Genomic DNA, 43239 nt, shown 5'->3' on the forward strand with positions numbered 1-43239 from the left:
AACACGTGTATTCCTTAAATAAACGTTATTGTGAAGATGCAGTTTTACAAGCACAAACCATCATTTCCTCTCAAAAAGAACTCCTTCCTGTTTATCTAGAAAATAATCAAAAAAAGTTAGAACAAACCATACAAAAAATAGAAGAATATGAAAGTGGTCGAAAAAGACCAAAAAAAATCACATTAGACGTTTGTTTAAACGGTTTACGAAAGCGAAAACAAAAATTAGAACAAAAAATTATGATGTATGAAACGCATATTGCAAACGGTACATTACCGCCTGTTATTTTCGGTGGTCGAAAAGCCTTTTATGAACGCATGAAACAAAACATTTCCAATCAAGAATGGAAAGATTTACGGACACGACAATTGTATTCAAGAGGTGATAAAAGTAAAAAAGGAAATTTAAATATGCGGATCACAATTGATGATAACGGCCAAGGTTGGTTAGAAATTGCCAATCCGTTAGGTTTGACTTCAGGAAAAAGAACAAGTCCTCGTATTGTAGTACCGATTACAATTCCGTATCGTTATTACAAGGAAATCACAGATGTCGTCATGGGTACACAAACAGGTATGAATCCAAAAGGAAAACCAATGATTGACCATCAAACATATAGTGTAGAATTACTTCGTAAAAAAGGTGAATTCTATGTAAACATTACATTTGAGGAAACGGAAATAGGTCGTATGTTAGACTTCAAAGAAGTCCCAATATCTGATTTGATTGCAGGGATCGATGTCAATCCTGATCGTATAGCTGTTAGTTTATGCACGAAGCAAGGGAATTTCAAAGGATCAAAAATCTTTTATTTACACAATCTAGATACGTTTTCTACGGATAAACGAGCTACTGTAATCGGGCAAATGACACAACAAATCAAAGATTGGTTATTTTCTCAACATGTTGGCGGCATTGTGCTAGAAGATTTACATTTTCAACAATCCCATGATACAGACAAATACAGTAATCGCAAATTTCATCAGTTTACTTACAAGAAGATGTTAAGTAGTTTAATCAGAATGGGGCTTCGCAATGGATTTTCCGTCAAAACGGTGAACCCTGCTTATACAAGCGTGATTGGAAAACTAAAATATAGTAAAAAGTATGGGATTAGCGTTCATGAAACGGCTGCGTTTACGATTGCACGTCGTGGACTCGGACTACAAGAAAAACTACCAAAAGAAATGATTTCTTTGTTACAAAACCAAATCTCAACGAAACTTCGTATTCTTATTGCTTCATTGGAAGAAAGCAATAAGAATACAAAAAAGGTATATAAGAAATGGTTACAAACCATCGCAACATGGAAAGACCATCACAACTGGAAATTATGGAGTATCCTTCATAAAACAGTGTATATGAGTAATCAACAAATTTTATTTCAAATCAAGAAGGGAGGGAATCTGGTTTAAAACTTATATCCCTTTGCGTATAGTTGACTTGGATGAATGATTATGCGCAAAACAAGACCGTTCCTAACAGGAACCTGCCGTTATTCTTTCACAGTAGGTGAATGAGAAGGTGATAGCCTTGCGGACAGGAAAAAGGTGAGATTCCTTTTCGGTAGTTGGCTTTTGTCTTGGTTCTCCAACGTTTTGATAGATTTTTATAAGTTTTTTAAACCAGGTAGAAAATAGAGGGGAATTGGCATTTTTTTCTTAGATATGATTTCACCAGCCGGGCATGTTCGAACAACACCACTAGCTGATATTTATCGAAACTCCCCCATTTTCCAAGACTTGCGTAATCCAGACAAGTATAAAGGAAAGTGTGGGGTTTGTGAGTTTCGATATGTTTGCGGAGGATTTCGTTCCAGAGCTTTTGCCATGACAGCCATTACAAAGCGCATGAAACGGTCCTTCTAAACGAACTTTATCAAGCGCTTGAATAGGATAATAAACCGGGTTGTGGAATGAATTTGTGTAATAGTTATGATTTGTTACACCACTAATTGTTCCAAATTCAGCTCGATCTTTTTTTTATAAACTTTCCTGATAATCCTTCTGCAGAGGTTGCGACTAATGAAAAATTCAACTGATATTCTTCCGTTGCTTGATCCATCTTTCTTCTCATAAAGGCAACAATTTTATTCCCGAGATTCCACGAATTTTCATCTTCTCCATGAATATTAGCCATAACACGGGTACGACAGCCCATATAGCACACTTTACTTTCAGGGCGCCCATCATAATGCAGTGATTTCACTCACAGTATCCTTCCTCAATATAGTTTATCCTTAATAAAAAGCTTATCCCTAGTAATACTCCCGCCTCAAAATGAAGCGAAAGCAAAGAAGTTAGGTGGAGGATGAAGAAAATCCTAACTGATAAAAGTGTTACTTTATTCTATATAGATATTGTTCTCAAGCTCTTTGTTTCATTCGGTAGCAAAGTATGTTAAAAAACTATTGGAAATATCATTTTTATATTTTATGGGAAGTACGTTTTATGTGAAGACGATGATTCGTGAGAAAAAGAATCCAACGTATCGCTTTGTTTCATGGGGGTATCATTCTTTACTTGTGATTGTGACTTTAATTGTATCACCGTGGTTTACCATTGCCTTTATACCAAGTTTGATACGATCTATATTACTTTATGGTAGAAATATTTCGATTCTAAAAGTGGGTATTTTAGAGAGTATAAATTCTATTTACTTCTTTGTTTCAGTAGTATTATTAGCCAGAGCATTACTGTAATAATTATATGAATTCATTTTGATTTTCCGACATATAGATTGCTGCTATGCAGAAAAAAAGGAGCTTCCACTCGCTTTCTCCCTTTGTTTTCACTTCGCATGTGGCAGGAAAAGGCACTGACCGCTTCTATGCATGGACAGATGCTCTCGCCCACCTATAAAAAGATGGTTTTATGTCGGTTTTTTAATTCGTATTTATATATTACAGTAAGTTTGTGAGTGTTTAGTAATATTTTGATAAGGAAACTAACTCAAATAGTTTCTTTACATTTCATAAATATTATCCTGCTATTTGCGGGTAGTAATTGATTATGATTTGAATGCTAGATCCTGAAAGGACTGTATAAATAATGATTTTCTATCAAACGTTAACGCCATATTATGATGAAATTTTTCCTGCAAATGAGAAACAAATAAATTTTATAGTCTCTTATTTACAAAAAGGTAGCTCTATACTGGATGTGGGCGCAGGAACAGGTAATGTAGCCCAAGCACTAGTTGAAAAGGGGTTTACTGTTACTGCGATGGAACCAGAGGAGACGCTAGCTGCAAAAATTCGGGAGAAAGCTGCAGTTTACGAAGGGATATTTAGTGTAAATACATTTGGAATGCAACAAATTGAAAATGTGCCTGGAGTATTTGATGGTATTTATTGTATTGGAAATACACTTGTTCATTTGGATAATTCGAAAGAAATCTTTAATTTTATCTGTGGATCTTATGAAAAATTAAAAGCAAACGGAAAACTAATTATTCAAATTGTAAATTATGAAAAAGTATTAGGTGAAAATAATTTCAAATTTCCGGTACTGGAAAAGAAACATTTCTCGTTTAAGCGTAATTATACGATAGAAGGAGAAAAAGTGTTATTTACTGCAACATTGAATGTGGATGATAAAGAACTATCAAATAGTATTCCGTTATATCCTATTACGAAAAAACAACTATTGTCTATGTTAAAAGAATGTGGTTTTCGTACTGTAGAAACTTTCGGTAATTTTAAAAAAGAAGTGTATTTACCGAATGGGCCAGCTTTCGTTCTTGTAGCTACAAAATAAATATGTAATAAAAAATACTTTAGTAAAGAAAAATTTTCATTTACTAAAGTATTTTTTTTATTTGTTTTTCCAAAATGTGATTCAAGTCCTCTTTTTATCTTAGGAAAATTTTTATAATAAATTTGTTGTTAAGAGATAGCAATCAGGAGGAATTAAAAAATATGAATAGAGAAATTAAGCTAACTGAAGATATATATTGGGTAGGGAAAATTGATGATAGGGAAGTTCCGTTTCATCGTTTAATCTTAGGAAAAGGAACAACTTATAATGCGTATCTTCTAAAAACTGAAAAACCGACAGTGATTGATACAGTTGACATAGAGTTTGGAAGAGAATTTGTAGAATATTTAAGTGAATTCATTGGTCCACAAGAAATTCAATATATCGTAATAAACCATACAGAACCTGATCATTCAGGTGGACTGGCAGCATTAGCATCAAGAGCTACAAACGCTACAATCGTATGTACAGAAATTGCAGTACCTGAGTTGCAGGAAATGTATAAATTGCATCATAGAAACTTTTTAGTTGTAAAAGATGGAGACACATTAGATATTGGTGGGAAAACGTTGAAATTTAAAGAAACTCCATATCTTCATACAGAAGAAACAATGATCACATATTGCATAGAGGATAAAATTTTATTCCCATGTGATATTTTCAGTACACATGTAGCGAATTATGAATTCTTTAACGATGAAGCGAATGAAGATATTACGGAAGATTTCATAGGCTACTATAATGCGATTATTCACCCGCATAGAAGATATGTCAGAACGTTAATGGAAGCATTGAAAGACTTAGATGTTCAAATGATTGCTCCGTCTCATGGGTACATTTTACGCCAAGATGTCCAAAAATATATCGATTTATATGCAGAAATGAGTAAAGATACAACACAAGGAAAAAAGGTAACCATTGTATATACAACCATTAAAAATAACACGAAAAAAATCGCGAGTATCATTAAAGAAACATTCGAGGCAGATAATATTAAAGTAACAGTATTTAATGCTGATAAATCGGATAAAGCTGAAATTCTAGAAAGTATTCAAGACGCAGATGCAGTCTTCGTCGGATCTTCAACTAAATACGCAGATATGATTGGAAACTTAGAAGAAATTTTAATAGAAATGAAGGGAATGAACTTAGAAGGGAAAATAGCAGCTGCATTCGGATCATACGGTTGGAGTGGTGAAGCAATTGAGGTAGTACAAGATTACCTAAATGAAACAAACATGAATGTACAAAGTACATCAAATGTTATTAAGTCTACAGGTATGACTCATGTTGAATTTCCTATTCGTATAAGATTCTCTCCAAAGAATGAAGAAAAAACACAACAAATCAAACATGCAACAACATTTGTTACGGATTTATTACTAAGCTCTATTTAATAGAAAAACGTAGGTGAAAATATGGAAAAGAATTTTGTAATTATCGGAAGTGGAGTAGCCGCTGTAAATGCTGCAAAGACAATTAGAGATCATGACAAGGATTCAAATATATTCATTTTTGGTGAAGAATCATCTTTACCCTATAACAGAATTAAACTATCAAAAGAGCTATATTCAGATCTACACAGTGAAAAAGTTTTAATTAAAAAAGAAAAATGGTACCAAAACAATAATATATCGGTTTTCACAAATACAAAGGTAGTAAAAATTGATACAGAGCAGCAATATATTGTTACATCAAATTATAAAAAAATTTTGTATTACAAATTATTAATTTGCACGGGTGCAAATAATAGACGGCTACCAGTAGATGGTATAAATAAAAAAAATGTCTTTACTATTAGAGACATGCAGGAAGCGGATAACTTTAAAGCATGTTTAGAAGATAAAAAGCATGTTGTAAACATTGGTGGAGGCGTACAAGGATTAGAAACAGCTTGGTCTATGATGAAAGCTGGTAAACAAGTATCCATTGTAGAAGTTGCCGCTACACTAATGGGAAGACAATTAGATGAAAAAGTTTCTCTTCTATTAAAACAAAAAATTGAAAGTGCCGGAGTAAAAGTATATGTAAATACGACTATTGATTCTATTCTTGGAGAAGAAGTAGTAACTGGAATGAAAGTGAATGGTGAACAACGAATAGATTGTGACAGTGTTGTTTATTCAATTGGGGTCACTCCTAACATTTCTTTAGTAAACAATACTCCTATTCATGTAAATAGAGGTATTGTTGTCAATGAGAAGATGGAAACGAATGTGGAATCTGTATATGCTGCTGGGGATGTAGCAGAAGTAAACGGTGAAATTGGCGGACTATGGGGACGAGCAATGGATCAAGGGAAAATTGCAGGAAGTAATATGGTTTCTGATCCTGCAATTTATAAGAAGGCAATTCCAACTACTATCTTTAATGCGTTCGATGTATCTTTATTCTCAATTGGATTCGTTGATGAAAAACAATGTGATACAACTATCGTTGAAGAAGATGGTAAAGAGAAGTATACAAGGTTATTTATCAAAGATAATAAAATGGTAGGTGTCATCTCATTAGAAGGAGTTGCTGCATCTATCCCTTACAAGTCTGCTATTGAAAAGCAGGTATTATTAGAAGAGATTGATATGAAAAATACGAATGTAAGTGAAATAATGAGCAAGGTAAAAGAGAAACTGAAATCTTAATATAATAATAGAAAGAGGGCATTATAATGAAAAAATATATTTGCTTACCATGCGGCTATATTTATGATCCAGAAGTTGGAGATCCGGATGAAGATATAGAACCAGGAACAAGTTTTGAAGATTTACCAGAAGATTGGGTGTGTCCAGTATGTGGAGAAGATACTGAACATTTTGCACCGGTAGAGGAATAGCAAAAGAAAAAGTAACGAGAAGATTATATAATTTCTCGTTACTTTTTTATATGAAAAGAATTTTTTGATGTGATTTGGGTCACTGGTTTCGCTTTTAGGAAGAGATATAATAATTTAGGTATCATAAGGATACTTTATTACGTATTAATGCCCATAAAAGCCTGATTGGTGAGGGCTAATAATGAAAAGACACTGATTAAAATTTCATTTTATATAATATATGTAAAGTTAGGTGAGGTAATATGAAAGAACATTGTTATCATAAAAATGCAGTAGAGCCTTGTCCAAGAAAAGTTCTCATTTTTAAATCTCTATCTGATGAGGAAATTTTAAAAATAGCTTCAATGTCAAAACATAAGCAATTTAAAAAGGGACAGCCATTAATTCATGAAGGAGAGAAATCAGATACATTATTTATTATTAATAAGGGGCAAGTAAAGTTATCTAAGTTAACCCCTCAAGGAAAAGAGCAAATCTTGCATATTTTAACAAACGGTGAGTGTTTTTGTGAATTAAACATATTTAATTGTGATGAGAAGAGTAATTTTAGTGCGTATGCTATGGAAGATACGAAAATTTGTATGTTAAAAAAAAATGATATGGATAGTATAATAGAGCGAAATCCAGGTATTGCATTAAAACTGTTAAAAACTGTTACAAAACGGTTAGCGCATACAGAAAATTTAGCTCATAATCTTGCAACAAATGATCCAGAAGTTAGAATTGCCTATATTATTCTAGAGTTTTGTGAAAAGTATGGTAAGGATACTGATAAAGGAATAATTATAAATTTACCGTTAACACGGGAAGAAATTGCAAGTTATATAGGGGTGACACGGGAAACAATTAGTCGTAAATTTAGTAAATTTGAAGACTTAGGGTTTATAACATCAATTGGAAATAAGCAACTAATAATTAAAAATAAGTTAGCCTTTAGAAAATATATAGAGTAGATGGATAAGTGATATTGAACTATATAAATCCAAATTTAAAAAACGACATAAAACTATTTTTTTAGGTGGGCGAGAGTATCTGGCCATGCATAGTAGCGGTCAAGTTGTATTCTGCGTAGCAGCGATTTATATAGAGTTTTAAAATGTCTTAATAAGAGTAACAAAACTTTAGAGGTGAATTGTACGAAAGGCAATCATATTTCATCTGCATTATGTTCATCTAGCATTTTCTTTGCACTAGTAGGAATATATGACTTCGTTTGGAAAATTGTTAAAGGTGTAGAGAGATATTGAAAGCAGTATAATATGTAGGAAAGGAGCAATCGAATACGATTGGTTCTTTTCATGTATCATTGTGTTTTAAGCATATCGTTTGTCCGTATACAAAAAATGTGATATTTATTAAGTATTCAGATTATAGGAGGTAGGATATTGTGAATGAAATAATACATACAATGGAACAACATGTATCAGTACGGAAATATAAGAAAGAGTCCATTCCAAAGAATATAATCGAAAGAATGATTGGAGCAGCACAGCATGCAGCGTCATCACATTTTGTGCAAGCCTATTCAGTTGTATATGTAACAGATGAAACGTTGAAAGAGCAATTAGCAGAGCTATCTGGAAATCGTCACGTAAAAAATTGCGGAGGATTCTTTGTTTGCTGCGCAGACTTAAAGCGGTTAGAAGTGGCATGTAAAAAACAAGGGACAGAGATAAAAGCTGGTACAACGGAGAATTTTATTGTGGCAACGGTAGATGCTTCTCTCTTTGCTCAAAATTTAGCACTTGCAGCGGAATCTCTCGGATATGGTATTTGTTATATTGGAGGAATCCGTAATAATCCAGAACAAGTAAGTGAATTACTACATTTGCCGGATAACGTGTACCCGGTCTTTGGAATGACAGTTGGTGTACCGGATGAAAAACATGGCGTAAAACCTCGTTTACCAGTTGAAGCTATTCTACATGAAAACACATATGATGAGAAAAAATATAACGAACTACTAGATGAATATGATCGTACGACCAATGAATATTATAAGGGAAGATTGACAAATCAAAAGGATGTGACATGGACGGGATCAATGAGCGCGTTTATGTCACAGGAGAAGCGATTGTATATGAAAGAGTTTTTGGTTAAAAAGGGATTTAATCAAAAATAATGTAGAAAAAGCAAATCTGTTCACACAGGTTTGCTTTTTTGTATGATTAAAAACAAGGCGAATGTATTTGAAACAGTTTTGTACACAAAGAAAGAAGGGGATTATGGGATATATGAATTAGAACAGGACCAGTTTATTCGATGTAAACATCTTGTACAACAAGAGAGACATCTTGATGTACAAGCCATTATTGAAGGAAATAATCCAGGGCGCGTGTTTGTTGATCATGTTGATTTACCGCAGTCAGGTCTTGTTTGGTTCGGTAATTTGGATGGATTTGTATTTATTGGTAATCCGAATAATGAATCGTTTAATTGTGAAATAAAGCAGTTTTTAAATGAAGAAATTGCACAAGAAGCAATTGAATTGGGTGTTCATTGGTTTGAGGGATTTGGTCACGGAACAAATTGGGATGACACGATTAAAAAGATATTGAGCGGCTATTCGTATGAGGAATTCAATCAGAAAGTATACAAATTATATGAAAATCAGTACCAAATTCAAAATGAACCGAAAATGGATGAGGGATATACATTATTGGAAATAACAGAAGAAAATGTAATTACCAATCGCCTATATGATAATTCATTTTTTGTAGCACAGCTTTCATTATTTTGGAGTTCTATGGAAGCGTTCTTTGAAAAAGGAATTGGGTATGCGGTTATGTATAAGAATGAAGTAGTGAGTATTTGTTTTTCAGGATTTGTTAGTGGAAATACACATGCAGTAGCAATTGAAACAGTAGAAGAGCATCGTGGAAAAAAATTAGCTCAGAAAGTTGCGCATGTATATGTACAGGACTGTTTTACAAATGGGTATACTCCATATTGGGATTGTATGGAAGGAAACATACCTTCAATTGCGATTGCAGAGAGTTTAGGATTTGTAAATATGTTTAATTATATAGTATATGACTACCAGTTTTTATCTAAAGGACGAGAATAGTAAGAATAAAGTAAAACTTCCATCAGTGAGGGGGCTTCTTCCCCCCCACTGATGGTTAGTTGAACCAATCGGGCTCTAACTGCTTACAAGCCTCAACGTCAATTCCAGCAGCAATTAATTTTTGTTCTCCTTCTTTCTCAATAATCTTTTGTAACTTTGATAAGAATGAATCAAAATCTGTATGCTGGGCAACTTGGAATGTCATTTTATGTTCAATAGGAAGCCATGTATCAATGTCTGCTTCATTATGCTGAATTTTTACTTCTAGCTTATCTAAAGCATTTGCCACTTTTGCTTCATATGTTTCTTTTTCTTCAAACTCTATCCATAGTTCATATAATTCTTCTCCAAGTGGGCCTGACAGTGTATGTTTAATATTTAGAATTGCTTGTTGTTCTTTTTCTTGTTTTTTTCGTCGCAATTCTTCACTATTCATCGTATCGAATGCAGGGATATCACCAGCCTCAGCTTCGACTAAATCGTGGATGATTACCATTTTAAGTAACTTTTCTATATCGACCTTTTTATCTAAATAAGGATGAACGAGGATAGCCATGAGTGACATACGCCATGTATGCTCTGCTACACTCTCTTGACGACCATTAGAAAGCCAACTGTGCCGCATTTCATATTTTAGTTTTTCTGCTAGTGCAATAACTTTTAAGATATTATATTCCATATAAATTCCCCTCCGTATATTTTAATCTTAATAAGAAAGCAGAATGTGTCAATTTTATGCATACATTGTTATATATAGATTTAAAAAGTATAATAGAGAAGTATGAAAGAGGCAATATATATTCATTTTAATTTTTCGACATATAAGTCACTGCCGTGCAGAATACAACATGACCGTTACTTGTTTTCTCCTTTTGTTTTAAACTTTGCATGTGGTAGGGAAAGGTCTTGCTCGTTTCTATGTGTGGCCAGATGCCCTCGCCTACCTAAAAAAAGAGGGTTTTTATGTCGATTTTTTAATTTGTATTTATATAAATGAAGTTGTTATTCTTATAGAAAATGAAGGGGAGGATAGTGAAATGAAAATTGTCCGAAAACAAAGAACAAGAAGATTTGATATTTCCAGTCCATTTGGTATAATAATTGGATTTGTGCTTATTGCTGGCGCTATTATGCTCGAGGGAGGCGGGATGAAAGGCTTTAAAAATTTTCTAGACATTTCTTCAATTTTTATCGTATTAGGTGGAACAATCGCAACTGTTATTGTTGCATATCGTTTCAGTGAGATCAAAAAGTACACAAAAAGTATTTTTTATGTGTTAAATAGAAAAGAAGATAATTTGGAACAATTAGCTGATTTATTCGTCGATTTTTCGAAAAAATCAAAAAAACATGGGCTGCTATCATTAGAGGAAGATGGAGAAAAAATTGATAATCCCTTTATTCAAAAAGGCATTCGTTTGATGCTTAGTGGGTACGATGAAGAAGAGTTGAAAGAAGTGCTAGAACGCGATATTGAGACAGAAATAAATGAACTGAAAAAGGGCGCTATATTACTTGATAAAGTTGGTGAATTTGCGCCATCTTGGGGAATGATTGGGACGTTAATTGGACTTATTCTTATGCTGCAAAACTTACAAGATACTTCAAAAATTGGTACTGGTATGGCAGTTGCGATGTTAACGACACTATACGGTTCTGTTCTTGCAAACTTAGTGTTTATACCACTCGCGGAAAAAATGTATCGTGGTATTGAAGATATATATTTTGAAAAGAAATTTGTTATTGAAGCCATTTCAGAACTATATTGCGGTCAAATTCCTTCTAAACTAAAATTAAAACTTGATGCATTTGTTTATGAAAATAAGGTGAAAAAAGCAGCTTAGTTTTAGGGGTGGTATAATGATAAAAAGACTAAAAAAAGGCTCGCCAAGATGGATGACGACTTTTACAGATTTAACAATGCTATTGCTTACCTTTTTTGTATTATTAGTTGCGACATCAAAAACAGATGTAGGGAAATTCTCGAAAATGCTAGAAACATTTAATAATGAGAATGAGCAAGAACAGGTAGTCCAAAACACAATACCAGATATTTCACATGATAAAAATAAAGAAAAGGTAAATTCAAAAAAAACGTTAGATGAATTGTATAAAAAGTTAAGTACGTATGTAACAAATAAAGGTCTTAGAGACGTCAATGTGTATCGAGAAGATACAGGTGTAAGTATTGTTATTGTTGATAATTTATTGTTTGATACGGGAGATGCTGTAATTAAGGAAGAAGCAAGAGGAATTGTCGGTCAGTTAGTTGGATTCTTTCAATCTATTCCGAATCCAATTGTTGTAGAAGGCCATACGGATAGTAGACCAATTCATAACGAGAAATTCCCCTCTAATTGGGAGCTATCATCTGCACGTGCTGCAAATATGATCCATTTACTAATAGAAGACTATGGAGTTACACCATCACGTTTAGCGGCAGTTGGGTATGCGGATACGAAACCAGTTGCTGAAAACGACTCTCCAGATAATTGGCAAAAAAACCGCCGTGTTGTAATTTACATTAAAGAGTTGTAATATTATGTAGTAAAATGTTCTATTTTTATTCTTATTTCCGTTGGATTTAAAAAAAAAATATAAAAATATGGGCATTCTAAAAAAAAATATTTAAAATGTATCGTTATTTTTTGTATAATGAATTAGAAATGAGAACATTTAATATTAAGATATCTTTATAAATAGAAGGAGAGAATTAATAACATGGCACACAAAATTTTAGTAGTAGATGATGCAGTATTTATGAGAACGATGATTAAAAACTTATTACAAAGTAATTCTGATTTTGAAATAATTGGTGAAGCAGAAAATGGAATTGAAGCAATTCAAAAATATAAAGAGTTGCAACCAGACATCGTAACACTTGATATTACAATGCCAGAAATGGATGGATTAGAGGCGTTAAAGGAAATTATCAAAATTGACGCAAATGCAAAGGTTGTTATTTGTTCTGCTATGGGACAACAAGGTATGGTATTAGATGCAATTAAAAGTGGAGCAAAAGATTTTATTGTGAAACCGTTCCAAGCTGATCGTGTTATTGAAGCATTAACAAAAGTAGTAACAGGTTAACATACATACCAATTAGGAGGTACCAATGAACACATAAGTGTAGGACTGTATATGTAAGGAAAAGGGTACCTCCTTTTTGTATCCTTTCTATTAGTTTATGAACCATTAAATTGATATACATAAATAATAGGTTTACAGGACGGACAGGTAGGGGATTGATATGCAAACAGACTTATTAAGCATTTTTTTTGAAGAGTCAGAAGAACATTTACAGGCGTTAAATGAAAATGTGCTCACATTAGAACAAAATCCAGAAGATATGGAAGTTGTCAGTGAGATTTTCCGTTCTGCTCATACGTTTAAAGGGATGTCAGCTAGTATGGGATTTACAGAGATGGCAGATTTAACGCATAAAATGGAAAACGTATTAGACGAAATTCGTCATGGTAATATAGCGGTAAATGCAGATATTATTGATGTCATCTTTGAATGTATTGATAATTTAGAGAAAATGGTTGCGGATGTACAACAAGGTGGTATGGGGAATATTCATGTCGCTAGTACAAAGCAAAAATTAGAAGCATTGCTTCATGCTGAGCAAGCTGTAGAACAGATAGAAAATGAAGGAAACTTAGATGATGTGATGTATGCTGTGCATATTTCTGTTCAGCAGCAGGCAATGTTAAAAGCAGTACGAGCAATTATGTGTATAGAAGCATTGCAAAACATTGGGGAAATTACAAAAACAATACCAACTGTAGAAGAAATTGAATCAGACACTTTTGATTTTGAATTCACTGTGCATATAAAAACCAAATCTAGTGAAGATGAAATTCAACAAACTGTACGTAGTGTATCTGAAATTGAGCACGTAAAAATCAATAAATTAGAGGTACAAAAAGAAGAAAAGCAATCCGTCTTAAAAAGTGAAAAAAAGATAGCGACTTCGCAACAATCACCAGTAAAGGAATCTACTAAGTCACAAGCAAAAAATAAGAATGTAAAAGTTGAAAATCGTTCGATACGTGTGCAATTAGAAAAAATTGAGCGTTTAATGAATATGTTTGAAGAAAGTGTTATTGAACGCGGAAGAATTGATGAATTGGCGGAAGCGATTCAAAACAAAGAATTAATCGAACATTTGAACCGATTAGGAGATATTTCAAAGGACATCCAAAATGTTTTATTAAATATGCGTATGGTTCCAATTGAAACAGTTTTTAATCGTTTTCCACGTATGGTTCGTATGGTTGCAAAAGATCTTGGTAAGAAAATAGATTTGCAAATTACTGGTGAAGAAACCGAAGTTGATAAGATTGTTATCGATGAAATTGGAGACCCGCTTGTACATATTATCCGTAATGCAATCGACCATGGTATTGAAACTGTTGATGTAAGACGTAGTGTAGGAAAAAGTGAAACAGGAACAATTAAACTTGCGGCATTTCATAGTGGTAATCATGTTGTCATTCAAATTTCTGATGATGGTAATGGTATTAATAAAGGAAGAGTCTTGAAAAAGGCGATTCAAAACGGTGTTGTGACAGAAGCAGAAGCAAGTAAGTTGACAGATCGTGAAGTGTACGATCTTATCCTTGCACCGGGATTTAGTACAGCGGAAGTGGTTTCTGATTTATCCGGCCGCGGTGTAGGGCTAGATGTTGTGAAACATACAATTAGTAGTTTGGGAGGACATGTAATCATTGAATCAGAAGAAGGAAAAGGAAGTAAGTTCCGTATTGAGCTTCCATTAACACTTTCTATTATTCAATCTATGCTCGTTCAAACAAATGAAACACGTTATGCCGTACCACTTGGAAATATCGTTGAAGCAATTCGTGTTAAAAAAGAAGATATTCAAACACTGCAAGGAAAAGATGTTTTGAATTATCGTGATCAAATTATTGAAGTAAAGCATTTAAGTGTTATTTTCGGCGAGAAGACATTAGAAGAAGCTTTAGATGCGTATGAGGGACAAATGGTTCCAGTGTTAATTGTTCGTAATTCACATCGTAGTTATGGATTGTTTGTAAATACGATTATTGGTCAAAGGGAAATTGTACTAAAATCGCTAGGAGACTTTTTTTCTGATAGCGTAACATATTTTTCAGGTGCAACGATTCTCGGTGACGGACGGGTAGTCCTTATTGTAAACCCAGAAGGTTTATAATACGAATCAACTCCTCAACAGACATAGTTGGGGAGTTTCAATTTGTATATTCGTTGTTTTTGTAATAATTTTTTAAAAATGTATGAAATATAGTTGTTTTCTTTTGAAATTTTGTATTTAATTTTATATAAGTATAAAAATATTGAAATGTAACAATTTTTTATTGATATAAAGAAAGAACGATATGAGGGGGTTTAACAAATGTCTGAACAGCATAGACAAGGAGAAAGTGATACTCTTGTACTAGAGAAAGATCACTCCCATTTATTAACACAACAAGAACGTGATATTCTTGGAGAAATTGCCAATATATCATTTGGATCAGCTTCTACGATATTGTCTACTTTATTAAATCGTCAAGTAAGTATTACTGCGCCTCACGTAGAAGTAGTTGAATTATATGATGCAAGAGATGTTGAAGTTCCACACGTTGTATTAAATATTCACTTTATAAAAGGGCTTGAAATGGAAAACTTGCTTGTTATTAAGCAAGATGTTGCCTTAGCGATTGCTGACCTAATGATGATGGGGTCAGGTAAAGTTGACGCAAATAAAGAACTTTCTGAATTAGAGTTAAGTGCTGTTAAAGAAGCAATGAATCAAATGATGGGCTTTGCAGCAACTTCTATGTCGGAGTTCTTTAAAGATGTCGTTGACATGTCTCCTCCAACAATTCAAGTTGTAACACTTAAGGATGAAATTAAGAAAATTTCTGATCTTGATAATAGCGGGGCAATCATTAAAATTGCATTTGATTTGAAAATTGATGATTTAGTCAATTCGAAGCTTGTACAGATTGTTTCGATAGAGAGTGCAAAGGGAATGATCAACAAGATTCTACAAGTATCAGGGAATATAGAGGAAAAAGATAATCCTTCAGAAATAGAAGTATTGAACCAAGAAGAGAAAGATGCACTTGGAGAGATTGCGAATATATCTATTGGATCAGCTTCTACTGTATTGTCGACTTTGCTAAATCAACCTGTATCAATTAGCATACCAAAGGTTGAAATTATTAATGCGCATCATTATGATAGAGAATCTATTCCTTTTGTTATTATAAATGTAGATTTTATTGAAGGCTTACAACATGAAAATATGTTTATATTTTCAAAAGAGGTTGCCTTAACAATGCTGGATTTAATGATGATGGGCAATGGCGAGATTGATCTAGAACAAGATTTAACTGATTTGGAATTAAGTGGTGTGAAAGAAATTATGAACCAAATGATGGGGCATGCAGCAACAGCAATGTCCGAGGTGTTTGGAGAGAAAATGGATATTTCAACGCCAAGAGTTAAATTTGTCACTATTCAAGAAGAAATGGAAAGTATGAGTGCAGATAGTATGATGGATGAACTCGCTCAAATTACGTTTCAAATTGAAGTTGGCGATTTACTAGATTTGAAAATGTATCAAATCTTACCGATACCAAAGGCAAAGGGAATGGTAAAGCGCCTAATTCCTCAAGAGGTAAATGAAGTAGAGGTTAAGAAGCAAGAAGCAACTACAGTGGAATCTTTACAGCGACAAAATCATGCTTCTACTACAAATCTAGAAGAGGATATATTACAAAATGTGGAAGTGGATTTAAAGTTTGTATTTGGTAATACAATGAAAACAATTGAAGATATTTTGGGTTTACATGAAAGTGAAACAGTAGTATTAGATGAGAGTATCGAAGAACCAATTCAAATTTATGCGAATAATGTGTTAATTGCTTATGGAGAACTTGTAAATGTAGACGGCTTTTTTGGTGTTAAAGTAATTAAATCACTATAAACTCATCATATAGGAGTTTGAAATTAAACATGAAAAATATGAGGAATCTTCTCAGCGGCTGGATCGTCTTACAACTGCTCATCTGTTTTCCTGTATATGGGAAAGCGGAAGTGATTGAGCAAATTCCTGCTGTCAAACAGGATAATAATACACTGGTGAAAGAATACAGTGTAAACACAGAGATAGGATACGTTACTGTAAATACAAAAAAAGCTATTGTTGGAGAAACAATTCATATTGCGATTAAACCAAAAGAATTGGGTGGACAAGCATTAATAGGTTGGCTTCGATTGTTGAAAACAGAAAAACAAGTAGAACAGGAACGCCAGTTGATTTTTACATATGACGCAGAGAAGCAACTATGGACGACGAATTATACAGTTACTCCGTATGATTTAGAAGGAGACTGGCAGCTTGATCTCCTTATGAATGGTGATAGAGAACCTGTAGAACAGAACGTTGATCTTGTTCATATTGAAAATAAAGAACCTCTGCCCGATAAAGAAGGGCCAAAGGTAGAAGAATTTTTGGTTCAGGATCATCTAGAGAATGCATTTGAAATGAAGAAAGGTGAATCGCTAAATATTCGCGTTAAGGCAAAGGATGCAGAATCATCTGTTAAACAAGTTGTGATTCGTCTAGAAAATAAAGAAACGAACTTTACTGTCCCGCTCCAATATGAGAAAAAAGAAGGTACTTGGATAGGGAAATATGAAATTCCTGATGGAATCTCCGCCGGTACTTACAAAACTATAATTGAATTGGTCGATGGAGCTGGGAATAAAAGCTTCATGGAAAGTAAGTATGTCATTTCAGTTGTAGCCGAAAGTAAAAAAGAAGAAATAGTGAATCCACCAAAAGATACAACAGATGAGCAAGGGAAGAAAGAAGAAGGGGAACCTGTAACTCCTTCGAAAGAGGCAATTATTACAATAACAGAACCGATAAAAGCGGTAACACAAAATCAGGATGAGATGACTTCTGACCAAGGTGTGACAATGAAATCGAAAGAAAAATTAAAAACACCACCTGATCAAGAAGTAGCTGAACAACAGAAAAAACATGTTGATGAAAAAAAGAAACAGCAGACTGGCGTACAGTCATCGGATTTATTCGCTATTATATCTGGAGGATTTTTATTATTCTTTATATTAAAAAGTAATAAAGAATGGGGTTTATAAAGTAAAACTACCATCGGTGAGGGAGCATTTCTCATTGATGGTAGTTTTAATAAAGAGACATAATGAGAAAAGGGGGCATGTATATGGAAATCAATCGAGTTACAATGGGACAGAAAACGCTTGAACCATTACAACAGCCTTCAAGTTTTACTGAAAAGGAAGTAACCATAGAACAACAAAAACATACAGTATCGTTTGCAATTGACCGTCATATTGTTACAAAGGGAGAGCAAATTGGAATTCTATTATCGAGTATTCAAGATGGAGAAGTTGCTCTTGGTAACATTTCAAATGAATTAAAGTCAGTCTTACAATTGCTGCAGCAGTTATCGATGGTGTTAGAGGAGAAAGATGGACAAGGTGAGCAAATGTACCAAGAAATTTTAAACAAAGTGCAGGAGCTTGTGAAACATGTCCATGTTCGTCAAATTCCTTTATTAGATGGCACATATGACTTTATTGAATTACCGATCCCTTTTCTACAGCATGGAAAACAAGTGACGATTCCCTTGCTAGATGTGACGGCCCTTATCCATATGTTAAGACAAGATCCATCTAAAATAGATATGGTTATTCAAGTGATAACAAATTACATTGCAAAAGTTCCTAATGAAAATACAGTTGTTGATACATCGTCTATTTTTTCAAAAGAACGTGATGTTAGTATGTGGCGAGCATTAGCTGAAATGAGTATGACACAGTTTCCGCAGCAGGTGAAGCAATTAGTAGGGCAACATAAATGGTCTGTTACAGGCTTTTTCTTAGTTATTTGGCTAATATGTATATATATTATTTATGGGTAATCGTAATATAAGCTTCGTTGATTGGTTTCAATAAAAACAGGTTGCTATTCAATAATGAAAGCAACCTGTTTTTGATTTTAATTATATTTTTTCATAGAAGAAAGTATCAAATCGTTGTAAGTTATAACGCTCTGGAGTTAAAATTTGTTCCGTACTTCCGACAAATAACACTCCGCCTTTTTTTAGTGAGCGGCTAAATTTTTCGTATATTTTTGTTCGTGCTTCCTCCGTAAAATAAATCATAACATTTCGGCAAATAATTAAATCAAAATTTATATCGAATGGTTGTACTAATAAATCGTGTTGTTTAAATGTAACTTGCTGCTTTATATCAGGATGAACGCTATATTGATCATTTATTTGTGTGAAATATGTATGTTTTACAGTGCTTGGAACTTCTTTTAAAGAACGGCTAGAATAAGTTCCTTGTTTTGCCTTTTCTAAAATATTTAAATCAAGGTCAGTTGCATGAATTTCAAATCGATATTTTGGTAAAATGTTCGAAAGAATAATTGATAATGTATAAGGCTCTTCCCCTGCAGCGCAAGCAGCACTCCACATTTTTAATTTATTTTGATTTTGTTGAATAAGTTTCGGTAATACTTTTGTTTCAAGAGCATCCCATCTTTCACGGTTTCGGTAAAATTCAGATACGTTTATTGTTAAGTGATCAATGAACTCAGCGAATAGGGAAGAATCGCGTTGTAATTCATGTAGGAAGTTTGTATAACTCGAATATCCTTTTCGTGTAATAAAAGATTCGATTCTTCTTTTCATTCTATCTTGTTTATATAAAGAAATATCGGTACTAAAATATTGTTTAAATTGTTTAATGAAATAATTATAGTCCTGTTCTAAGCTCATTATAATAATAGGCACAATATACAATATTGTATATTGTGCCTCCTCCTTATTTAATTATTATTTTACATCATGCGAATCTTTTGTTTGAAATTTTTGTTGTCTTGCTTATCTTGCAAACCAGGTAAATCAAAAATAACAGCATTTTTTCTCGCTTCTTTTGCAATATCTATCGGTATGACAGCTGTATGTTTGTCACCGTTATAAAAACAAAGCACTAAATCGGACTCTTTGACAATTTGTTTTACGAAAAACATGTATTCAGAGCGATAAACGGCTTCGTTTGGATGATTGAAAGAAATGAATTCTGCTCCTTGAACTTTTAAATATGCTACAATGTCTTGAAATTCATCTGATAATACATGTAAAGGATGTAATGTATATATAGATAAATTAGGAGCAAGATGCTCATTCTCAACGAAAAAGCGAAGGACTTCACTTTCAATTGATTTGTAGCATAATACATAGATTCGATGTTTATAAGCATATTCAGATAAAAAGTTTTTTATTTCCGTTTGATCTAATGTTGTTAATTGATTGGAACCACAAAGGAATATATTCATAAAATCTGCCACCTCATCGTAAATTGTAACATAGATTGTGTAAAAAATAACTGCAAATTATCGTTTAACAAGTTATAATTATAAATAAATAGATTTTACGATAAAACGATAAAGATTAAATAGGTGATGTATTATGTTACGTTTTGTACCAACCAGTCCAATTTTATCCCATATGCCAACCCAGTTACCAGCAGCGAAGGATGCGAAAGAAACAATGCGTCCGTCTTTTTCGGAGAAATTACAAGCTGATCCGAAAAACGAAAAATTGCTTGAACAAATCGAGGCACTTGTTGATAACATCGGCGAAATAAAAGAAAAAATCGAACAAGAATTAACAGTTGATAATATTATGGAATACAGAAGTACAGTGAAGTCATTTTTGAATTTCTATGTAGATAATTTGATGCAGTATAAAGATGTATTATCACGTCATCCACGCTACGGTTATTCACAAAAAATGACCGTTATAAAGCAAGTAGAAAATGGATTGAATGATTTAGAAGATGTTATGAATTTAGTAAATACAAAAACTGGCCACTTAGAAATATTAAATCAGATTGGAGAAATCCACGGTTTAATTGTTAATTTAGTGTTGTAGAAGGAGGGGAGATAATTTGTACCAAAATCTATATGAACAACTTACGAGAATTAAAGATACGTATGAACATATTGGAGCGCTTGGAGAACAAATTTATGAGCATCTGCAGCAAAAAAAGTTAGCAGATGTGCAATCTTTGCATACGAGACAGCTTCAACATATTGAACAAGTTAAACAATTGACACATCGTTTTCAAGAAACGATAGAGATGTATTGCAAAGAAAAAGGGATAGAGACAACGAAAGTTCATTTTTTATTTTCTTATTTTTCTAATGAGGAAATTAAAAAAATAGAAGAATTACAAAAAAACATGATAGAATTAGAAGAGAACATTAAACTGGTACTTTTAAAAAATCAATATTACTTAAACGTACTATTAAAAACTACAGAAAGTATTGTGGATTCCGTTTCTGAATTTAATCTTGAAAGAAACCATAATTCACAAATTTTCATGAATGAATTATTGTAGATAAGGGAGAAGTGAAAAACATGAAATTAACGGATTATAATACGTCCTTGTCTGGGATGTTAGCAGCACAACTAGGTCTTCAGACAACAAGACAAAATCTTACTAATATGCGAACACCGGGTTATGTTCGTCAAGTAGTGAATTACAGCGCTGTTGGGGGAAGTCGAGGAGACACACCTGAACAACGCATTGGTTACGGTGTAAAGACAGTAAGTATAGATCGTGTAACGGATGAAGTGAAAACACGTCAATATAATGAGCAGTTATCACAATTCTCATATCATTCTTATATGAATTCGATATTATCACGAGTAGAAACAGTGGTAGGATCTCCAAACAAAAATTCATTATCAAGTTTAATGGATCAATTCTATAACTCGTTTCGTGAAGTGGCAAAAAATCCAGAGCAACCTAACTATTATAATATGTTAGTCGCTAATACAAATAAATTTACGAATCAGTTAAATAGAATTGCAAAGAATTTCGAAGAAGTAGAAGCACAAGCAGGGGAAGAAGCAGCGCAGCATGTGAAAGCATTCAATCGACTGGCTGATAGTTTAGCGGAGACAAATTGGAAAATTGGTCAAGCTGGAGAACATGTACCGAATCAATTACTGGATGAGCGAGATAAAATTATTAGTGAAATGTCACAATATGCAAATATTGACGTTTTAAATGAATCTATTAATCCTAATATAGTGAGTGTAAGAATTAACGGGGTATTACTTGTAAGCGGTCAAGATATCATCGGAGATCCAAGAACACAAAAAAACATAGGGAATGCGCAAAATAATGGACAAACCGTTTATCCGTTAGACTTAATTAAAAATAATAATAATACAATGTCTGTCAAAGTTTTAGGTACGGACGTTCAATTACAGGGCGGTACGATTCAAGCAGCGCTAGATGCGAAAAAAACAATTGCAGGATATAAAGAAGACTTAAATAACTTAATGATGGCGCTAAAAGGCGAAATAAATGGTGTTATGCAGAAAGATTTCTTTGTTGGAACTGATGCGAAGGGGATGCGAATCAATCCTGATTTTGAAGCAGATGTTACCAAAATGAAGATTTCTGTCGATACAGCAAATGCATTGGCTGCAGTTGGTGATCGCCAATATGCTGTTGGACTTACTTACAAGCAAACGTTAGATAAACAAATTGTACAAGTTGCAGCGGATACGAATGCGTTTGAGGCATATAAAACGATTCATGGGGATCTGTTAAATGGAATCCAGCAAGAAAAATCAAGTTTAGAAGGCGTAAATATGGATGAAGAAATGGTCAATTTAATGGCCTATCAAAAATATTTCGTCGCGAATTCAAAGGCAATTACTACATTAAACGAAGTCTTTGATAGTTTATTTTCAATTATTAGGTAAAAGGTGCTATTAATGATGAGAGAACATTGGTTCAATCAGAGTTATAGAATAAATAAAGCTCATGTAGAAGACTTATAAATCCAATTGAAAACCAACATAAAACTCTTTTCTTTTTAGGTGGGCGAGAGCATCTGGCCATGCATAGGAGCGGTCAGGTCCTTTTTCTGCCACACGCAAAGTTAAAACAAAAGGAGAGAGCGAGTGCGGGGTATGTTTTGTTCTGTATATTTATATGTTGGGGGATTTAAACGGATTTATAGAAAACGTATATCTACGAAATTGAGCGAGAGTGAGAGGGAGATTTTATGAGAGTATCAACGTTTCAAAGTGTGAATTGGGCCCAAAGTGAATTAATGCGTCTAAATTCTCAGCAAATGTATCATCGTAATCAAGTGACATCTGGTAAAAAAAATATTCGAATGAGTGAAGATCCACTTGCGGCAAGTAAATCATTTGCAATTCAACATTCTTTAGCAAATATTGAGCAAATGCAAAAAGATTTAACAGATTCACAAAGTGTTTTAAAACAAACAGAAAATTCGTTGCGCGGTGTTACTAAAACGTTATCACGAGTAAATGAGCTTACGATACAAGCGTTAAATGAGACAAATGGTCCGAAGGAATTGAAGGCAATTGGGGCGGAAGTAGATCAACTATTAAAACAAGTTGTGTATTTGGCAAATACAAAGGAAAACGGACGTTATATATTTGGAGGGGAAGTTACAACGCAGCCTCCGTTTGCTGATGATGGTACATATCGCGGTGGAAATCAGGATGTGAAGTGGACGCTGAATGATGGGTATACAGTACAAGTGTTTCGAAATGGAAAAGACTTATTCACTCCAACGATTGAAACTTTAGTGAAACTAAAGGATGCATTGCAAAGTGGCAACCAAAAAGCGTTAGAGCCATTAAAACTAGAAAATAAAGATAATCTAGATAAAATTATCGATCGTACAACAGAGGTCGGTGCGACGCTGAATACGTTAAGTGCATTTGAAACAATTTTAAATGAGCACAACTTAGCATTAAGTGAAAATCGCAAAGAAATTGAAGATGTCGATTTAGCAGTAGCTATATCCGATTTGGCGTACATTAATGCGACGTATGAAGCAACGTTAAAGGCAGTAAGTACAATGAGTAAAATGAGTATTTTAGATTATATGTAAAAAACATATGTATATAGGTTGAAAAACAGACATAAAATCCCTTTCTTTTTATAGGAGGACGAGAGTATCTGGCCGTGGATAGGAGCGGTCAGGGCCTTTTCCTGCCACATACCATGGTTTAAAACAAAGGGAGCAAGTGCAGGTCATGATGTATTCTGCAGAGCAGCGACGTATATGTCGAAACATGAAAACGGATTGATATAGAATGAGGAGTGAAATAGTATGGCAGGAACATTAACAAATATTGGTGGGAAGCAGCAAATTTGGAATATAGGTGGTGGTAATCTAATAAACACAGCAGACCTTGTGCAAATGGAGTTACAGGCGTTAGAGGCGAAGAAATCCCCTTATACGAGTTCAAAACAGAGACTAGTAGATGAAAAGAATGTATATGCTAGTGTAAAGAAACAGTTTAGTGATTTTACAACAGCATTTACAAATTTGTCATCATTTAAAGGAAATGAAAAGAAAACATCTACGTCTAAAGATGGATTTATCACTGCGGCAGCAGATGGGTCTGCGTTTGCAGGAACATATAATATTACTGTTCAAAAATTAGCGCAACGACATCTAATTACAAGTGTGAAAGATATAAATATAAACGATACAATTGGTCAAGCTGGTACTTTTAACCTTAATGGTAAACTATTAGAAGTTAAAGCTGATATGACATATAAAGATTTAATTAATAAAATGAATAATGGCGGTTATGGTGTATCTGCCTATACATTAGGAACTAAAATGTTTGTAACAGCCGCAACAGCAGGAACAGACGGGGAAATTAAATTAGAAGAAGTAAATGGAAATATATTACAAACAATAGGGTTGTTTAATGCAGCTAACCAAATTGCTCATGTGGAAACACCATACCAAGATGCTGAATATACAATTAATGGAGTTACTCAGACAAGTAAATCTAATACAATTAATGCACTTCCTGGTGTAACAATTAAATTAGAAAAAGAAACAACAGAAGCAATTAGGCTGACGGTTGAAGATTCTAATGTAAACGCTGGTATGGACGCAATAAAAAAAATGACGGAAGAATATAATAAGGCTGTTTCAGAATTAGACCGGTTTGCAGGTAAGGAAGGTTATTTACAAGGAAACAATGTAGCATTTTCATTGCAAAATGCAATGACGAGTATGTTTTCCTATTCTAAGGACAATAAATATGTATCCTCTTTCGGTATTCAAGTTGAGAAGGATGGAAGAGTGAAACTTGATGAGGAGAAGCTAAAAACGGCTTTTAGAGAGAATCCAGATGGAGTAAATGCTTTTTTCTTTGGTTTTAATGGTCTTGGACATGAAATGGAGAAAAAATTAGATGGTATATTCGGTGTTACGTCATTCATGACAGAGCGGACTAAAAGTATTGATAAAGAAATTGGTAAAATAGATGAAAAGATTAACAGTATTGATTCTTTTAATAAACTGAAGCAACAAGCTATTGTTGATAAATATGCAAAATTAGAACAGCAATTAGCTATGCTAGATATGCAGTTGAAACAAATGAAGGCAATGACAAAACAAAAGAGTGATGATTAAGGAACGCATATAAATGCAAATTGAAAAACCAACCTAAAAATTCCTTTCTTTTTAGGAGGATGAAAGCATCTGACCGTGTGTAGAAGCGGTCAGATCTTTTTCCTGCCATAGCAAGGGTTAAAACAAAGGGAGAAAGCGAGTAGGGCGCATTTTTTAATCTGCATAGTCCCGGCTTATATGTTGGAAAATCAAAGTGGATTTATATAGAAGGAGTTAATGGTATGCAAGCGTGGCAACGATATATGCAACATAACATTATGACAAGTAATCCAATTAAAAATACAATTTTTATTTATGAAAGATGTATTGTAGAATTTCGAAAACTAGAAGAACTACTAAATAATTTTCAGTTTGAACAAGCTGATGAAGTAGTAGATAAATTGGATCGTATTTTTGATGAATTAAAGCTACAGTTGAATCCAGACATTAGTAAAGATTTATATGATAGCTTATATTCGCTATACGATTGGATTAGTCAGCAAATTGGAATGATGAAAATGACACGTACAGTTGCAGATATGGATGGGATTGTACGAGTGTTGCAAGATTTAATTGAGGGATATCGTGGAGTGTTAGCGGATGAACAATAACGCGTATGAAAAATTTGTGAGTTGTTTTAATGATACTTACGATGTGATTGTATCAGAAGAGGAATTAAAAACACGAATGGCAGAATTTAATACGTGGTTTTCAACATTAGAGGAATCAATGAATAATCAAGTCGCTAATGAAGTTATTCCGCTTATTACGAAGGCAGCAGAAAAAATTCGTCATAATCAGCACTTATTAGAAGAAATGATTATGGTGAATGATGGCAGAATGAAAGCAAATTCGTATTACGGTAAGTATTGAAAGTCTTGTATACAAAGGAAGGGCGATCGTATTCGAAAGGATCATCGCTTTTTCTTTTGCTATATTTGTAAAACTGTATTTATATAGAAATACAGTTTGAAAAAACGGCATAAAAACCTCTTTTATGGGAGGACGAGAGCATCTGGCCATGCGTAGAAGCGGTCAGGGCCTTTTCCTGCCCTGTGCGAGGTTTAAAACAAAGAGAGAAAGCAAATAGCGGTTATTTTTTTTGTATAGCAGCAACTTATATATGTATATAAGTTAAAAAACGACATAAAATCCCTTTCTTTTTTATGTGAGGAGACGAGAGCATCTAGCCGTGGATAGGGGCGGTCAGGATCTTTTCCTGCCACATGCGAGGTTTAAAGCAAAGAGAGAAAGCAAGTAGCAGTCATTTTTTTCTGTATAGCAGCAACTTATATATGTATATAAGTAAAGAAACCAACATAAAATCCCCTTTCTTTTTTATGTGAGGAGACGAGAGCATCTAGCCGTAGATAGTAGCAGTCAAGGCCTTTTCCTACCACATGCAAGGTTTAAAACAAAATGACAAAGCGAGTGCAAGTCATGTTTCGTTCTGCATAACAGAGACTTATATGACGGAAAATTAAAATGGATATATAGGTTGAAAATTTAAAAACATTTATATAGAAGAATATTTTTATATTTTTTTTATTTTTTTAAAGACAATATTGTAAAAATGACATAAAATATTGAGAGATACATAATAATATATTATTTTAATAAATGTATGCGTTTGTTGATAATATCTAAATATGAAAATGAAATGATAGAGAGGGGTTGAGAATATGACGAATTTTATTAGTGATGTTAGTCATTATATGAATTATTTAGTGACAAAGAGAGATGCTGTTTCTAATAATGTTTCTAACGCCAATACGCCAGGCTTTAAAGCGCAAGATGTTGATTTTGCTGAACAACTTGTAGGGAGTAATGAACTGTATAAAAAAAATGAGCTAGATTTACAAAAAAATAGGCAAATGTATCAAACGAATGTAATGCATTTACCATTAACGAACGAAACAAATACATATGCAAAGATTCGAACAAATAATTTGGCTGTTAAAGAAGATGGCAATAGTGTTGATGTGACAAAAGAAATGATTGATCTTGTAAAAACGAATCAGTTATACGGTGTATCTATTAATGCAATTAATACGCAGTATACAATAGATCAAGCAGCTAGAGGACGTTAAGAAAAGAGGGGAAATATATGTTTCAAGCAATTAATGCCAGCGGTTCTGGTTTAACAGCAGCAAAGAAATGGATGGAAGTTACTTCTGATAACATTGTAAATGCCAATACAACGGTAGGAGCTGATGGAGGACCATACCATCGCCGCAGCGTAGTGTTAGCGCAAAATAATAGTTTTGCAAGCATGCTACAACAACAACCTAACACAGGTGTGAAAGTAGAATCTATTGAAACCGATCCAAATGAGAATTTGATTTACGATCCATCGCACCCACAAGCAAATGCAGAAGGGTACGTACGTTACCCGAATATTGATATGACTGCGGAAATGACAAACGTAATGGTCGCTCAAAAAATGTATGAAGCAAATACAAGTGTATTTAATGCGAATAAAAAAATGCTTGATAAAGATTTAGAAATCGGGCGAGGTTAAGAGTGTAAAAGGAGAGGAAGATAACAGATGAAAATTCAATCGATTGTTAATACACAGCCGTTTAGCGGAATTCAGCCGCTCGCAGCGCCGAAAACTTCTTCTGTACCTGTAGAAGGAAAAACATTTATCGATTTGCTTGAAGGTATGAATCAAACACAAAATCATGCACAAACAGCAGTATATGATTTGCTTACAAAAGGTGTAGGAGAAACACATGAAGTAATGATTCAACAAAAAAAAGCAGAAGCACAAATGAAAACTGCAGCTGTTATTAGAGATAGTCTTATCGAAAATTATAAACAGCTTATGAGTATGCAAATTTAGAAATATGGACGGATGTGTGTGAAATGGAAAAAATAAAAGGTGTGTTCCAGTCGTTAAAAGCGTGGCATAAGATGGTGATTGGAGCTGCTATTTTAGCTATTATTACAGCTGGATTGCTATATTACACGATGCCTGATAAATATGTGACTGTTTACCAAAGTTTAAGTGATAAAGATAAACAAGATATAACTGTTGAATTATCGAAGTTAGGGGTTGACTATAAGCTGAATCAAGACGGTTCTATTGCTGTATTAAAGAAAGATGCCCCTATGATTCGAAAAGAGATGACAGGAATGGGTTTACCGTTTAATTCGAAAAGCGGTGAAGATATTTTATTGGAAAGCTCGCTTGGTTCTAGTGAACAAGATAAAAAGATGAAACAGCTTGTCGGAACGAAGAAGCAATTAGAGCAAGATATTGTAAGAAACTTTGCAACAATTGAAAGTGCAAATGTACAAATTACTTTACCAGAAAAAGAAACAATTTTTGAGGAAGAGAAAGCAAAAGGTACAGCAGCTGTGACAGTTGGCGTGAAAAGAGGCCAAACGTTAACAGAAGATCAAATTATGGGTATTCAACATATGATTAGTGCTGCTGTAACAGGGGTAAAATCAGAAGAAGTAAGCGTTATTGATAATAAAAAAGGAATCCTTTCAAAAGGCACAAGTGAATCACAGAATAAGGGTTCATCTTCTTATGACAAAGAAATAAAACTTCAAAATGAAATTGAAGATAAATTAAAGCAAGACATTGAATCGACGTTAACGGGTATGTTTAAGTTAAATGATTTTAAAGTGAATACGAAAGTATCTGTGAACTACGATGAAGTAACAAGACAGTCTGAGAAGTATGGTGACAAAGGTGTACTTCGTAGTAAACAAGATCAACAAGAGAAATCGACAGCACAAGAGGGAGCACCGCAGCAAAGCGCAGGGATTACTGCAAATGGTGAAGTTCCTAACTATGGCATTGATAAGAATAAAAATGGAAAAGTTGTCTATGATCAAAATAGCGGAAATAAAATCGAAAACTATGAAATTGATAAAACAGTTGAAACAGTTAAGAAACATCCAGAATTGACGAAAACGAATATCGTTGTTTGGGTAGATAATAAAACATTAGCAAAAAGAAATATTGATATGAATGCCTTTAAGCAAGCGATTGGAACGTCTGCTGGATTACAAGCAGATCAAAATGGAAACTTTACAAATGGTCAAGTGAATATTGTGACTGTTCAATTTGATGAGCCGAAAAAAGCTGAACCGAAAGCAGAAGAAGAAAGTGGCTTTAATTGGTGGATGCTTGGAGGTTCTTTAGTAGGCTTATTACTAATAGGCGGTGCACTATGGTACTTCTTGGCGAAACGAAAAGAAGAAGAAGAAGAAGAGTTTGAACCAGAAGTAATCGAAGAAATAGCAGCTACCGAAGACGTTATGGAATATAAAGAGAAAATAGAAGTACCAGAATCGACAGAACCTACATTAGATGAACAAGTACATCAAGTAACAAGAGAGCATACAGAAGGAACTGCAAAAGTAATTAAAAAATGGTTAAACGGACAGTGAGGGACATAAGTGATGATAGAAGGAATCTCTTCAAAAGAAAAAGCTGCCATACTTGTTCGTATGTTAGATGAAGATGTGGCGACACAAATTATTGAATATATGAACGAGGAGGAAAAAGAGGTATTATTACGCGAAATTGCTAAGTTTCGTGCATATAAAGCCGAAACGTTAGAAAACGTATTAGGAGAATTTTTATATGAATTAAATGTAAAAGAATTGAATTTAGTAACACCAGATAAAGAATATATTCGCCGCATTTTCAAAAATATGCCGGAAGATGAGTTGGAAAAGTTACTAGAAGACTTATGGTACAATAAAGATAATCCGTTTGAGTTTCTTAACTCACTGACGGATTTAGAACCATTACTAACAGTATTAAACGATGAATCACCACAGACCATTGCAATTATTGCGTCGTACATAAAACCACAACTTGCTTCAAGGTTAATTGAAAGATTGCCAGATTATAAAAGAGTGGAAACAGTTATGGGGATTGCAAAGCTTGAACAAGTTGATAGCGATCTTATTGCACAAATTGGTGATTTATTAAAATCGAAATTAAACATGATGGCGTTTAGTGCAATTAACAAAACAGATGGCTTGAAAACAATTGTAAACATCTTAAATAACGTTTCTCGAGGTGTAGAGAAAACGGTATTTGAAAAACTTGATGAAGTTGACTATGAATTATCTGAGAAAATTAAAGAAAACATGTTCGTCTTTGAAGACTTATTACGTCTTGAAGATTTAGCAATGCGCCGTGTATTAGAAGAGATTTCTGATAACGGAATCATTGCAAAAGCATTAAAAATTGCGAAAGAAGAAATTAAAGAGAAGTTATTTACATGTATGTCTAATAACCGTAAAAATATGATCTTGGAAGAACTAGATGGTCTTGGTCCACTTAAGATGACAGATGCTGAGAAAGCACAACAAACGATTACAAGTACTGTGAAAAAACTAGAAAAAGAAGGTCGTATTGTTATTCAAAGAGGTGAAGAAGATGTCCTTATTTAAAAACAGAATTCCGAAGAATTCTGTTTCTTTTTCTCATCAAACATATGAATTACAATTTCCACAACCGGAAATAGAAGAGGTAGTAGACTGCGAAGAAGCATCAGAAATAAGTGAAATGAAAAGAGAATTATTTGTTCAAAAGGAACAGCTGCAGTCGCAAACGCTTCATTTGCAACAAATAGAGCAAGAGTTAGAGGAAGAGAGAGCAAAGTTGCAGCAAGAAAGAGCACAGTTTGAAGTGTTACGAGAAGAGCACAAAAAACAAATAGTAGCAGATCGCCGTGCTTTGCTTGAAGAACAAAAAGAGATCGCAACACAATGGTCAGAATTACTTTGGGAGCAGTCGCTACACTTAGCTCAAAATATTGTAAATCAAGCCATTGATGTTCGGCAGCTGGATTTGTTACCGATTTTAAACGGTATTGTTCAAACGTTACCAACATCGTTCGAAAAGCTTTCTATTACTGTTCACCCAGAAACATTTGAGCAAATTGAACGAGAAAAAACGGTAACAAAAGAGTATTGGCTCCTTGAACTTGTTGAATGGAAATATGATTTTTCTTTACAGTTTGGTGAATTTATTTTAGAAGAAGAAAAAGAGTTTTTTGAATTTAAGTTCAGTCCAATTTTTGAAACGCTTCGCGAACAGTGGAAAGAAAAGCAATTACTTGAGGGGCAACCAGTATGAAAGAATGGCTTATAAAAGAACATGAAAAATGGAATGCGCACATGGAAGCACCGTTTTATATTAAAAGAGGGAAAGTACATAGTGTACAAGAGCAATTTTTTGTTTCAAAAGGGCCGAAAGCAAAAATTGGTGATGTTTGCCTTGTTGGAGAGCATAATGTCTTATGCGAAGTAATTGCGATTGAAAAAGAAAATAATACGCTTCTTCCATTCGAGCAAACTGAAAAGGTCTGTTATGGGGATGCCGTTACACTTATTAGCGAAGATGTTACGGTGCCGCGTGGTGAGCATTTGCTCGGAAAAGTGTTAAATGCAAATGGCGAAATCTTAAACGAACAAGAAGCAACTACACCACTGCAAAAAATAAGGCTTGATGCACCGCCGATTCACGCGTTTGACCGTGAAGAAATTACAGAAGTGTTTGAGACAGGTATTAAATCAATTGATGGCATGTTAACGATTGGTGTTGGTCAAAAGATTGGGATTTTTGCAGGCTCGGGTGTTGGGAAATCAACATTGCTTGGGATGATTGCCAAAAATGCAAGTGCAGATATTAATGTAATTAGTTTAGTTGGTGAACGAGGACGTGAAGTAAAGGATTTTATTCGCAAAGAGCTAGGCGAAGAAGGAATGAAAAAAAGCGTTGTTGTTGTTGCAACGTCTGACGAAAGTCACCTTATGCAGCTTCGCGCTGCAAAATTAGCAACTTCAATCGCAGAATATTTTCGCGATCAAGGTAAGAACGTGTTGCTCATGATGGATTCTGTAACTCGCTTTGCCGATGCTCGAAGAAGCGTGGATATTGCAGTGAAAGAGTTGCCAATTGGCGGAAAAACATTGTTAATGGAAAGTTATATGAAGAAATTACTTGAGCGTTCTGGAAAAACGAAAGTAGGTTCGATTACAGGTATTTATACGGTGCTTGTTGATGGTGACGATTTAAATGGTCCAGTACCGGATTTAGCACGGGGTATTTTAGATGGACATATTGTATTGAAGCGTGATTTAGCGACATTAAATCATTATCCAGCTATTTCTGTGTTAGATTCTGTAAGTCGAATTATGGAAGAGGTTGTAGCACCGGATCATTGGAAGATTGCGAATGAAATACGGAAGACGCTATCAATTTATCAAGAAAATGAATTGTACTTTAAACTTGGTACAATTCAAGAGAATGAAGAGAATGCATATATTTTTGCATGTAAAAATAAAATAGATGATATTCATACATTTTTAAAGCAAGGTCGAACGGAAAGCTATCGTTTTGCCGATGTAATTCAGCAAATGGATGGTGTTATGTAAAGACCTCAATTTTGAGGTCTTTTTATTTAATAAATATATTAAGATTCTAGAATATTTAGCGGATTTTTTTCTAAAAAAACTATATAATAAGAATAAGTAAAGGTATAATAGAAAGGGGTTTAAAAAGCAGGTGAAAACAAAACAGTATGAAACGATAAAACTACAAATGAATCAAGAAAAAGAACATGTCTTAAAAGAAGTGTATGAATTAACAACGGAAAAACGAAAGATAGAAGCAAAAAAAGCGCATGATTTGAATGTTTTTCAATCACGTAGTAAAGTGATGCAAGTCAATGAAAGTATTCATATTGGCATGTTGTCCTCTCATACGTTTTCACCTGAAAGAATAGAGGAATGGAATAGGAAAATAGAAAAAATTGAAGAGTTTATTTTGAAAAATAAACTCCTTCTAGAGCAAATTCAAGAAAAAGAACGCGTTATTGATGAAATGTTCCAGCAAGATTGCCAGAAAGCTGCAAAGGAACAAGGAAAACGCGAAGAAAAAATGTTGCTCGACTTAAGAATGTGTATGAATGGGTGATGTGAAAGAGATGATTGAATCTGTCTTACCAGTGCAATTGAATTTGCCGCAACGAAAAGAAAAACCATTGGAAGTGCAACCGAAAGAAGAACAGACTTCATTTTCAGAGAAAATGAATGAAAAGTCGGTGGAGAAGCCAAAACGATCAACGATAGAAAAAAGCGAACAGCCAAAAGAAATGAAGGCAAAGAGTTATGAAATTGAAAAGAGTAAGTTTGTAAAAAAGGAATCGCTTGTTTCAAAAGAAGAGAATGAAGAAGACAAGCCGATAGAAGAGTTACTGCTAGCCATTTCAGAACAGATGCTAGGAATTGAGCAATTACGTGCACAACCAGAATCGTTATATCAATACATACAAAAAATACAAACGATATACGAAACGTATGGAAATATAAAATTAAATGAGCTTCCAGCAACAGAGCTTCAATCGCTTATGGGATTTTTGAAAGAGAATAATATTCAAAATACAATATGTTTGGAAGATACAATAGGGATGGCGTTAGAAAAATTAACAACGCCAGAAAATATGACTGACTTTGCAAAGATCATACAAAGTGAAACATGTGATTTAATGAAAAAAGAACAAGAACCAATTGCAACAATAAGCAAGCATGAGGTGGAAAAAACTTCAGAACTTGGAGATACGGATGTGCAACTTCCAACAGGCGAAACCAATGCGAAACCATTTCTTGTAGGAAATGATTCAGTTGTAAAACAAGATATGTCAGCGCAAAAAGTATCACTTCCTGATTTAGGAAAGAAAATGGAAGCACACGTTGAAGCGTTGCAAAAGTTTGTCGTGAAACAAGAACGCGTTCTTTTTCAATTAAATCCTGAAAAGCTTGGCACATTAACGGTGTATATGAAAAAGCAAGGTGATCAAATTCAAGTTCATATTGAAATGGATAAACACGATGCGAAGAAGAAAGTCGAAATTATTTTTGATGAATTAAAAAATAAATTAAAAGAAAAAGATATTCAAATTGAACTAAGCTATACAGATAAAGATCAAAAACGTGAACAGCAGGAAAGAGGACAACAATATAAGCAAAAACAAGTAGTTGTCAAGAAAGAACAGAAGGCAGAGCAAGACTTTGCTGGATTATTGGAGGAATAAAAAGTGCCAACGGTTGGACTCAATACAACAAGTACAAACCATATTCCAGTAGGGCAAACACAGCAAGTACAAAATAAAAATGCTGTAGCAGCTACTCAACAAAAAACACCTGGGATTATGGGGAAAGATGATTTTTTAAAACTCTTTTTAGCGAGTTTTCAACATCAAGATCCAATGAATGCAATGGACACAAATCAAATGATGAATCAAATGTCACAGCTGTCACTTATGGAGCAAGTGCAAAATATGACGAAAGCTGTTGATTCCTTGAAAGAAACGATGTATACAACAGCACTAGATGGTGGGATGAAGTTTCTTGGTAAATACGTAAGAGGTGTAAACGGCGAAGGGAAGGAAGTAGTAGGAAAAGTCGATACGATTCGCCTTGGAGCAAATAATGATGTACAGCTTGTAATAGGTGATCAAGTTGTATCACTTCGTTTCGTTGTAGATGCGTCTGATAAAGAAATAATGCCAACAGCAACAACAAAATAAGCAATATAAACAAACATTAAACAAAATTTTAAGGAGTGTACAAAGAATATGATTAAAGCATTATATACAAGTATTACAGGTATGAACGCAATGCAAAACGCATTAAGTATCACATCAAATAACATCGCTAACAGCCAAACAGTGGGCTACAAAAAACAAAAAGCAGTGTTTGATGATTTGTTATACAACAATACAATGGGTGCAAGAGGCGATGAAAATTATGCTGGCACGAACCCAAAAAGTATTGGTAATGGTGTGAAATTAAGCGGAACAACAACAGATTATTCAACCGGTCCTATTACGCTGACAAATGGAAAAACACAAGCAGCAATTGACGGGAATGGATTTTTTGTTGTAGGTGATTCAAAAGGTGGAAATGTACAATACACACGTAAAGGGACATTTAGTGTATCTGATGATCATTATATTGTAAATTCTGAAGGACAATACGTACTTTCGTATCCGACGAAACCTGGAAAACAGGACATTGATTTTTCTAATGCACCGCAACCAATTAAAATTCCAATGGGCAGTGCAATTCCTGGAACGCGTACTGATCATGCAAGTCTTACAGGAAACATTGCAAGGAATATCGGGGAAACTGCAGAAGAATTTACAGTGTATGATGAAGAAGGAAATAATTTTACGATGCGTGTAGAACTGAAACAAGTTACAGACGCCCAAGGAAAGCCGGTAGATGGAGAATATAAGTATAAAGTATTAGTACGAAATGATGCGAAAAAGGAGAAAACTTTTACTGAACTAGCTAATAATAAAGATTTGAAGTTTAATAATCTTGGTGAATTAATCCAAACGGATGCAGCTATAGTTCGTGATCCAGTTACGAATAAAATTACGCAAGGCGGAAAAGTGACAATTCCGTTTGGCGCTGGAGTAGAAGTAGACTTCAGTGGTGCAACAAATTATCCAACTGACGACACATTCAAACCAACAGAGGTTACAGGTCGTCCTGCGACAACAGTGAAAGATTTCGAAATTTCTGATGGTGGTTATATTATGGTAAGATATGGAGATGGAAGTAGTAGAGTTGGAGGACAACTTGCAGTAGCGGCATTCCCGAATGAAGAGGGACTTATGAAAATAGGAAATGGTAACTATGTATCGACACCATCTGCTGGTACCCCTGCTTTAGGTGTTTCTGGACAAAATGGAACTGGTGCAGTTCGTGGAAAATCACAAGAAGGATCGAATGTTGATTTAGCTGTAGAATTTGTTGATTTAATGGTGTATCAAAAAGGATTCACTGGAAATACAAAAGTAATTAAAGTAGCAGACGATGTGTTAAATGAAGTTGTAAACTTAATTCGCTAAGAAAGCTGAACCTCTATCAGTGGGACTTTCATCTTAACTGATAGAGGTCTTACTGCCTGTTAATGCGAATAAAAGATATAGATTCTATATCTTCTCATCATGAATAGTGAGGTTTATATAAATATGACAAGAGAAGAACGAATTTTGCAGTTGCCGTTTTTTCAAGATAAACGAGAGCTAGCACAGCAAATTGTAAATATTGAACAACAAGAAGGTAAATATTTACCAAATCAATTTGTTATTAAACAGGTACCTCCTTACACATTTGGAGAGAAGCAAGCAGTAATCGGTCGTGTTCATGAATTTTATTTTATTGGGATTTATGGTGGTAACAAATGGAAGTACCAAGCGTTTGCGGATGTTATGCAATGTCGTTCTTTCTTTATTGGTTTGCCAGGTATTATAGATCAGCAGTTAGCATTTTGGTTTAATAATCTGGAATTACTTGCAGTTTCGTAAAATGAAGTTTCTATAACATGTGAGGCTGTTATATAAGTAAAAAATGACATAAAAACCTCTTTCTTTTTAGGGGGACGAGAGCATCTGGCCGTGCATAGAAGCGGTCAGGGCCCTTTCCTACCACAGGCAAAGTTTAAAACAAAAGGAGATAGCGAGTGCAGGTTATGTTGTATCTTGCACAGCAGTGGCTTATATGTCGGAAAATTAAAATGAATATATAGTAAATGCCAATAAGGGAGGAAATGAATATGGCGCAAAATAAATACCGTGTAACGTTCATTTCGCCGAGTGAAATTGAGCAGCGGACGATTATGGTAGCGAATAGTTTGCCTGATTTAATTCGTAAGGTAGAGAGTGTAATAGCAGATCCAAACGGTTATTTTATCAATGACAAAAAAAATAACTGTTATTTCCAAGTTGTAAAACAAAATGTCACATTTATTCAATATGAACTCCTATTTTCTGATAAAGCGATTCATATTGAAAAAGTGAAACATGTTGCACCCATTATTATGAAGAAATTATTTCAAACGGTGCCAGATCCAGAAATATATGGACTTGCATTACTTGATGTTGATGAAGAAACAAAGACTTTTCTCTTAAAGGAAATGGATGATTCCTTGCGCGTACAAGTTGAGAAGGAAATTATGCAAAAGTGGGAAGCTTCGCCGGCAGAAATATCAGGGGCACAAGAAATATTACTTGATACGCTCGTTTCACTTACAAATGAGTAAAGTATATATAAAATATATATAAATACAAGCTAAAAAACGACTTAAAAAACATTTCTTTTTAGGTGGGCGAGAGCAACTGGCCATGCATAGAAGCGGTCAGTTTCTTTTCTTGCCACGTGCAACGGTTTAAAACAAAGAGAGAAAGCGAGTGCTAGTCATGGTTTATTCTGCATGGCAGCGACTTGTATGTTGGAAAATTAAAACGTATTTATATATAGAAAAATAGAGAGGAGCATTACCCGTCTATGTCACAAGCACAAAGTATTTTACTAGAAAGTGGAACAAATGAGTTAGAAATCGTAACATATACAATTGGGGAAAATTTATTTAGTATAAATGTTATGAAAGTACGTGAAATTATCAATCCGTTTCCGGTAACACCAGTTCCAGAAGCAAATGCAGCAGTTGAAGGTGTTGTCCAAGTACGTGGTGAAATTTTACCTGTTATTAACTTAGCAAAAGCATTGAACTTAAAATCCAGTAAACCACTAGACCAAACAAAGTTTATCATTGCAGAATTGAATCAAATGAAAGTGATTTTCCGTGTAGATGAAGTGCATCGCATTCAGCGTATTTCATGGGAACAGATTGATGAACCAACTTCTTTATCGATGGGATTAGAAGAAACAACATCCGGAATTGTTAAGCTGGATGAGAAAATTATTTTATTATTAGATTATGAAAAAATCGTATGTGAAATTAGTAATGTTGGTTATGAAACACAAAAAATAACTGGACTAGTAGAAAAAACAGATCGTGCTGAAAAAAGTATTTATATTGCAGAAGATTCTGCGATGCTTCGCCAAATATTAGAAGAAACATTAACAACAGCTGGATATACAAAAATTAACTTCTTCAGTAACGGTGCAGAAGCATTAGCACAAATTGAAAAATTGGCAGAAGAACAAGGAGAAAATATGTTCCAACATATTCATCTGCTTATTACAGATATTGAAATGCCAAAGATGGATGGACATCATTTGACGAAAGTGATTAAAGATCACAAGGTAATGAACCGATTACCAATTGTTATTTTCTCTTCTTTAATTACAAATGAATTGTATCATAAAGGCGAATCTGTTGGAGCTAATGCACAAGTAAGTAAGCCAGATATTCAAGAGTTAATCGGGCTGGTAGATAAGCTTGTTTTATAAAAAATATGGTAACGACTCAGTCACTCTATGAAAAACCGATAGAAAAGCATTTTTTTAAGTGGCCCTGAGGGACTGGTGATGCATAGGAGCGGTCAGTGCCTTTTCCTGCCACGCGCAAAGTTTTAAAACAAAGAAAGGCAGCGAGGTCTAGGTCTATTTTTATCTTCATGGCAGCCATTGTACTCCTTACCAAACTAAATATGTAAGGTTTTGTTATAGACTATTGAGAAATTTATTTTAAGTAATGAAACAATACACACATCCTAATGAAAAAAGAAGGTAATGATCTATTATATAGAGAATTATCTTCTTTTTTTCGTAACTATTCAGTTACTATATGAAAAACCGACAGAAAAGCATTTTTTTAAATGGGCGAGAGGAACTGGCGATGCATAGGAGCGGTCAGTGCTTTTTCCTGCCACGCGCAAGGTTTGAAAACAAAAGTAGACAATAAGTGCAGGCTCCTGCCCTTGTTGGCATGACAGCAGTTTATATACCCAAAAATGAATTTATAAGTAATAGAGAGACACATCTTCACTAGAATCATACACTTTTCTAAAAGGTATAGTTGAGTAGTTACTTTTTTCTTTATAAATTTAAAAATGACTTGAAAAACCTCTTTTTTAGGAGGTCGAGAGCGTCTGTCCATGCATAGAAGCGGTCAGGGCCTTTTTCTGCCACGGGCAATGGTTAAAAAAAAGGGAGAAAGCAAGTGTAGGTTAGGGTTTATTCTGCATGACAGCGACTTATGTGCCCGAAAATCAACATGGATTTATCGATATTATATTTTTATACTTTTTATATATTTTTTTATGTTAATTATTTGACATATATTTTACATATATTATATGATTAACATGTAAAATTTTCTATTTTTACAAGTGATAAGGGAGCTATTTAAGGCAATAAGGGGAGTGCGATAGGAGATGGCACAAGACAGCGCAGTTTTAGTTTTAAAGAAGTTACAAGAATTACTGAAAAAGAAAGATAAAATTAAAAATATGGAAGAAGAATTTGAAAAAATAGCAAAAAAATTTCATGTGAGATTTGAAGAAGTATTGGATTTGTATAATAAAATGTTTCTTTTTCAAATGGATGTAGAAAAATTTGGTGGTTTTGAAGTATACGAACAATCAGATATAGCATGGTTGAAGTCTGAGCTAGCCTTATTACAAGAAGTTTATCAATTTTGTCAGCAGAACGGTATGAACATTTTGGAGATTTCTGATTGTATAAGTAAGGAAAAGCTACAACTGTTTTTTAAAACACCTAGTCAATTGCAAAATACGTATTATAAATTAAGAAAAGAAGAAATTGGCTTAGAAAATATAAAAAAACAAAAACCAGGTAGAAAACGAAAAACTACTTTTATAAAACAATTACATTTTAATAAGGAAGAGTATAAAAAAGAAGTAAAAATAAAAGAGGAAAGTCCAAAAATAGATAATAATCTTGTTACTTTATTATCTGGAATTGTTAATAATTTTCAATTGATAGATGAAAAAGATGAACAAAATGCAACTGGGTTGTATCGCTTTATGGATGGAATTTATAAGTTGTCTAGCATGGCTGCAGAGTATGTTCAAGATGCACAAGATATTGCTGGATTTAGAAAAGAGATTACGGCGTTATACAGTGAGACAGAGCGCTTACGAAGAGAAAAAGAAGAGCTTGTAGCAGATATGAGAGAAATGACTAATCATATGATTCGCTTTATCACAAGTTCTGATGTGGAACAAATTCGTACTTTGCCGTATTTCGTACATATGTGCAAACAAGACTTGTATAAACTTGGACTATATAGTGGTATAACAGAAGGGCAATTAAAAGTCATGATTGATCACAGCGGACAGGTTGTGTCAGTGGTGAAATAAGAGAAGTCATCCGGAATGAAGTGGCCCTAAAAGGTTAGACAGGTTATTTCATTAGGTAGCTTCTTGGGCATGAGCTCGGTATTGTATGAAGCCACTGAAAAAGTCCACTTCATAAGAAAAAAGAGATCCATCATCTACTATATACTGGTAATGGATCTCTTTCTATTTTCAGCATATTGATAAAATGCGTGTTATTTTTTCTTTTGAAGAGAATTTGACTATAAAAAAAGTGCACGACTTCTTTTTATTATATAAATACGAATTAAAAAATAAAAACCCTCTCTTTTTGGATGGGCGAAAGCATCTAAAGCGGTCAGGGCCTTTTTCTGCCACGTGCAAGGTTTAAAACAAAAGGAGAAAGCAAGTAGCGATCATGCTGTGTTCTGGGTGCCCAGCTAAGCTGGGCACTGCTTATTGGTGAAAGTCCAATCTAGGTAAGAACCAGGTCGCCTAATAGCTGACAGGCAACTGGTGGAGAAATCCTAAGGTTGAAGCACTGTGACAAAGTTAAAATGATAAACTGAAAGCCAAAGAAAGAAAAACATCGGAAAGCCGTATGAGGGAGAACCTCACGTATGGTTTTCTACTCTACGCATAGCAGCGATGTATATGTCAAAAAATTAAAATGAGTGAAATACGAGGGAGGGGAAAGAAGGGTCTGATTTTTCTTGGGTTTAACGATAGTAAATTTCAAAAACTTGTGAAAGGCGGGAAGAAGATAGGGGAGCGTATTATGTAGAAGTTATAAAGAAAAAACACACCTCAATAAGAGGTGTGTTTTGTCAGAGTGTTGGGAAACCCTTCGGGTTTCCTAACCTCTGATGACTTTTATTGTAACTATGTATAAAAAAATTGTACAAAACAATAAAAAACAAGAAAAATAGCCTTCCACCTGACCCTTTCTGGTCAGGTGAAGGGCTATTTTTTTCATGTTTTGGCAGGCTGCGGTGAGATATGCCTGCATTTGGACAGATTTCACCCCTCGGAACCGAGCGTATCGATAGCCATGTAGCTCTTTCGCATCGGCAAAACTTCGCTCAATTGTAGAACAGCGTACTTTATATAGTCGTTTTCCAGTTTTCGTTCGCTTGTATGCTCGTGCAATATCTTTATAATCTTCCCAAATATGACGCGTAATCTCTCGACGCTTTTGAGTCGTTGAAAAACAATCAGGACGCAAAGGACAAACTGCACAATCTTTTGCGTCCGCTTTATAATGACGATATCCTTCTCGATCGGTTGTCGCATACTTCATAATACATCCCATTGGACATGCAAATACATCACTTTCAGAAACGTAATCAAATAATCGTCGCGGAACTTCTTTATTTTTATTGCCAAATCGGCGATATCCCATCACCATAAAAATATTTTGTTCTGATAGTTTCTTACAGATATGTCCTGTAAAATACCCTGCATCCAGTGCTATCGCTTCTACTTGAAAATGGAATTTTTGAATTTGAGCTTGAAGGCGTGCCAAATACACCTCGGAATCTGCCACATTTCCAGGTGTAATATATGTATCCGTAATGATATTGTATTTTGCATCAACTGTTCGATGATCTAAATAGTGAAAGCCATTTGGTTTTCCATCTCTCATTAAAAAACCACTGTCTGGATCTGTTGTACTTTCGCGAGTTTTATCTTTTGTGGCAACACCTTCCTTTTTAGGCTTTAAAGCTTTTTTCCATGATCCTCACGATCTTGTGTGACTGCCGCTTCCAATTCTTCCATATAAGATTTAGGTTTTTCTTGTTTTACTTTATGAATAAACTTATTTTTATTGGCATTCGCTTTGATATGAGTAGAATCTGTCATCAATGCACGACCACCTACCATGCGATGCTCCGTAGCTTGATGTACAATTTCATCAAAGATTTCTTCAAAAATATTTGTATGAATAAAACGAGTCCGACGATTCCAGCTAATTGTGGAATGATCTGGTACAGTATCAGATAAAGAAAATCCTAAAAACCAACGATAGGCAACATTCATTTTAATTTCTTTTTCTAATTGGCGTTCAGATCGAATTCCGTAAAAATAACCGATAAACATCATCTTAAATAAAACAATTGGATGAATCGAAGGTCTTCCGTTGTTTTCGCAATAATAGGGACGTAGTTTTTCTTCTATGAAATGAAAATCAATTGTTGCCTCAATGGCACGAAGGAAATGGTCTTGTGGAACTAACTCTTCTACAGAAATTGTTACGCGCTCATCACGATGATTTTTCAGTGCTCCCATCATGGGGCATCGCTCCTTTGCATCTTTTTTATCAGTGTTGACAGATAAAAAGATGTTCAGACACAAAAACAGGCTGTGGAGAAGGCTTTCTCCACAGCCTGAAAAAACACACCTCAATAAGAGGTGTGTTTTGTATATCACACAAATGAATTATTGTAATAATTTGCTGATCATTTGTGGAGTTTGGTTTGCTTGAGAAAGCATGCTGATACCAGCTTCGTTTAAGATTTTGAATTTAGTCATTTCAGACATTTCTTTAGCCATATCAGCGTCTTCGATTTGAGAAGCAGATGCAGCCATGTTTGTAGATTGGCTATTTAAGTTTTCTACGTTAAAGCCTAAACGGTTTAATGTAGCACCAAGTCCTGCACGTTTTTCAGCAACTTTTGCTAGAGCATCATCAACAGCCTTAACAGCTTTTAAAGCTTCATCTGTAGTGCTGATAAGGGCTACACCAGCACCCGCAGCATCACCTTTTTTAACGAGTAATTTCTCTGCATTAGATTGATCTAATTTAACTGTGATTTGTTGAGCAGCTTGGTCACTATCAAGTGTTTCGATAGCGATATTTTGGCCGTCAGCATTTAATAATTTTTTACTGTTGAATTCAGTATTATCAGCAACGTAATCGATTTGATCTTGTAGAGATTTAAACTCATTGTCTAGAGCTTTTTGGTTGTCAG

41 protein-coding genes and 5 pseudogenes are annotated in these 43239 nt (G+C 34.2%); 40 read left to right on the plus strand and 6 right to left on the minus strand.

From position 1 onward, the window contains the following. The first annotated feature begins 5 nt into the window (after positions 1-5). Together Q9306_RS19810 and Q9306_RS19815 are read left to right on the plus strand one after the other, a co-directional pair. On the plus strand, positions 6-1415 hold the full coding sequence (locus Q9306_RS19810) for an IS200/IS605 family accessory protein TnpB-related protein (RefSeq protein WP_306201667.1): 1410 nt from the start codon (positions 6-8) through the stop codon (positions 1413-1415). Between the two features lie 264 nt (positions 1416-1679). Beyond that, a pseudogene (locus Q9306_RS19815) lies at positions 1680-1835 on the plus strand (radical SAM/SPASM domain-containing protein); the annotation flags it as partial. Here the strand turns inward: Q9306_RS19815 and nrdD are convergent. Continuing rightward, positions 1830-2202, minus strand: a pseudogene (gene nrdD, locus Q9306_RS19820) (anaerobic ribonucleoside-triphosphate reductase); the annotation flags it as partial. The pseudogenes Q9306_RS19815 and nrdD sit on opposite strands and share 6 nt — an antisense overlap. Positions 2203-2416: 214 nt before the next feature. Between nrdD and Q9306_RS19825 the strand changes: the two are divergent. The 8 genes and pseudogenes from Q9306_RS19825 to Q9306_RS19860 all read left to right on the plus strand — a co-directional run. Further along, positions 2417-2701: pseudogene (locus tag Q9306_RS19825) on the plus strand (YwiC-like family protein); the annotation flags it as partial. A 349-nt stretch (positions 2702-3050) separates the two neighbouring features. Continuing rightward, the gene (locus Q9306_RS19830; RefSeq protein WP_306201596.1) at positions 3051-3758 is read left to right on the plus strand and encodes a class I SAM-dependent methyltransferase; all 708 of its coding nucleotides are present in this window, start codon (positions 3051-3053) and stop codon (positions 3756-3758) included. Positions 3759-3919: 161 nt separating this feature from the next. Beyond that, positions 3920-5155 (plus strand): FprA family A-type flavoprotein, encoded by a 1236-nt coding sequence (locus Q9306_RS19835; protein ID WP_306201598.1) that lies wholly within the window; start codon positions 3920-3922, stop codon positions 5153-5155. A gap of 21 nt (positions 5156-5176) precedes the next feature. Further along, positions 5177-6397 (plus strand): NAD(P)/FAD-dependent oxidoreductase, encoded by a 1221-nt coding sequence (locus Q9306_RS19840; protein ID WP_306201600.1) that lies wholly within the window; start codon positions 5177-5179, stop codon positions 6395-6397. A 26-nt stretch (positions 6398-6423) separates the two neighbouring features. Next, on the plus strand, positions 6424-6588 hold the full coding sequence (rd, locus tag Q9306_RS19845) for a rubredoxin (protein ID WP_242220177.1): 165 nt from the start codon (positions 6424-6426) through the stop codon (positions 6586-6588). Between the two features lie 242 nt (positions 6589-6830). Then, on the plus strand, positions 6831-7541 hold the full coding sequence (locus Q9306_RS19850) for a Crp/Fnr family transcriptional regulator (RefSeq protein ID WP_306201603.1): 711 nt from the start codon (positions 6831-6833) through the stop codon (positions 7539-7541). Positions 7542-7975: 434 nt separating this feature from the next. After that, a complete protein-coding gene (gene nfsA / locus Q9306_RS19855) occupies positions 7976-8710 on the plus strand; it encodes an oxygen-insensitive NADPH nitroreductase (protein ID WP_306201605.1) in 735 nt (244 codons plus the stop codon). A 42-nt stretch (positions 8711-8752) separates the two neighbouring features. Further along, a complete protein-coding gene (locus tag Q9306_RS19860) occupies positions 8753-9655 on the plus strand; it encodes a GNAT family N-acetyltransferase (RefSeq protein ID WP_306201607.1) in 903 nt (300 codons plus the stop codon). A 55-nt stretch (positions 9656-9710) separates the two neighbouring features. Here Q9306_RS19860 and Q9306_RS19865 read toward each other — a convergent pair whose 3' ends face one another. Then, complete coding sequence (locus Q9306_RS19865; RefSeq protein ID WP_306201610.1) at positions 9711-10334, minus strand: HD domain-containing protein; 624 nt, start codon at positions 10332-10334, stop codon at positions 9711-9713. Positions 10335-10692: 358 nt separating this feature from the next. Here Q9306_RS19865 and Q9306_RS19870 point away from each other — a divergent pair, with 358 nt between their 5' ends. The 8 genes and pseudogenes from Q9306_RS19870 to Q9306_RS19900 all read left to right on the plus strand — a co-directional run bounded on the left by Q9306_RS19870 (position 10693) and on the right by Q9306_RS19900 (position 18621). Continuing rightward, positions 10693-11499 carry a MotA/TolQ/ExbB proton channel family protein gene (locus tag Q9306_RS19870; RefSeq protein ID WP_306201612.1) on the plus strand — a complete coding sequence of 269 codons (807 nt, stop codon included), beginning with the start codon at positions 10693-10695 and terminating at the stop codon, positions 11497-11499. 16 nt (positions 11500-11515) lie between these two features. After that, positions 11516-12193: an OmpA family protein gene (locus Q9306_RS19875; RefSeq protein ID WP_306201614.1), complete on the plus strand. Its 678-nt coding sequence runs from the start codon at positions 11516-11518 to the stop codon at positions 12191-12193. A 183-nt stretch (positions 12194-12376) separates the two neighbouring features. Next, positions 12377-12745, plus strand: coding sequence for a response regulator (locus Q9306_RS19880; protein WP_306201616.1), 369 nt, complete (start codon positions 12377-12379; stop codon positions 12743-12745). Between the two features lie 160 nt (positions 12746-12905). Then, positions 12906-13560 (plus strand): annotated as a pseudogene (locus tag Q9306_RS24705) (Hpt domain-containing protein); the annotation flags it as partial. 101 nt (positions 13561-13661) lie between these two features. After that, positions 13662-14855: pseudogene (locus Q9306_RS24710) on the plus strand (chemotaxis protein CheA); the annotation flags it as partial. A 201-nt stretch (positions 14856-15056) separates the two neighbouring features. Beyond that, positions 15057-16637: a flagellar motor switch protein gene (locus tag Q9306_RS19890; protein ID WP_306201620.1), complete on the plus strand. Its 1581-nt coding sequence runs from the start codon at positions 15057-15059 to the stop codon at positions 16635-16637. 29 nt (positions 16638-16666) lie between these two features. Beyond that, positions 16667-17818 (plus strand): hypothetical protein, encoded by a 1152-nt coding sequence (locus Q9306_RS19895; RefSeq protein WP_306201622.1) that lies wholly within the window; start codon positions 16667-16669, stop codon positions 17816-17818. Between the two features lie 83 nt (positions 17819-17901). Then, a complete protein-coding gene (locus Q9306_RS19900) occupies positions 17902-18621 on the plus strand; it encodes a hypothetical protein (protein WP_306201624.1) in 720 nt (239 codons plus the stop codon). Positions 18622-18702: 81 nt separating this feature from the next. On the opposite strand, the gene Q9306_RS19905 is transcribed toward Q9306_RS19900, so the two are convergent. Continuing rightward, positions 18703-19485: a CheR family methyltransferase gene (locus Q9306_RS19905; RefSeq protein ID WP_306201668.1), complete on the minus strand. Its 783-nt coding sequence runs from the start codon at positions 19483-19485 to the stop codon at positions 18703-18705. A gap of 62 nt (positions 19486-19547) precedes the next feature. Beyond that, positions 19548-20045: a flagellar motor switch protein FliG gene (locus tag Q9306_RS19910; protein WP_306201626.1), complete on the minus strand. Its 498-nt coding sequence runs from the start codon at positions 20043-20045 to the stop codon at positions 19548-19550. Between the two features lie 133 nt (positions 20046-20178). Here Q9306_RS19910 and Q9306_RS19915 point away from each other — a divergent pair, with 133 nt between their 5' ends. The 22 genes from Q9306_RS19915 to Q9306_RS20020 all read left to right on the plus strand — a co-directional run bounded on the left by Q9306_RS19915 (position 20179) and on the right by Q9306_RS20020 (position 40312). Next, positions 20179-20643 (plus strand): YaaR family protein, encoded by a 465-nt coding sequence (locus Q9306_RS19915; protein ID WP_306201628.1) that lies wholly within the window; start codon positions 20179-20181, stop codon positions 20641-20643. 16 nt (positions 20644-20659) lie between these two features. Continuing rightward, positions 20660-21112 (plus strand): flagellar export chaperone FlgN, encoded by a 453-nt coding sequence (gene flgN, locus Q9306_RS19920; RefSeq protein WP_306201630.1) that lies wholly within the window; start codon positions 20660-20662, stop codon positions 21110-21112. Between the two features lie 20 nt (positions 21113-21132). Beyond that, positions 21133-22494: a flagellar hook-associated protein FlgK gene (gene flgK / locus Q9306_RS19925; RefSeq protein WP_306201632.1), complete on the plus strand. Its 1362-nt coding sequence runs from the start codon at positions 21133-21135 to the stop codon at positions 22492-22494. A gap of 305 nt (positions 22495-22799) precedes the next feature. Continuing rightward, complete coding sequence (locus Q9306_RS19930) at positions 22800-23663, plus strand: flagellar hook-associated protein 3 (RefSeq protein ID WP_306201634.1); 864 nt, start codon at positions 22800-22802, stop codon at positions 23661-23663. 222 nt (positions 23664-23885) lie between these two features. After that, entirely contained in the window at positions 23886-25211 is a 1326-nt protein-coding gene (locus Q9306_RS19935) for a flagellar hook-associated protein 2 (protein WP_306201635.1), read from the plus strand. Between the two features lie 221 nt (positions 25212-25432). After that, on the plus strand, positions 25433-25801 hold the full coding sequence (locus tag Q9306_RS19940) for a flagellar export chaperone FliS (RefSeq protein WP_306201636.1): 369 nt from the start codon (positions 25433-25435) through the stop codon (positions 25799-25801). Then, a complete protein-coding gene (locus Q9306_RS19945; RefSeq protein ID WP_306201638.1) occupies positions 25791-26063 on the plus strand; it encodes a flagellar biosynthesis protein FlgG in 273 nt (90 codons plus the stop codon). Before Q9306_RS19940 ends, Q9306_RS19945 begins: the two co-directional genes overlap by 11 nt. 809 nt (positions 26064-26872) lie before the next feature. Next, entirely contained in the window at positions 26873-27280 is a 408-nt protein-coding gene (gene flgB, locus Q9306_RS19950) for a flagellar basal body rod protein FlgB (protein ID WP_306201640.1), read from the plus strand. A gap of 17 nt (positions 27281-27297) precedes the next feature. After that, positions 27298-27711: a flagellar basal body rod protein FlgC gene (flgC, locus tag Q9306_RS19955; RefSeq protein ID WP_306201643.1), complete on the plus strand. Its 414-nt coding sequence runs from the start codon at positions 27298-27300 to the stop codon at positions 27709-27711. Between the two features lie 27 nt (positions 27712-27738). Further along, complete coding sequence (gene fliE, locus Q9306_RS19960) at positions 27739-28035, plus strand: flagellar hook-basal body complex protein FliE (RefSeq protein ID WP_306201645.1); 297 nt, start codon at positions 27739-27741, stop codon at positions 28033-28035. Positions 28036-28058: 23 nt separating this feature from the next. Next, positions 28059-29600, plus strand: coding sequence for a flagellar basal-body MS-ring/collar protein FliF (fliF, locus tag Q9306_RS19965; protein ID WP_306201647.1), 1542 nt, complete (start codon positions 28059-28061; stop codon positions 29598-29600). Between the two features lie 12 nt (positions 29601-29612). Then, a complete protein-coding gene (locus Q9306_RS19970; RefSeq protein WP_306201649.1) occupies positions 29613-30617 on the plus strand; it encodes a flagellar motor switch protein FliG in 1005 nt (334 codons plus the stop codon). Then, positions 30604-31305 carry a FliH/SctL family protein gene (locus tag Q9306_RS19975; RefSeq protein ID WP_306201651.1) on the plus strand — a complete coding sequence of 234 codons (702 nt, stop codon included), beginning with the start codon at positions 30604-30606 and terminating at the stop codon, positions 31303-31305. The genes Q9306_RS19970 and Q9306_RS19975 overlap by 14 nt, the downstream gene beginning before the upstream one ends. Further along, on the plus strand, positions 31302-32606 hold the full coding sequence (locus Q9306_RS19980; RefSeq protein ID WP_306201653.1) for a flagellar protein export ATPase FliI: 1305 nt from the start codon (positions 31302-31304) through the stop codon (positions 32604-32606). Before Q9306_RS19975 ends, Q9306_RS19980 begins: the two co-directional genes overlap by 4 nt. 166 nt (positions 32607-32772) lie before the next feature. Further along, the gene (locus tag Q9306_RS19985) at positions 32773-33147 is read left to right on the plus strand and encodes a cytoplasmic protein (RefSeq protein ID WP_371932414.1); all 375 of its coding nucleotides are present in this window, start codon (positions 32773-32775) and stop codon (positions 33145-33147) included. Continuing rightward, a complete protein-coding gene (locus tag Q9306_RS19990; protein WP_306201657.1) occupies positions 33140-34264 on the plus strand; it encodes a flagellar hook-length control protein FliK in 1125 nt (374 codons plus the stop codon). The genes Q9306_RS19985 and Q9306_RS19990 overlap by 8 nt, the downstream gene beginning before the upstream one ends. 3 nt (positions 34265-34267) lie before the next feature. Further along, positions 34268-34759, plus strand: coding sequence for a flagellar hook capping FlgD N-terminal domain-containing protein (locus Q9306_RS19995; protein ID WP_371932411.1), 492 nt, complete (start codon positions 34268-34270; stop codon positions 34757-34759). A gap of 48 nt (positions 34760-34807) precedes the next feature. After that, positions 34808-36091 (plus strand): flagellar hook protein FlgE, encoded by a 1284-nt coding sequence (flgE, locus tag Q9306_RS20000; protein WP_306201659.1) that lies wholly within the window; start codon positions 34808-34810, stop codon positions 36089-36091. Between the two features lie 123 nt (positions 36092-36214). Beyond that, the gene (locus tag Q9306_RS20005; RefSeq protein ID WP_306201661.1) at positions 36215-36550 is read left to right on the plus strand and encodes a DUF3964 family protein; all 336 of its coding nucleotides are present in this window, start codon (positions 36215-36217) and stop codon (positions 36548-36550) included. Positions 36551-36798: 248 nt separating this feature from the next. After that, positions 36799-37284 carry a LysR family transcriptional regulator gene (locus Q9306_RS20010; protein WP_306201663.1) on the plus strand — a complete coding sequence of 162 codons (486 nt, stop codon included), beginning with the start codon at positions 36799-36801 and terminating at the stop codon, positions 37282-37284. A 245-nt stretch (positions 37285-37529) separates the two neighbouring features. Further along, positions 37530-38438 carry a chemotaxis protein gene (locus tag Q9306_RS20015; protein WP_306201664.1) on the plus strand — a complete coding sequence of 303 codons (909 nt, stop codon included), beginning with the start codon at positions 37530-37532 and terminating at the stop codon, positions 38436-38438. Between the two features lie 926 nt (positions 38439-39364). Next, the gene (locus Q9306_RS20020; RefSeq protein WP_306201665.1) at positions 39365-40312 is read left to right on the plus strand and encodes a DNA-binding domain-containing protein; all 948 of its coding nucleotides are present in this window, start codon (positions 39365-39367) and stop codon (positions 40310-40312) included. An 811-nt stretch (positions 40313-41123) separates the two neighbouring features. Here the strand turns inward: Q9306_RS20020 and Q9306_RS20025 are convergent. Together Q9306_RS20025 and Q9306_RS20030 are read right to left on the minus strand one after the other, a co-directional pair. Beyond that, positions 41124-42559, minus strand: a protein-coding gene (locus tag Q9306_RS20025) for an IS1182 family transposase (RefSeq protein WP_371932413.1) whose coding sequence is annotated in 2 segments (ribosomal slippage) — positions 41124-41992 and positions 41992-42559 — 1437 coding nt in all. Because the reading frame shifts where the segments join, the coding sequence is not laid out codon by codon here. Positions 42560-42706: 147 nt separating this feature from the next. Then, positions 42707-43239, minus strand: a 533-nt coding sequence (locus Q9306_RS20030) for a flagellin (protein ID WP_306201666.1), incomplete at its 5' end; no start/stop codon positions are given.

Source organism: Bacillus multifaciens (genome assembly GCF_030756675.1).
In the GTDB taxonomy this organism is placed as follows: Bacteria; Bacillota; Bacilli; order Bacillales; family Bacillaceae_G; genus Bacillus_A; species Bacillus_A multifaciens.

Excerpts from the sequence above, each read along its gene's own strand:
- Q9306_RS20005 (WP_306201661.1), top strand. The coding sequence starts at position 36,215 with ATGACAAGAGAAGAACGAATTTTGCAGTTGCCGTTTTTTCAAGATAAA.
- Q9306_RS19860 (WP_306201607.1), top strand. The coding sequence starts at position 8,753 with ATGATTAAAAACAAGGCGAATGTATTTGAAACAGTTTTGTACACAAAG.
- Q9306_RS19865 (WP_306201610.1), bottom strand. The coding sequence starts at position 10,334 with ATGGAATATAATATCTTAAAAGTTATTGCACTAGCAGAAAAACTAAAA.
- flgE (WP_306201659.1), top strand. The coding sequence starts at position 34,808 with ATGATTAAAGCATTATATACAAGTATTACAGGTATGAACGCAATGCAA.
- Q9306_RS19910 (WP_306201626.1), bottom strand. The coding sequence starts at position 20,045 with ATGAATATATTCCTTTGTGGTTCCAATCAATTAACAACATTAGATCAA.
- Q9306_RS20015 (WP_306201664.1), top strand. The coding sequence starts at position 37,530 with ATGTCACAAGCACAAAGTATTTTACTAGAAAGTGGAACAAATGAGTTA.
- Q9306_RS19890 (WP_306201620.1), top strand. The coding sequence starts at position 15,057 with ATGTCTGAACAGCATAGACAAGGAGAAAGTGATACTCTTGTACTAGAG.
- Q9306_RS19830 (WP_306201596.1), top strand. The coding sequence starts at position 3,051 with ATGATTTTCTATCAAACGTTAACGCCATATTATGATGAAATTTTTCCT.
- Q9306_RS19945 (WP_306201638.1), top strand. The coding sequence starts at position 25,791 with ATGAACAATAACGCGTATGAAAAATTTGTGAGTTGTTTTAATGATACT.
- Q9306_RS19985 (WP_371932414.1), top strand. The coding sequence starts at position 32,773 with ATGAATCAAGAAAAAGAACATGTCTTAAAAGAAGTGTATGAATTAACA.
- Q9306_RS19840 (WP_306201600.1), top strand. The coding sequence starts at position 5,177 with ATGGAAAAGAATTTTGTAATTATCGGAAGTGGAGTAGCCGCTGTAAAT.
- Q9306_RS19930 (WP_306201634.1), top strand. The coding sequence starts at position 22,800 with ATGAGAGTATCAACGTTTCAAAGTGTGAATTGGGCCCAAAGTGAATTA.
- Q9306_RS19870 (WP_306201612.1), top strand. The coding sequence starts at position 10,693 with ATGAAAATTGTCCGAAAACAAAGAACAAGAAGATTTGATATTTCCAGT.
- Q9306_RS19880 (WP_306201616.1), top strand. The coding sequence starts at position 12,377 with ATGGCACACAAAATTTTAGTAGTAGATGATGCAGTATTTATGAGAACG.
- Q9306_RS19895 (WP_306201622.1), top strand. The coding sequence starts at position 16,667 with ATGAAAAATATGAGGAATCTTCTCAGCGGCTGGATCGTCTTACAACTG.
- Q9306_RS19915 (WP_306201628.1), top strand. The coding sequence starts at position 20,179 with ATGTTACGTTTTGTACCAACCAGTCCAATTTTATCCCATATGCCAACC.
- rd (WP_242220177.1), top strand. The coding sequence starts at position 6,424 with ATGAAAAAATATATTTGCTTACCATGCGGCTATATTTATGATCCAGAA.
- flgC (WP_306201643.1), top strand. The coding sequence starts at position 27,298 with ATGTTTCAAGCAATTAATGCCAGCGGTTCTGGTTTAACAGCAGCAAAG.
- Q9306_RS19990 (WP_306201657.1), top strand. The coding sequence starts at position 33,140 with ATGGGTGATGTGAAAGAGATGATTGAATCTGTCTTACCAGTGCAATTG.
- Q9306_RS19900 (WP_306201624.1), top strand. The coding sequence starts at position 17,902 with ATGGAAATCAATCGAGTTACAATGGGACAGAAAACGCTTGAACCATTA.
- Q9306_RS19905 (WP_306201668.1), bottom strand. The coding sequence starts at position 19,485 with ATGAGCTTAGAACAGGACTATAATTATTTCATTAAACAATTTAAACAA.
- flgB (WP_306201640.1), top strand. The coding sequence starts at position 26,873 with ATGACGAATTTTATTAGTGATGTTAGTCATTATATGAATTATTTAGTG.
- fliE (WP_306201645.1), top strand. The coding sequence starts at position 27,739 with ATGAAAATTCAATCGATTGTTAATACACAGCCGTTTAGCGGAATTCAG.
- flgK (WP_306201632.1), top strand. The coding sequence starts at position 21,133 with ATGAAATTAACGGATTATAATACGTCCTTGTCTGGGATGTTAGCAGCA.
- Q9306_RS19835 (WP_306201598.1), top strand. The coding sequence starts at position 3,920 with ATGAATAGAGAAATTAAGCTAACTGAAGATATATATTGGGTAGGGAAA.
- Q9306_RS19975 (WP_306201651.1), top strand. The coding sequence starts at position 30,604 with ATGTCCTTATTTAAAAACAGAATTCCGAAGAATTCTGTTTCTTTTTCT.
- Q9306_RS19970 (WP_306201649.1), top strand. The coding sequence starts at position 29,613 with ATGATAGAAGGAATCTCTTCAAAAGAAAAAGCTGCCATACTTGTTCGT.
- fliF (WP_306201647.1), top strand. The coding sequence starts at position 28,059 with ATGGAAAAAATAAAAGGTGTGTTCCAGTCGTTAAAAGCGTGGCATAAG.
- Q9306_RS19875 (WP_306201614.1), top strand. The coding sequence starts at position 11,516 with ATGATAAAAAGACTAAAAAAAGGCTCGCCAAGATGGATGACGACTTTT.
- Q9306_RS19935 (WP_306201635.1), top strand. The coding sequence starts at position 23,886 with ATGGCAGGAACATTAACAAATATTGGTGGGAAGCAGCAAATTTGGAAT.
- Q9306_RS19940 (WP_306201636.1), top strand. The coding sequence starts at position 25,433 with ATGCAAGCGTGGCAACGATATATGCAACATAACATTATGACAAGTAAT.
- Q9306_RS19850 (WP_306201603.1), top strand. The coding sequence starts at position 6,831 with ATGAAAGAACATTGTTATCATAAAAATGCAGTAGAGCCTTGTCCAAGA.
- Q9306_RS20010 (WP_306201663.1), top strand. The coding sequence starts at position 36,799 with ATGGCGCAAAATAAATACCGTGTAACGTTCATTTCGCCGAGTGAAATT.
- Q9306_RS20020 (WP_306201665.1), top strand. The coding sequence starts at position 39,365 with ATGGCACAAGACAGCGCAGTTTTAGTTTTAAAGAAGTTACAAGAATTA.
- Q9306_RS19980 (WP_306201653.1), top strand. The coding sequence starts at position 31,302 with ATGAAAGAATGGCTTATAAAAGAACATGAAAAATGGAATGCGCACATG.